This window comes from Streptomyces sp. NPDC044033 (assembly GCF_056434425.1).
This window is the reverse complement of sequence record NZ_JBWKFF010000001.1, coordinates 400,601-456,602: the sequence shown is the minus strand read 5'-3', so window position 1 is coordinate 456,602 and position 56,002 is coordinate 400,601. Positions and strand designations below refer to the sequence as shown.

Sequence of the window (56,002 nt, the reverse complement as noted above, 5' to 3'; positions counted from 1 at the left end):
AGCTCGATGTCGATACGGGGTGAGCCGCCGAGCTCGATGAACGCCTCGTGCGGAAGGGACCCGTCCGCGTCGGTCACGACCCCCACCCCGGCGGCGGAGCGGCGGGCGGACCGGTCTGCTCCGATGTCGTCGGTGACCTCCACTGCCAGGCCGTGTTCGCGCGCGAATTCACGGACGGCGACGACGGCGGCCTCGGTGCTGGCGAAATGGGGGCGGTCCATACTGCTCCATCATGCCGTACGGGCGTTCGCCCACCGCTTCCCCTACCGCTTCCCCCACCGCTTCCCCTACCGCCTCGCGGGGGCGGTGGCTCAGGGGCGGGCGGTGCGGCGGGAGGACAGTTCGTCCATGGTGCGGGCCTGTACCTCGCGCAGGGTCGCGGCCGTGACGAAGGCGGCGGCGTCCTCCTCGCCGACCAGATCGCGCACCGCGTGCAGCAGGTCGGCCGGCAGAACGACCCGTACGTCGGCGCGGGCCCGGCGCGGCGGCACGGAGGAGGGAGCGGAACCCGTCACTTCGTTCAGCTGGCGCCGGAGGTAGCGGGTGGCCAGGGTGCGCATCGCGCGGGCGAGTTCGGCGTCGACCGTCTGCTGGGCGAGCGGCCGCAGGCGGCGCACCAGCGAGGCGGCCTCCGCGGCCTCGTCGTCGCTCGGGGGGTGGTCGAAGTACTGCTGGAAGACGTGTTCCGTGGTGAAGTCGAGGAAGCGGCCGGCGATGTGCTCGACCTGGGTGCGCAGCTCGCGGAGGTGGCCGGAGATGGCGAGCAGTGGGATGCCCGCGGAGTGCAGTTCGGCGGCGACGGCCAGCTCCTGCGGGCTGGGGACGAGGAATTCGTCGCCGGCGCCGGCCACCCGCACCAGGACGCCGAGTTCCACGGCGTCCTCGACGGCCTCGTCGTCCGGCTCGCCGCCGAACCGCTCGTCCAGCTCCGCGCGCGTTATCCGGTCGGCCTCCTCGTCCGTCCAGGGCCCGTCGACCTCGGCGACCAGGCCCAGCACCCCGCCGAGCCCCCGGCCCGCGTCCCACGCCTCCAGGAGTTCCTTGATGGAGGCCAGCGTGAAGCCGCGGTCCAGGAGGCCGGAGATCTGCCGCAGCCGCACCAGGTGCGAGTCCCCGTACACATTGGCGCGGCCCCGGCGCTCCGGCTTCGGCAGCAGTCCGCGGTCCTGGTAGGCGCGGATCGTACGGACCGTGGCACCGCTGCGCTGGGCCAGCTCCTCGATCCGGTACTCCGCCGGTGACTGCTCGGACACGTTCTCGCTCCTCGTGAGGCTCCCTAGGAGACGGCCGCGCGGCCGACCGCGCCGGCGGCGGCCCGCGCCGCCGGCGAGGACGCCAGGTAGGCGACGGCCTTGCGCAGCGACCCCTCCTGCGAGGGATGGTACGACCGCCTGAGGTAGCGCGGGACGGCCGAGCCGAGTTCGCGCCAGGTGGGCAGCAGCCCCTTGCGCACGGCGTCGTTGTGCTCGCGCAGCGAGTACCGTGTGCGGCCCGCGAGTTCGGGGTCGTGGCGCAGGAGGTAGGCCGCGCCACAGGCCCAGAGATAGGTGATGACGGGCGCGGTGATGGTCATGCCCAGGACCCGGCGGGCGTAGCGCGGCAGCCCCGCGCCGCCGCAGTGCTGGTACATGTCGAAGGCCACGGCCCGGTGCTCGACCTCCTCGGCGCCGTGCCAGCGCAGCAGGTCGAGCATGACCGGGTCGGGCTCCGCCCGGTCGAGCCCCTCGGCGTGCAGCACCCAGTCGCCCAGCACCGCCGTGAACTGCTCTATCGCGGCGATGACCGACAGCCGGAAGCGCAGCCACTCCCGCGCCGGGACGGGTATGCCCAGCGGTGGGCTCTCGCCGAGCAGCACATCGAAGAGGAAGTCGACGTGCCGGGTGTACGGGCCGGTGTCCAGGCCCTGGTCGGCGAGGTGGCCGAGGACGTAGGCGTGCTGCACGCTGTGCGTCGCCTCCTGCCCCATGAAGCCCTTGATGTCCTTCAGCAGCTCCGGGTCCCGTACCAGAGGCAGGCCCTCCTTGAAGACCTTGACGAACCACCGCTCGCCCGCGGGCAACAGCAGATGCAGCACATTGATGACGTGGGTGGCGGTGGGCTCGTCCGGTATCCAGTGCAGCGGCGTGCGCTGCCAGTCGAACGCGACCCGCCGCGGGGATATCTCGTAGTGGTCGCTCACGTACGGCTCCTTTCCGGCAGTGTCTCCATGGGGCGTTACAGCGGTGGTTCGATCCGGGCTATGGCGCGCAGCGTCCTTGGGGCGAAGCGGGACAGGAAGTGCGCGCCGCGCGCCTCCGGGGTGACCGGCACGACTGCCTGGTTGCGGACGACGGCCTTGAGGATCGCGTCGGCGACCTTCTCCAGCGGGTAGTTGCGCATCCCGTACAGCCGGGAGGACTTGGCCTGCCGGCGCTGCTGCTCGTCCTCCGAGACGCCCGTGAACCGTGTCGTCGCGGTGATGTTGGTGTTGACGAGACCGGGGCAGATCGCCGAGACCCCGATGCCCTGGCCGGCCAGCTCGGCGCGCAGGCACTCGCTGAGCATCAGCACCGCGGCCTTGGAGGTGCTGTACGCGGGCAGCGCCTTGGAGGGCTGGAAGGCCGCCGCGGACGCGGTGTTGACGATGTGCCCGCCCTGGCCGCGGTCGGCCATCTGCCTGCCGAAGGTCCGGCAGCCGTGGATGACGCCCCACAGGTTGACGTCCAGGACCTTCTTCCACTCCTCGGCCGAGGTGCTCATGAACGAGCCGGACAGCCCGATGCCCGCGTTGTTGACCAGCACGTCCACGACGCCGTACTCGGCGGCGACCCGGTCGGCGAGCTTCTCCATCGCCTGTTCGTCGCTGACGTCGGCCGCCTCGGCCCAGGCCGCCGGCGCGCCGATGAGCCGGGCCATCTCGGCGGTGCGGGCCGCCCCCTCCGCGTCCCGGTCCACGGCCACGATCCGCGCGCCGGCTTCCGCGAAGGCGAAGGCGGTGGCCCGGCCGATGCCGCTGGCCGCGCCGGTCACCAGGACCAACTGGCCGGCGAACCGGGCCGCGTACGGACTCTTGCCCCCCTTCGGGGCGGCGCTCCTCGCGGGGTCGCCCTCCTCCTGGGTACTGACGAACTCGGAGATCCAGGCGGCCAGTTGGTCGGGCCGAGTGCGCGGCACCCAGTGCTTGGCCGGCAGGGCGCGCCGCACGAGCCCCGGCGCCCACTGCTCCAGGTCGTCGTAGAGCTTCTCGGACAGGAAGACGTCGCCGGTCGGGATGATCAGCTGCACCGGCGCGTGGGCGTACGCGTCCGCGCGGGGCCGGCGCATCCGCGCCCGTACGTTGTCGCGGTACAGCCACGCGCCGTGCGCCGCGTCGGTCGGCAGCGAGGGCGTGGGGTAGCCGTCGCCGGGCACCTTCTCGATCCGCTCCAGGATCGCCGGCCAGCGCTTGCCGAGGGGGCCGCGCCAGACCGCTTCCGGCAGCAGGGGGGTGTGCAGCGCGTACACATACCAGGACTTGGCGCCCTGGCCGAGCAGCTGGCCCACCCGGCGGGGGGTGGGCCGCGCCATCCGCTTCTTGATCCAGTGGCCGAAGTGGTCCAGGGACGGCCCGGACATGGAGGTGAAGGAGGCGATACGGCCCTCGGTGCGCCGCACGGTGGTGAACTCCCACGCCTGCACGGAGCCCCAGTCGTGTCCGACCAGGTGGACCGGCGCGTCGGGGCTCACCGCGTCCGCCACCGCCAGGAAGTCGTCGGTCAGCTTCTCCAGCGTGAACCCGCCGCGCAGCGGCTCGGGGGCCGTGGACCGGCCGCAGCCGCGCACGTCGTAGAGGACCACGTGGAAGCGCTCGGCGAGCCGGTGGGCGACGCGGGACCAGACCTCCTTGCTGTCCGGGTAGCCGTGCACCAGCACCACCGTCGGCCGGTCGGCGTCGCCGAGCTCCGCGACGCACAGCTCGATGCCGCCCGTGGCGACCCACCGCTCGCGCGCCCCCTCCAGCCCACTGGGGCCGCCCGGGAGGCCCTGCCGCGGCTCACCGCCTGCCGAGCTGCCTGCCCCGCCGCTCTGCCCGCTGCCTTCCCCGCTGTCTTCCCCGCGGCCTTCCCCGCTCCGGAACTCGCTGCTCATACGGCCCTCTCCTCCTGCCCTCGCCGCACGTGCGGCAGATCGTCGTCCAGCCAAAAGGCGCTCTCCTGGGGGTCGCGGGAGTCGGTGACGACCAGGAGCTCCTCGAACTTCGCGCCCGTACCCCGGAATCCGAGGTGGGGCTCGACCGCCCACAGGCCCGGCCGCGGAGGGTGGTCGGAGAAGGAGTACGGGCTCCACAGGGGCGACCAGCCGTCCCGGTGGCCGTGCAGCGCGTCGGACGCCAGCCCCTTGAGCGACTGGGTGCCGAACCCGAAGATGTGCGGTGACCAGCGGCGCTCCTTGACCCGGCCGACCTTGTGCGCGATCACGCCGAACGGGTACGCGCGGTGCCGGTTGGCATACCCCTGCCGCACCATGAGCCGCTCCACGTCCTCGTAGATCTCGCGCAGCGACCGGCGCTCGCGCACCTCGGCCAGGATCAGCTCACGGTGCGCCCCCAGGTCCGCGAGGAGGCGGTCGTGCAGCGGATTGAGCCCCAGGGCGCCCGAATAGCCGATGTCGGCGGTGAACCCGCCGTGCACCGGGGCCATGTCGAGGATGAACGGCATCCCCGGCTCCAGCTTCCGGTTGGTGGGGAAGAACTGGAGCGGCACCCGGAAGTTCACGAAGGCCGTGCGGTCCCCGAACCAGGCGAAGGGCAGGTGGAACCAGTCCCGCACGCCGCGCGCCCGCAGCCACTCGCGCTGCATCCGCGCCGCGTCCCGCTCGGTCACCCCCGGCCTGAGCTGGGCGGCGACCGCCTCGGCGCACTCGTACGCGAGGCGTTGCACCTGCCTGAAACCGCGCAGCTCCGCGGTGAGTTCTCGGTCGACAGCTGAGGTCATGGCCATCTGTCCGTCCGGTCCGTGAGCAGGGGCCCCGGAACCGCTCCGTGAGGGCCCGAGGTCAGTCCGTAACTTGACACTGATGAATGTGACAATGCCCGGCGGCTGCGTCAAGGGGTGTGTCCGCCCTGTGGATAACTCGGGGTAACCCCACCCGGCCCCTACGGGCGGGTCAGACCCGAGGACTAGACGCATACAGTTATCTGGGCTGACGTCTCCTGTGGCGCGCGCCACTACCGTCGATGACGTGACTGTGATCGCTATCGAAAGCCTGAGCAAGCGGTTCCCCCGGGTGACCGCGCTTGACCGGCTCTCCGTCGACATCACGCCGGGTGTGACCGGTCTGGTGGGCGCGAACGGAGCCGGCAAGTCGACGCTGATCAAGATTCTGCTCGGCCTGTCCCCCGCCACCGAGGGCCGTGCCGCGGTGCTCGGGCTCGACGTCGCGACGGAAGGCAGCGCCATCCGCGAGCGGGTGGGGTACATGCCCGAGCACGACTGCCTGCCGCCGGACGTCTCGGCGACCGAGTTCGTCGTCCACATGGCGCGCATGTCCGGGCTGCCGCCCACCGCCGCCCGCGAGCGAACCGCCGACACGCTGCGCCATGTGGGCCTCTACGAGGAGCGGTACCGCCCCATCGGCGGCTATTCGACGGGCATGAAGCAGCGCGTGAAGCTCGCCCAAGCCCTGGTGCACGACCCGCGACTGGTGCTCCTCGACGAGCCGACCAACGGCCTGGACCCGGTCGGCCGGGACGAGATGCTCGGCCTGATCCGCCGCGTGCACACCGACTTCGGGATCTCGGTCCTGGTGACCTCGCACCTGCTCGGCGAACTGGAGCGCACCTGTGACCACGTCGTGGTCATCGACGGCGGCAAGCTGCTGCGCTCCAGCTCCACCAGCGATTTCACGCAGACCACGGCGTCCCTCGCCGTGGAGGTCACGGACACCGAAGCCCACCCGGACGGCACCAAGGCGCTCGCCAAGGCACTCGCCGACGCCGGTCTCGCCGTCAAGCCGATGGGACGCTCCTCGGACAGCGCGTACGTCGCCGGGCACGTCCTGCTGGTGGACGTCGAGGGCGACGAGACGTACGACGTCGTGCGCGACACGGTCGCCGGGCTCGGCCTGGGCCTGATCCGGATGGAGCAGCGCCGCCACCACATCGCCGAGATCTTCCGCGACGAAGACGCCGAAGCCGGTACCGGAGAGACCGACGAAACCGGCGGCACCGACGAGACGACCGGTGGCCAAGCGCGCCCCGACGCGAACGAGAAGGGAGCCGCCCACCATGTCGCCTGAGACCAGGTCCGGCACCAAGGCGCCGGCGGCCCCGGCCGCCGACGTCATCCACAACATTGGATACCGCAATTACGACGGGCCGCGGCTGGGCCGCGCGTACGCCCGCCGGTCGCTCTTCTCGCAGAGCCTGCGCGGCGCGTACGGCCTGGGCCGCTCCGCGAAGTCCAAGGTCCTGCCGATGATCCTGCTCGCCGTGATGTGCGCGCCGTCCGTCATCATCGTGGCCGTCACCATCACGACGCAGCAGGAGAAGCTGCCCGTGCAGTACACGCGGTACGCGGTCCTCCTCCAGGGCGTCATCGGCCTCTTCCTGGCAGCCCAGGCCCCGCAATCCGTCTCCCGGGACCTGCGCTACAAGAGCGTTCCGCTCTACTTCTCGCGCCCCATCGAGCGTGTCGACTACGTGGTCGCCAAGTTCGCGGCGATGGCGTCGGCCCTCTTCATGCTGACCGCCGTCCCTCTGGTGATCCTCTATGTCGGCGCCCTGCTCGCCAAACTCGACTTCGTCGACCAGACCAAGGGCTTCGCGCAGGGACTCGTCTCCGTGGCGCTGCTCTCGCTCCTGTTCGCCGGCATCGGCCTGGTCGTCGCGGCCCTCACCCCGCGCCGCGGCTTCGGCGTCGCCGCCGTCATCGCCGTGCTGACCATCTCCTACGGCGCGGTCTCCACCGTGCAGGGCATCGCGGAGACCCAGGACAGCACCGGCGTCATCAGCTGGCTCGGCCTCTTCTCGCCGATCACGATCATCGACGGCGTGCAGACCGCGTTCCTCTCCGCCTCCTCGTCCTTCCCCGGCGGCCACGGACCCACCGCCGGCCAGGGGGCGGTCTACGCTCTCGTGCTCCTCGGCCTGATCGCCGGCTCGTACGGGCTGCTGATGCGCCGCTACCGAAAGGTCGGGCTGTGACCGCCGAGACCGCTGATCCGCCGTCCACCACCACCCCCCGAAGGAACGGGCTGCGCCCATGACGACCATCCATATCGACAACGTCTCGCGCTGGTTCGGCAATGTGGTGGCCGTCAACGACGTCTCCATGCGGGTGGGCTCCGGCGTGACCGGTCTGCTCGGCCCCAACGGCGCGGGGAAATCCACCCTCATCAACATGATGGGCGGCTTCCTGGCCCCCTCCACCGGCACCGTCACCCTCGACGGCACGACGATCTGGCGCAACGAGGGGATCTACCGCCACATCGGGATCGTCCCCGAGCGCGAGGGGATGTACGACTTCCTGACCGGCCGCGAATTCGTCGTCGCCAACGCCGAGTTGCACGGGCTGGGCGCCAAGGAGGCCCAAAGGGCCCTGGCCACGGTCGAGATGGAGCAGGCGCAGGACCGCAAGATCTCCACGTACAGCAAGGGCATGCGGCAGCGCGTGAAGATGGCCTCCGCCCTCGTCCACGACCCCGCGGTGCTCCTCCTGGACGAGCCGTTCAACGGCATGGACCCGCGCCAGCGCATGCAGCTGATGGACCTCCTGCGGGAGATGGGCGCCGACGGCCGTACGGTGCTGTTCTCGTCCCACATCCTCGAAGAGGTCGAACAGCTCGCCGCGCACATCGAGGTGATCGTCGCGGGCCGGCACGCCGCCTCCGGCGACTTCCGCAAGATCCGCCGCCTGATGACGGACCGCCCGCACCGCTATCTCGTACGCTCCAGCGACGACCGGGCGCTCGCCGCGGCCCTCATCGCCGATCCGTCCACGGCGGGCATCGAGGTCGACCTCAGCGAGGGCGCCCTGCACGTCCAGGCCGTGGACTTCGCCCGGTTCACCGAGTTCCTGCCCCAGGTGGCCCGGGACCGGTCCATCCGGCTGCTCACGGTCTCGCCCTCGGACGAGTCCCTGGAATCGGTCTTCTCCTACCTCGTAGCGGCCTGAAAGGAGTCTTGAAGCGATGTACAACCACACCGTCGCCCGGCTCACCTACCGGGCCCTCCTCGGCCGCCGCCGAGCCCTCATCCTGTGCGTGCTGCCCGTGCTGCTGCTGGTCATCGCGGCGGCCATCCGCGGCATGACCGGCGCCGACGACCAGACCGCCGTCGACGTCCTGGGCGGCTTCGCGCTCGCCACCATGGTCCCGCTGATCGGCGTCATCGCCGGTACGGGCGCGATCGGCCCGGAGATCGACGACGGCTCCGTGGTCTATCTGCTGGCCAAGCCCGTCAAACGGCCCACGATCATCTTCACGAAGCTGCTCGTGGCGGTCGGCGTGAGCGTCGTCTTCTCGGCCGTGCCGACCCTCATCGCCGGCTTCCTGCTCAACGGCAACAGCCAGCAGATCGCGGTGGCCTACGCCGTCGCCGCGGCCGTCGCCTCCATCGCCTACAGCGCGATCTTCCTGCTGCTGGGCACCGTCACCCGGCACGCGGTCGTCATCGGCCTGGTCTACGCCCTCGTGTGGGAGGCCCTGTTCGGCAGCATCGTCGACGGCGCGCGCACCCTCAGCGTCCAGCAGTGGGCCCTGGCCCTCGCCCAGAAGATCGGCGCGGAGGGGGCGATCACCTCGGAGGTCGGGCTGCCGCTCGCGCTGATCCTGCTGATCGGCGTCACGGTGGTCGCCACCTGGTACGCGGGCCAGAAGCTGCGCTCGATGACGGTCGCCGGGGACGAGTGACCGCCGCCTGGGCCCGCTGACGGGACAGGCCGAACCGCCTTGCCGCGCACAGCGATCCGCCTACCGCGCACCGCTGAACAGCCCCACCGCACACGGCGATCCGCCTACCGCGCACCGCTGAACCGCCCTACCGCACAACGCCGCCGACAGCGCCACCGCGACCTCGCGGTGGCGCTGTCAGTGCATAGGCGTACAACTGTGTCGGGAGCGAAAAACGAGCAGAGGAGCGCGTCATGGACACGGCGGCACAAACGGTTCTCGGCGGTCTGGACGGCATCAGGGAGCCCCTGGCCGACCTCTACCGCGATCTGCACGCCCACCCGGAGCTGTCCTTCGCCGAACACCGCACCGCCGCCGAGATCACTCGCCTCGCCGCCTCGTACGGATACGAGGTGGCCGACGGCGTCGGCCGCACCGGCGTCGTCGCGGCGCTGCGCAACGGCGAGGGCCCGACGGTGCTGCTGCGCGCCGACTTCGACGCCCTGCCGGTGCGCGAGCGGACCGGTCTGCCGTACGCGTCGACCGCCACCGGCACCGACCCGGACGGCAACGAGGTCCCGGTCATGCACGCCTGCGGCCACGATATGCACGTCACCTGCCTGCTCGGCACGCTCCAACTCCTCGCGCGGGGGCGCGCGCACTGGTCCGGCACGGTCCTCGCGGTCTTCCAGCCCGCCGAGGAGATCGGCCAGGGCGCACGGGCCATGATCGACGACGGCCTGTACGAGCGGTTCGGCATCCCTGACGTCGTCCTCGGCCAGCACGTGGTGCCGATGCCCGCCGGGATGGTCGGCTGCCACCCCGGCCCGGCCTTCGCGGCCACCGACACCCTGCGCGTACGGATGTACGGGCGCGGCGGCCACGGTTCGCGTCCGGAGACGACGATCGACCCGGTGGTGATGGCCGCCGCCACGGTCCTGCGGTTGCAGACGGTCGTCTCCCGCGAGGTCGCCGGGGGCGACACGGCGGTGGTGACGGTCGGCGCCATCCAGGCCGGCACGAAGGACAACATCATCCCGGACGAGGCCGAGCTGAAGATCAACATCCGCAGCTACTCCGAGTCCGTACGCACCCGGGTGCTCGCGGCGGTGGAGCGGATCGTACGGGCGGAGGCCGCCGCTTCCGGCGCCGAGCGCGAACCGGACATCGAGCCCGTCGACACCTTCCCGGTGCTCGTCAACGACGAGGACGCGGCGCGGCGCACCATGGCGGCCATCGGCGCGGAGCTGGGAGCGGACAGCGTCCTGGACCCCGGGGCCGTCACCGGCAGCGAGGACGTCGGCATACTCGCCACCTCGGCCGGGGCCCCGCTCTGCTACTGGCTCTTCGGGGGCATCGACCCGAAGACCTTCGAGGCCGCTCGGCAGGCGGGCACCAGCGACCAGGACGTGCCCTCCAACCACTCCCCGTACTTCGCCCCCGTCATCGAGCCGACGCTCACCACGGGCGTCACGGCGTTCACCGCCGGAGCGCTCGCCTGGCTGGGGCCCGCCACTGCTTGACGGGCCGCTGTCCGGGGCGGGGCGGTCGGCCGCTCAACGGGTCAGCAGGGCGCGGGCCACGGCCGCCTGCTCCGGCCGTACGGCGTGCCCGCCGTCCTCCACGTCCCACAGGGAGTTCTGGAGCACCCGGCCGAGCGTCCAGCGCGCCGCCCGCTCCCGGTCCAGGCCGACCACCTCGGTCATCAGGTCGAAGCGGCGGCGCACGGCGCGTGCCACGTCGCCGGTGGCGACGATGTCGTCCCACCGGTTGTCGAGGGCGGGCATCAGGTCGAAGCCGGGGTCGCCGGCGAGCGGCTTGGGGTCGATGGCCAGCCACGTCCCCCGGCCCGAACCGGGCGGTGGGGCCAGCACGTTCTCGTAGTGCAGGTCCCAGTGCAGCAGCCGGTCACCGGGCTCGTCGAGCACCTCGCGCACGGCCGCGGCGCACCGCCGCAGTAGCTCGCGCTCGGCCGGGTCGCGCAGCGCGGGCAGTGCCTTCGGCGCGTCGTCGAGCATGGCGGCGGCGATGTCGGCGAGGGTCCGCAGCCCGGCGGGGGCGGGGCGGGACACGAGGTGGGCCAGCAGTTCGGCGAGGTCTGTGAGGGCCGCTTCGGCGTCCTCGACGGAGGCGAGCGAGCGTGCGGCGTCGAGCCGTTCCAGGAGCATCGTCCCGGACTCGGCGTCGTGGTCGAGGAGCCGTACGGCCCGGTCGCCGCCCCAGGCCCGCAGCGCGACGGGCTCGCCGACGCTCTCCTCGTCCACGGGCTGGAACTTGAGGGCGGCGGGGGTGCCGTCGCTCCGCACGACGGGGAGGACCAGGGCGACCATGCCGTGCATGGGGGCGCCGTCCTGGCGCAGCTGCCAGCGGTCGAGGAACTCGGCGGCCAGGCCGGGCAGGGCGGTGATCCAGGCGGGGGCGGCGTTGTTGTCACCGTCGGCGGGTGAGGTGTACGCGGCGGATCCGGCGGATCCGGCGTATTGGACGTATCCGGCGTGGAATGCGGCCAGTTCGGCGGGGACGGTGACGGTGGGGTGCGGGCGCATGAGCCCCAGTCTGCCGTGGGGGTGGGGCGGGGGAGCGGGCATTTTCTGGGTGCTGCCCGACCCGGGCCCCTGGCCCTCGGCCTCAACCGCCGGACGGGCTGGGGGCGGTGCGGGTCGGCTATCCGGCGCTGGCCGTATTCGGCTGAGGCCCGGGGTACTGCGCCGGGCTCGGGCTTCGACCGTCGTACGGGGCGGGGCGGCATAGGCCGGGGGCTGAGCGCTCAGCGCTCAGCGCCGAGTGCCGGACTCCGGACGCTGAGCGCCGGACGGCGAGCGCCGGAAGCCGATCACCGGCTGTCGGTCGCCGTCGCCGGTCGCCGTCGCCGGGCGCCGAGCACCGGCCGTAAACGCGGACGGGCCGGAGCCCCGGTACTTCGGGGTCCGGCCCGTCCGGCGCCAGCTGTCGTCAGCCGGTGCCAGCCGTCGTCAGCTGTCGTCAGATCTTGCGGTCACGGCCCGCGCCGAGGCCGAGGAGGACCAGGCCCACGCACACCGCGAGGAGGATCGCGATCGGCACGGACCAGCCGCCGGTGATCTGGTGCACCGCGCCCAGCGCGAGCGGGCCCACGGCGGCCAGCAGGTAGCCCCAGGTCTGGGCCATGCCCGAGAGCCGGGCCGCGGTGTGCGCGTCGCGGGTGCGGAGCACCATCATCGTCAGCGCCAGGCCGAGCGCGCCGCCCTGCCCGACGCCCAGCAGCGCGGCCCACACCCAGGCCCCGGCCACCGGTGCGACCAGCAGGCCGGCGATGCCCACCGCCATGAGGGCGACGACCGCGACGGCCAGCGGCCGCTGGCTGCGCATCCGCCCGGCGAGCATCGGCACGACGAACGAACCGACCATCTGCACCAGCGTGTTGAAGGCGAAGACCAGTCCGGCCTGGCTCTTGCTCATGCCGTGATCGGTGAAGATCGTCGGCATCCAGGCGATGCAGACGTACGCGACCAGCGACTGCGAGCCCATGAACAGCGTGATCTGCCAGGCGAGCGGCGAGCGCGAGAGGTTCGGGCCGTCCTCGACGAGGTGCTTGGGCGTGGCGGCGGCCGCGCCGTGCCGGGTGCCGCGGCGGGCGATGAGCACCTGGGGGATCCAGACGACCGCGGCGACCGCGGCCAGCACGGACCAGGAGGCGAGCGAGCCGCGCCAGCCGCCGAGCGCGTTCTCCAGCGGTACGGCGGCGGCGGCCGAGGCGGTCGCGCCCAGGATCATCGCGGTCGAGTAGAGCGCGGTCATGCCCGCGGCCTTCTCCGGGAAGTCCCGCTTGATCAGGCCCGGCATCAGCACGTTGAGCAGGGCTATCGCGGTGCCGACGAGCGCGCAGCCGACGAACAGCGCGACGACGGGCGGTGCGATGCGCAGCAGGATGCCGCCGCACAGCAGCGCGAGCGCGCCGAAGAGGACCGCCTCGGTGCCCCAGCGGCGGGCCAGCTTGGGGGCGGCGATCGAGCCGAGGCCCATGAAGACCAGGGGGATCGTGGTGACCAGGCTGCTCACGGTGGCCGTGAGGTGGAAGTGGTCGCCGATCTCGCCGAGCAGCGGGGAGACGCCCGAGAGCGCGGCGCGCATGTTGAGCGAGGCCAGCACGATGCCGAGCAGGATCAGGGCGGGGTGGGCCCGCAGCCGACGCCGGGCCTCGGCCACGGGTGGCGCGGGCGACAGATCCTCCTCCGCGTCGATCAGTGGTGCTTCGGACCTCGTCTCCGACATGGTGTGCCTCTCCGAACGTTATCTAGGTGGTGCGTGCATGTATTTGGTCGTGTGGACGCGGGCGTAGGAGCGGCCGACTGCCCAGGGCCCCGGGCCGCCTGGCCCGGGACGGGCCCGGGGTCAGAGCTCGGCCAGCAGTGCCTCGACGGCCTGTTTCGGGCGTTCGAGGAGTTCGCGGGCGGTGCGCTCGGCGGCCTCGGGGTCGCCCGACGCGATGGCGTCGAGGACGGCCCGGTGGTCACCGTGCATGACCCTCGGCATCTCGTGGTCCCCGAGCGAGGAGACCAGCGCCTCCCGCACCGAACTGGCGAACCAGCCGTACGTCGCCGTCAGCGCCGCGTTGTGCGCGGCCTCGACCACGGCCTTGTGGAACTCGATGTCGTGGTCGGCGTACAGCTCCAGGCTCCCGGAAGCGGGCTGGCCCTGTGCGTCCTCCAGCCGCGTCTGCGCGTCCAGCGCCGCGGCCATCCGCTTGAGGTCGGCGGGCTCGTGGCGGGTCGCGGCCAGCCGGGCGGCCTCCGCCTCCAGCGCGATCCGCAGCTCCAGCACGTCCCGGACCCCGGCCCGCTGCACGCCGCGCATGATGTCCCCGGGGTCGGCCATGGACACCACGAAGGTCCCCTCGCCCTGCCGTGAACGCAGCATGCCTGCGTGTACGAGCACGCGCACCGCCTCGCGGACGGTGTTCCGCCCGACCTGGAGCTGTTCGGCCAGCGCGTGCTCGGTGGGGATGCGCTCCCCGACCTGCCACTCGCCACCCGCCAGCTGCGTGCGCAACTGTTCGACGACGGTGTCCACCAGGGACTGTCGCCCCGCCGCCTGCAATGCCATGCGCATGCTCCCCATGCCGAAACGGTCGAACGGCCGAAACGCCGACCAGTGCGTGCTGAAACGCGGACCGGTACCGAAACGCCGGCCAGTACTGATGCCGGCCGGTGCCCGAATGCCGGCCGGTACCGGAATGCCGACCGGTACCGAGGGCCGCGAGCAAGCTGCCGCAAGCCCCATTGGCCCGGTTGCCCAGTCATCCTACAACTGAGGTCATCCTACAACCAATGGCCGAAAGTCACCGGACGCCGGCCACCGAACGCCGGATGCCGGTCACCAGACCTCGGCCACCGGACCCCAGATGCCGGCCGCCGATTACCAGACGACGGACACCGAAGACCGAAGACCGAAGACCGAAGACCGAAGACCGAAGACCGAAGACCGAAGACCGAAGACCGAACGCCGAAGACCGAACGCCGGACGCGCCTCCCCCAAGGGAAGACGCGCCCGGCACGTACGGCCCGCCTAGCTCACTCCCCCAGCGTCGTCCGGAGCAGCTTCTTGTCCGGCTTGCCCACCGAAGTCAGCGGGATGCGGGACAGCGTGTGCACGCAGGTCGGGGCGTACATCGGGCCCTTGTGCTCCCTCACGTACTCCCGGATCTCGTCGCGGTCCACGCTGTGCCCCGCCGCGGGGACTATCGCGGCGTGCACCTGCTCCTCGGCGTCCGCGCCGCGCACGCCGAAGACGGCGCACTGGCCGACGGCGGGGTGCGTGAGCAGCAGATCCTCCAGCTCGCCGGGGTACACATGGCCGCCCACCACGATGATCATGTCCTTGATCCGGTCGACGATGTACAGATAGCCCGCCGCGTCCAGATACCCGACGTCCCCGGTGCGCACCCACCCGTCGCGCAGGGTCTCGGCGGTCAGTTCCGGCTGCTTCCAGTAGCCGCTCATGACGAGCGGGGTGGCCACATGGATCTCGCCTATGCGGTCCGCCTCCAGCACGTCGCCGGCCTCGTCGCGGATCTCGATCCGCACGCCGGACATCGGCCGTCCGACCGTGACCTGGCCGCCGTGGCCCGTCAGCTCGTGATCGTCGGGGCCCACCTCGCTGATCCAGCCCGCCTCCGACTGCCCGTACGCGCCGTAGAGCACCGGCCCCAGCGCCTCCTGGCCCTGCCGCAGCCGGCTCGGCGAGGACGGCGAGCCGCCGTAGGTGACCCGGCCGAGCGAGGACAGGTCGGTGGTGGCAAGGTCCGGGTGGTCGAGGAGTTCGTAGAGCAGCGGGGGCAGCAGCCATACGTGGGTGATCCGCTCGTGCTCGATCGCGGCGAGCACGCGGCCGGCGTCGAAGGACCGTTGCAGCACCACCGAACCGCCCGCCGCCAGCGTGATGTCGGCGAGGACTCCGGACAGGTGGGCGAGGGAGGTGCAGGCCAGGAAGCGGGACGGGTGGCCCGCGCCGGAGATGGGGTGGCTCAGTGCCTCGGCGTACGGGCCCTGCGCCATGCACACCCCCTTGGGCACGCCCGTGGTGCCGCCCGTCTGCCGGATGCCCCAGTCGTCCTCGGGGTGGGCCGCGTTCGCCACCGGGTCGGCCGGCCGCCGCGCCGCGCACGCCAGCAGGTCCTCGCCGAGCGCGCTCGGTCCGAACGTCGCGACCGGCACCCCCGGCATCCGGGACACCAGTTCCCGCGGGCCCTCGGACAGCTCCGGATCGACGAGCAGCAACTCCGTGTCGACGCTCTCCGCGACCCGGGCCAGCACCTCGGGCGCCATGCCCACATAGAGGTAGTCCACGCGCGCGCCGAGCAGGTTCGCCGCGTACCGCGCGCTGAGCGCCTCGGGCCGGTTGCCCACGAGCATGGCGACGGTGAAGTCGCGGCCGACGCCACGCGCGGCCAGCTCCGCCGCCAACCGGTAGATCTCGTCCCGGAAATCGCCCGCCGTGACGTGCTCGCCGTCCGCGGTCGTCACCACCGGACGCGCCGGATCGCGCGCCAGCTCCGCGAGGATGGCCTCCACATAGCTCACAAACCCGGGCGGGGGAGGGGAGGCGGAGGCGGAAGGTGCGGGAGTGGTGCCGGTGTCGGTATCGCTCATGTGCGGTGACCCCTCTATGAGTTGTCGTGCGAATAACGGGGCGGAACGCGTGCGTAACCGTCCGTCATGGTGTGCGAGATCGACGGTAGGCCACGAACCTCATGCCTTCCATGACCAATTCCGCCATGTGATCATGTCCGGGAAGTTATGAGACGAGGACACCCATGGACCTGCTGTCGCTGCGTTGCTTCCAGGCCGTGGCGCGCCACGAGCACATCAGCCGGGCCGCGGCCGAACTGCGCGTCGCCCAGCCCTCCGTGAGCCGCACCATCGCCCGGCTGGAGGCCGAACTCGGCGTGCAGCTCTTCGACCGGCAAGGCCGCCAGGTGCGCCTCAACCGGTACGGCGCCGCCCTCCTGCACCGCGTCGACCGCGCGCTCGGCGAGCTCGACGACGCGCGCCGTGAACTCGCCGACGCGGCCGGGCTCGACCACGGCACGATCGCCCTCGCCTCCGAGACGCTGCTCTCGCTCACCGGCCTGCTCGCGGAGTTCCGCGCCAGGCGCCCCGGCGTCCGCGTCCGCCTCTTCCAGTCCACCGCCGAGGTCATGGGCCGTCAGCTCCGCGCCCGGGAAGTCGACTTCTGCCTCGCCTCCCAGCCCATCACGGGCCCCTCGCTCAGCTCCGTCGAACTCCTCCGCGAAGAGGTGCTCCTCGCCGTCCCCCTCGGCCACCCCCTGGCCGGCCGCGAGCGCGTCGGCGTACGCGAGCTCGCCGACGAACCGTTCATCGCCACCCGCCCCGGCCACTGGCAACGCACCCTGCTGGACCGCCTGTTCGCGGCCGAAGGGCTCGTACCCACCATCGGCTGCGAAGGCGACGAGCCCGGCGCGGCCCCGGTCCTGATCAGCGCGGGGCTCGGCATCGGCCTCGTACCCGCCATGTCGCGCCGCGCGGTCACCCACGCCCCCATCGCCCTGCTCAGCCTCGACGCCCCGCACTGCGACCGCACCCTGACCCTCGTCTGGCGCCACGACACCTATCTCTCCGCGGCCGCCCGCGACTTCAGATCCCTCGCCGTGGAGCGGAAGGGGATGCCACTGACGGAGGCGTGAGAACGGTACGGGCGCCGGCGGGTAGCGCGGGCGCGAGTGTCGTACGGGCGCCGGGCCCGTACGGACGTGAGAACCGTACGGACGTGAGAACCGTACGAGCACCGGTGGGCAGCGCGGGCGCGAGGCCCGTACGGCGTGAAACCGAAACCGTACGCGCCCCCGCCCTTGCCCCGCCCCCTCGCCCCCGCGCCGTCCCCTACGCCCCCACCGGCTCCGATTCCGGCCGTTCCGCAGGCTCGTCCCCGGCCCCGGCCCCCGCCGCCGCCTTCGGATCCGCCCCCTCCGGCGCGGCCCGGCGCACTACAACCAGGACCAGCAGGCCCGCGGCCACCGCCACGATGCCCGAGATCAGGCAGATGCGGTCCAGCCCCGCCACGAACGACTCATGGACCAGCGACTCGACGCCCTGCCGCGCTCCGCCCGCCGGGGCCGACGCGACGATGTCCCCCGAGTGGCCACCGCTGATCGCCTCCGCCGCCCGGCCCCCGGCGCCCGCCGGGAGCGCGTCGCTGCCCGAGACCATGCCGCGCACCCGGCTCGCGAAGACCATGCCCAGGACCGCGATCCCCAGCGCGTACCCCATCTGCCGGAAGGTGTTCACCGCGCCGCTCGCCATCCCGCCGCGCTCCGGCGGGGCCGCACCGAGGGCGGCCGAGACCAGCACCGGCATGGACATCCCGACGCCGAGCCCGCCGAGCGCCAGCCCCGGCGCGAGCGCGGCCCAGCCCGAGTCGGCCGACAGCAGGACGGAGTGCGTCAGCGCGCCCGCGCCGATGAGCAGGATGCCGATGCCCAACGGGAGCTGGGGAGCGACCCGGTGCAGCAGTCGGCCGCCTACCGCGCCCACCACCAACGACACCGCGGCCATCGGCATCACCGCGAGCCCCGCCTGCATCGGGGACAGCCCCAGCACCGTCTGCAACCACAGCCCGGCGTAAGTGAGGTACGGGAACGCCGCGGCTTGCAGCAGCAGGGCCGCCGCCATCAGCACCGCGAACGACGGACGGCGGAACAGCTTCAGATCCAGCAGCGGCTGCCGGGCCCGGCGCTCCACGGCCAGGAAGACGATCAGCGCGGCGAGCGCCACCAGCAGCGCCGTCAGGGTGCCGGGGTCCGACCAGCCCTCTTCGCCGCCGCGCATCAGCCCGTACGTCAGGCCGCCCGCGCACACCGTGAACGAGATCGCGCCCGGCCAGTCGATGCCCGGCCGGCTGCCCCGGGGGCCGGTCGCCTCCGGGCGCGACCCCTTGACCGAACGGAGGGTGGCCCACACCGCGAGGGCGCTCAGCGGCAGATTGACCCAGAAGATCCACCGCCAGTCCGCGTACTCGGTCAGCACCCCGCCCAGCAGCGGCCCGACCGCCGTCGCGGCTCCGCCCGTACCGCCCCACACGCCGAACGCGACGCCGCGGTCCCGGCCCGAGTACGTCGCCATCAGCAGCGGAGTGTTGGTGGCGAACATCGCCGCCGCCCCCGCGCCCTGCACGGCCCGCGCCACGATCAGCACGGTCCCGTCCGGGGCCAGCCCGCAGGCCAGCGAGGACACCGCGAAGACGACCAGCCCCAGGACGTACAGGCGGCGGTGGCCGAAGAGGTCGGCCGCCGAACCCGCCACCATCAGCAGCGCGGCCAGGGCCAGCGCGTAAATGTCCATCACCCACTGGAGTGAGGAGAAGGACGTGTTCAGCCCGTGCGCCATCTCGGGCAGGGCGGTGTTCACGATGGTGACGTCCACCAGCAGCATGAAGTTGCCGAGGGTGATGGCGACCAGCGGCCACCATTTGCCGCGTGCCGCGCCGGCCGGGCCGTCGCCCGGATGGCTGCGCGGGTTCTGCATGTGAAGCTCCCGAAGAGAGACGGCCCGTCTCTGCCGCGGGCCCCGTGGGCACCAGAGTCGGCCGCGTACCGCTTCCGCTCACAGCCACGGTCCTTTGGGCGGCGTTATCCGACACCGGTTAGCCTCATGTGGTGAAAACCGACAGCCGCGACGATCTCGACCTGCGGCTCGTCCACGCGCTCCAGCTCGACGGGCGGGCCCCCTTCAGCCGGATAGCCGAGGTGCTCGGCGTCTCCGACCAGACCGTCGCGCGCCGCTACACGCGGCTGCGCACCAGCGGCGCGATCAAGGTCCTCGGCCTCACCCACCCGGGCGTACTCGGCGAGACCGTCTGGCTCGTACGGGTCCAGTGCACGCCCGACGCGGCCACCGCCGTCGCCGAGGCGCTCGCCCGCCGCCCCGACACTTCCTGGGTGAGCCTGCTGTCCGGTGGCACCGAGATCGCCGCCGTCGCGCGCGTCGCCAGCGACCGGGACAGCGAGGCGCTGCTGCTGGAGAAGCTGCCGCGCACGCCCCAGGTGACCGGCATCACCGCGCACTGCCTCATCCACGAGTTCTTCGGCGGCCCGCAGGGGCTCGTCAACAAGTCCGAGTCGCTGACCCCGGACCAGATCGAGCAGCTGAGCGGCCCCGAACCGGAGACGGGGCCCGGCGCGGGTCCGGCCCCCGCGCTGAGCGCCGCCGACGAGCGGCTGTGCGCGGCGCTCGCCCGCGACGGCCGCACCCCGCTCGCCGAGCTGAGCGCCGTCACCGGCTGGTCCCAGTCGACCGTACGCCGCCGCCTCGCCGAACTCCGGACCCAAGGCGCCCTGTTCTTCGACATCGACTACGACCCCCGCGCCTTCGGCCATGGCACGCACGTCGTGCTCATGCTCTCCGTGCCGCCCGCCGCCCTGCACGAGACCGGCGAGGCGCTGGCCCGCCACCCCGAGATCGCCTTCGCCTGCGCCATCACCGGCCCGTACAACCTGATGGCCGTCGCCATCTGCGCCGACGTACGCGCCCTGTACGCCTATCTGACGTCGCGCGTCGCCTCGTTGCCGGCCGTGCAGCGGATGGAGACGTCCCCGGTCATCCGGCAGGTCAAGGCCGCCGGCCCGTACTCCGCCGCACCACGGCGGCGCAGCCGCCCATGACCGGCCGCGAGCGGGCCGATGAGGGTCGGGCCGGCCCGGAGCGGGAAGAGCTCGACGCGCTCGGCCGCGGGGCGCGGGCCGTCTCCGCCGACTTCCCGCTGGCGGTACGCGCCGCACGGGCGGTACGCACCTGGGTACGGTCCGCCCCCGGCACCCACATATGGCTGCTCGTCATCGGCATCACCAGCCTCGTGATCGCCGCGGCGAGCCAGGGCCTGGAGACCTTCCTCCTGCACCGCACCAGCAGCAACATCCACGAACTCAACAAGCACCCCACGCAGGCGCTGCTCATCAGCGGGTTCTGGATCGAGAGCCCGTCCTCGTTCCTCCTCTATGCGGGCCTCTTCGAACTCGTCCACGCCAACGTCGAACGCTGGGTCGGCACCCTGCGCTGGCTGCTCACGGTCGCCGTCGCCCATATCGCGGCCACGCTGATCAGCCAGGAGGTGCTGCTCCTGGCCATCCGCGACCACTCCCTGCCGCACTCGATGAAGCACGTCGTCGACATCGGCGTCTCCTACGGCCTCGCCGCCGCCGCGGGCCTCCTCACCTACCGCTTCCCCCACCCCTGGCGCTGGCTCTACGCCACCGGCACGGTCCTCTTCTTCGCCCTCCCGCTGTCCACGGGCGCCAGCTACACCGACATCGGCCACGCCATCTCGCTGGCACTGGGCCTGTCCGCCTGGCCCCTGACCAGAGGCCGCCGCCCCTGGCGCTTTCCGTCTCTGCGACAACTCCGCCGGCTGCCTCGCCTTCGCCGCTGAACGGCACGGCGGCCCGGTCCGGCCGAGAGGCCGGGACCGAGCCGCCGTGGATTCACCGCGTCAGCGCCGCTGTCAGCGGCGACGCCGCCGCCGGGGCGGCGGAGCGAGCGCGGTCATGCGCTCACTCATCGCGCAGACGACACGGTTCGTGGCATGCAGCCGCCGGTCGAAATCGTCGAGCCGGTGGTCGATGCCGTCCAACCGGGCGTCGATGCCATCGAGCCGGTTGTCGATGCCGTCGAGCCGCTGATCGATGCGGTCCAGTCGCGCCGAGATCCGCCCGATGACCGGCCCCAGCTCCCGCAGCGCGGTGCCGACCCCGGCCATGCACGTCTCAAGGTCGGTCACCCGCCGATCGAGCGAGGCGTAGCCGGGCGGCGGCTCCTGCTGCCCGCCCGTGCGGTACGGCTCCTCGACGTCGAGGAGGTACGTACGCACGCGCTGGGCGACGGCGCTGTCGCGCAGCAGCATGGCGACGTTGAGGACGGCCCTGCGAGTGAAGAGGGCCAGGTTCGAGTGGAGCTGTGGATAACTTCCACTTGGGTTCTCAGGAAAGAGGGACAACATGTCCCTCTTGAAAAACCGCAGGTCATCGCCTCGGAAGACCTGCAACCCGTTGGCCGTCAGCTCCTCGCGGTGCCGCTGAACGACCTTCTTCACAGCCTCCCTGTGGATTTCGAAGAACGCGGCCACGTCCTCCGTCGTGATGTGGATACCGTCGGGGAGCAGCCGCAGCGCTCCCACCTTGTCGAGCACTTCTACGTGCCCCATGACGCTGTCGCGCATCGCGCGCGACTCCAGCAGTGCAGCTTCCGGTGGCATGAGGATGCCTTCCTTGGTCCGGAACGGTTGGTGGAAGCCCGTATCCAGGGCGCAGGAGCGGAAGCTGCTCACGTAGCCACAAACCCAATGACCGGTTCTGTCGCCCGGCCTTCCTCTACTTCACGAACCCTCGACGCCTCGAACTCCAGTTGCCTCCGCGCACCAGGGACAACGAGCCGACAAACGTACGGTTACTGCGGACAGGTGATCGCATCCGGAGGTGCTCACTCCAGACCCCTGGCCTGAGCTGGGCAGCAGCCTGTGGATAACTCTGCTCGAAAACCCTTTCGAGAGGGACAACTTGTCCCTCTCGAAAGGGTTTTCGAGCAATCACCCACTCTTCATCCGGCCTCAGCCGAAGAGACGTTCCAAAACCACCGCGATCCCGTCGTCCTCATTCGAGGCGGTGATCTCGTCCGCGATGGCCTTGAGGTCGTCGTGGGCGTTGGCCATGGCGACGCCGTGGGCGGCCCAGCCGAACATGGGGATGTCGTTGGGCATGTCGCCGAAGGCGATCGTGTCGGCGGCCTTCATGCCGAGGCGGCGGGCGGCCAGGGAGAGGCCGGTGGCCTTGGTCAGGCCCAGCGGGAGGAGCTCGACGATGCCCGCGCCGGCCATCGTCACCCCGACCAGGCCGCCGGCGACCGCGTAGGCGACCTCGGCGAGGGCGTCGTCGGACAGCTCGGGGTGCTGGAGGTAGAGCTTGTTCAGGGGCGCGGACCACAGGTCGGCCGGGTCCTTGAGCGGGATGACCGGCAGCGGGCCCTCCTGGCTGCGGTAGCCGGGGCCGACGACGACCTGGCCGTCGAGGCCGTCGCGGCTGGCGGCCAGGTAGAGCGGGCCGACCTCCGCCTCGATCTTGGCGAGGGCCAGTCCGGCGAGCTGCCGGTCGAGGGTGACCGAGGTCAGCAGCCGCTGCTCGCCCGCGTGGTAGAGCTGCGCGCCCTGCCCGCACACCGCGAGCCCCCGGTAGTCGAGCGCGTCCAGTATGTGCTTGGTCCAGGGCACGGCGCGGCCGGTGACGATGATGTGCGCCGCCCCGGCCGCCGTGGCCAGGGCGAGGGCCTCACGGGTGCGCTCCGAGACGCTGTGGTCGTCGCGCAGCAGCGTGCCGTCGAGGTCGGTCGCGACGAGCCGGTACGGCGGCGGCGGCGGGGCGGCGGCGCTCACTTGGCGATCGGCTCCAGGTACTCCCGCCCGCCGAGGTAGGGCCGCAGGACCTCGGGCACGCGCACCGTGCCGTCGGCCTGCTGGTGGTTCTCCAGGAGCGCGACGATCGTGCGCGGCACGGCGCACAGCGTGCCGTTGAGCGTGGCCAGCGGCTTGACGTGCTTGCCGTCGCGCATGCGGACGGAGAGTCGGCGGGCCTGGAACTCATTGCAGTTCGAGGCGGAGGTCAGCTCGCGGTACTTGCCCTGGGTGGGGATCCACGCCTCGCAGTCGAACTTGCGGGAGGCGGAGGAGCCGAGGTCGCCGGTGGCCACGTCGATGACCTGGAAGGGCAGCTCCAGGCCGGTCAGCCACTGCTTCTCCCAATCCAGCAGCCGCTGGTGCTCGGCCTCGGCGTCGTCGGGGTCGATGTACGAGAACATCTCGACCTTGTCGAACTGGTGCACCCGGAAGATGCCGCGGGTGTCCTTGCCGTACGTACCGGCCTCGCGGCGGAAGCACGGCGAGAAGCCGGCGTAGCGCAGCGGCAGCTGCGACGCGTCGAGGATCTCGTCCATGTGGTACGCGGCGAGCGGCACCTCGGAGGTGCCGACCAGGTAATAGTCGTCCTTCTCCAGGTGGTACACGTTCTCGGCGGCCTGGCCGAGGAACCCGGTGCCTTCCATGGCGTGCGGGCGGACCAGCGCGGGGGTCAGCATCGGTACGAACCCGGCCTCGGTGGCCTGCGCGATGGCGGCGTTGACGAGCGCGAGCTCCAGCAGCGCGCCGACCCCGGTGAGGTAGTAGAAGCGCGAGCCGGACACCTTGGCCGCCCGCTCCACGTCGATGGCGCCGAGCGCCTGGCCGAGCTCCAGGTGGTCCTTGGGCTCGAACCCCTCGCTTGCGAAGTCGCGCGGGGTGCCGACGGTCTCCAGGAGGGTGAAGTCCTCCTCGCCGCCCACGGGGACGTCCGGGTGGACGAGGTTGCCGAGCTGCCGCAGCAGGTGCTGGGTCTCCTCGGCGGCCTCGCCCTGTTCGGCGTCGGCGGCCTTGACGGCGGCGGACAGCTCGCCGGCCTTCTTCAGCAGCTCGGCCTTCTCGTCGCCGGCGGCCTTGGGGATGAGCTTGCCGAGCGCCTTCTGCTCGGAGCGCAGCTCGTCGAAGCGCACGCTGGACGACCTGCGCCGCTCGTCGGCGGAGAGAAGAGAGTCGACGAGCGCGACGTCCTCTCCACGGGCGCGCTGGGAGGCGCGAACACGGTCGGGGTCCTCACGGAGCAGGCGAAGGTCAATCACCCCCTCAGGTTACCTTCGCGGGCTCCGCGAGGGCGACGCGATATTCCTTTGCGTGTCGTTATGACCGTTTTGCCGGAAGTTAAAAAGAAGTGAATGCGGTGCGTGGAGTGGGGTCGGGGAATTTCCGGGCGGTGGCCGAAAAGGGGCGAATAGGCTGGAAGTCGAGTGTCGATCCGCCTTGTGCGGGCGGCAGTTGGCCGAGGTTGTCCACAGGTCGTGGGGATCGCTTTTCTTTATCCACAGGGTGTGAGCAAGTTCTGTGGATGTTGACGGTGATCGTTCTGCCCGTTCTGCGGTAGGCGAGGAATTTCCGGATCAAACCGGGCTCGCGCACTCATTCGGGTGGGAATGGATCGCTCAAAAGGGTTGAACGAGGGAATTGGGGTGACAGTCACGGTGAGCGGGGCTGTGGATGGTGGGGCGGTGGCTAGAGAGATTTGTCGATGATTCCGAGCCACAGTGTCGACTTGTCCCCAGGGTGACGAACCCCCTGTGGATAACTCGCAGGGTTGTGCACAGGTGCACGGAGAGCCATCGGCCACCCTCCGAAGCGAGCGCCCGCAGACCGCCCAGGGAACCACCGCCGGGCCCCCTGGGCCTCCACCACCCACCGGTCACCCCCGCCGCCCACCGGCCATCCCCGCCGCCCACCGGTCACCGGCCATCCCCACCGCCCGCCCTCCGGACTCAGCCCCGCCCGTCCTGGCAGCGCGCCAGCCACTCCGCTGCCGCCACGAACTCGCTGTCCGACGTCCCCGGCCGCAGCTCACCCAGGGCCGCCGGGTCCGACGCGTCGACGCCCGCCCGCGGATACGAACCGAGGAACCGCACCTTCGGGCAGATCCGCTTGAGCCCCATCAGCGCCTCGCCCACCCGCCGATCGGTGATGTGCCCCTCGCAGTCCACGGAGAAGCAGTAGCGCCCGATCCCCTCGCCGGTCGGCCGTGACTCGATCCGCATCATGTTCACCCCGCGCGCCGCGAACTCCTGCAACAACTCCCGCAGCGCGCCCGGGTGGTCGTCGCCGAGCCAGATCACCAGCGAGGTGCGGTCCGCGCCCGTACGCGCCGCGGGCCGGGCCGGGCGGCCGACCAGTACGAACCGGGTCTGCGCGTTCCGGGCGTCGTGGATGTCGGTGACCAGTGGCTTCAGCCCGTACGTCGGGGCGGCGAACTCCCCCGCGAACGCCGCGTCGTAGCGGCCCTCCTGCACGAGCCGGGCGCCGTCCGCGTTCGAGGCGGCCGACTCCCACAGCGCCTCGGGCAGGTTACCCGCGAGCCAGTTGCGCACCTGGGGCTGGGCCACGGGGTGCCCGGTGACGGTCTTGATGTCGCCGAGTTCCGTGCCGGGCCGTACGAGCAGCGCGAAGGCGATCTCCAGCAGCACCTCGCGGTAGATCATCAGCGGTTCGCCGGTGGCGAGTTCGTCGAGGGTGGCGGTGACGCCGCCCTCCACCGAGTTCTCGATCGGCACGAGGGCCGCGGCCGCCTCGCCGCTCCGTACGGCGTCCAGCGCCGTCGGCACCGACACCATCGGCACGAGCTCGCGCGTCGCCGACTCCGGCAGGGTCCGCAGGGCGGCTTCGGTGAACGTGCCCTCGGGGCCCAGATAGGTGTAACGGCTGGCCGACATCACGCTGGCTCCTCGCGAATAACAGGGAAAGGGGGTGAGGGAGAAGAGAGAAAAGAGGGGACAAGGGGGGCTGACCGGGCGGGTTGGGGAACCCGCCACGATACCCAGCCCCCGCACCGCCCGCCCCGCCGTCCGGCCGGCGGACGAACACAGACACCGGCTCTCAGCCCTCCAGCAGCGCCTGCCCCACATACGAGCCCGGCTTCGGCGCCGGCGGCACGGCGTACAGACCGCTGGCCTCGTGCCGCAGGAAGCGGGACAGCCCGTCCCCACGGTCCAGCTTCCGCTGCACGGGCACGAACCCCTTCATCGGATCGGCCTGCCAGCAGACGAAGAGCAGCCCCGCGTCCGGCGCCCCGTCGTCGAGGAAGCCGTCGTGGTACGAGAAGGGGCGCCGCAGCATCGCCGCGCCATGGTTGGACTCCGGCGCCGCGACCCGGATATGGGCGTCGCCCGCGATGGCGATGGACCCGTCCTTGTTGAACTTGTCGAGGTCGACCGGCGTCTTCTCCGTGCCGCCCGACAGGGGCGCGCCGTCCGACTTCCGCCGCCCTATGACCTGTTCCTGGCGTTCCCGCGAGAGGTGGTCCCAGTCGTCGAGCAGCATCCGGATGCGCCGGACGACGGCGTACGAGCCGCCCGCCATCCACCTCTCCGCGGCGGGGCCGCCCGTGGCCGGGACGAAGAGGCGGGCGTCGAAGTCCTTGTCGGACGGGTGCGGGTTGTTGGTGCCGTCGACCTGGCCCATGAGGTTGCGTACCGTCATCGGCCGCGCGGTCGCCCCCGGGGTGCGGGTGAAGCCGTTCATCTGCCAGCGCGGCCGGGCCGCGCCGCCCGCTTCCTTCTGGAGGGTGCGCAGGGCGTGGAAGGCGACGAGGGCGTCGTCGGCGCCGATCTGGACCCACAGATCGCCTTCGCCGCGCTTCGCGTCGAGGGCGTCGGCGGTGAAGTGGGGCAGCGGTTCCAGGGCGGCGGGCCGTTTCGCGGTAAGCCCGGTGCGGTCGAAGAAGGTGCGGCCGAAGCCGAAGGTGACGGTGAGGGAGGAGGGCCCGGCGTCGTACGCGACGCCGCTGTCGTCCTTGGGCGCCTTGCCCGCCATGAGCTCCTCGGCCGTCTTCGACCAGCGGCGGAGCAGGGCGGCGGCGCTCTTGCGGTCGCCGCCGGGGGCGAGGTCGAAGGCGATGAGGTGGCCGGTGGACTGGAGCGGGGTGGTGATGCCGGCCTGGTGCGCGGCGCTGCCGTCGGCATGGAAGGGCACGGTGGTGGAGCCGACGGAGGTGAGGGCGGTGGGCGGTTCGGACCGTACGGCCTGAGCGGTGAAGGCGCCGCTCGCGCCGCCCGCGACGAGCCCTGCGGCGCCTGCCGCGCCGGCGGTTCCGAGCAGGCGCCGCCTGGTGATGGGGTGTTCGGTCGTCATCAGTTGATCTTCACGTTCTTGATCTCCGTGACCTGGTCGATGTCGGAGGTCCGTACGGTCAGGGTGAGCTGCCAGGTGCCCGCCATCGGCAGTTGGAAGCCGGTGGCCTGCCAGTGCCCGGCGGTCCGGCGCTTGAGCGCCGTGTGCAGCGGGCCGATCTTCTTCTCCTTCTCGGTGAGGGAGACGTCCACCTCCGGTACGTCCACGGGGCGTCCGGCGGTGTCCGTGATGTGGGCCTCGACGGTGTTGTCGCCGGAGCGGGCGGGGTCGATGGTGACGCGGGCGGTGCCGCGGCCGTCGGTGGCGCCGGTGTCGTAGGGGATCTTGATGTCCACGGGCCCGGCCGAGGCGGTGCCGGACGGGGCGCTGCCGGCGGCGGCCTCCTTCTGCTCGGTCTCGGCGCGGCCGGGCTGGGTGCCGGAGAGCACGGTGGCGACGGCGAGCAGGATGACGGCGACGCCGGTCTCGGCGAGGACGGAGCGCCGCAGTCCGGTGCGGTTCTCGTCGGCGTCGCGACGGCGCTGCCCGGCGGCCCTGTCCATCGCGGCGCGCTGCCGGGTGAGCTGGGCGGCGCGCTCGTCGGAGGCCCCGCCGCCGACGGCCGCCTTCGCCTTCTCGGCGGGCTTGGCGGGCTTGGCCGTCTTCGTCTTCCGTCCGGCGTCCGTACGGTCCGCGAGGCGGTTGGTCCAGCGCCGGGAGAAGTAGGCGAGGCCGACCACGACGAGAACGAGGCCGATCTTGAGCAGCAGCCACCGGCCATACGCGGTGCCGGGGAGCGCGCTCCACGTGCCGACCTGCCGCCACGCCTGGTAGGTGCCGGTGGCGACCAGGACGCAGACGGAGGCGAAGGCGAGCCGGGAGAAGCGCTGGACGGCCGCGCGCCGGATGGGGGCGCCGGAGCGGAGGGTGACCAGGAGGGCGGCGAGCCCGCCGAGCCAGACGCCGACGGCGAGGAGGTGGAGGATGTCGACGGGCATCGCGAGGTAGGGCTGGATGCCGACGGAGGCGTGTTCGGCGAGGGACCAGGTGGCGGCGAGCCCGGTGGCGACGACGGCGCCGCCGATGGCGAGCCCGTAGGCGAGGCCGCGGCGGTCGCCGTCCGCGCCCCCCTTGCGTTCCTTGTCGCGCGGGTCGTCGTCCCCGGGCGCGTACGAGCCGAAGAGCACGGCGAGGAAGACGGCGGCGGCGCTGAGCAGCAGCAGCCGGGACAGCAGGGCCGCGCCGGGCTTGGTGGAGAGCACGCCGCCGAGGAGCGAGAGGTCGAGTACGGAGCCGACCCCCTTGGTGTTCGTATAGGCCCCGCGGAGCAGCAGCAGCGCGGTGGTCGAGGCGAAGAGGGTGACCCAGCCGCCGACGGCGATCTTCTGTACGGGCCGCGAGGAGCGGCTGACGCCCGCGAAGACGCAGCCGCCGACGAGGAGGACGAATCCGGCGTAGGCGGCGTAGCGGCCGATGCCGTAGAGGGCGCCGACGGCCGGGTCGACGTCGGCGGCGGGGGCCTTGACGGTGGTCTTGGACGGGGCGCCGACGGAGAAGGTGAAGGCCCCGCCCACCGGGTGGCTGTCCGCGGAGACCGCCTGCCAGGCGACGGTGTACGTACCGTCGGCGAGCCCGCCGCGCAGGGCGACGATGGCGGTGTCGGACGCGCCGTCCGCGTGGGCGGCCTTGCCCTCCTCGACGCGCTTGCCCTGCGGGTCGAGGACCCGCAGGGAGTCCGCGCTGAGCAGCACCCCTTCGGAGAAGGTGAGCTTGACCCGCTGGGGCGCGGTCTTGACGACCGATCCGTCGGCGGGGTCGGTGGCCGTGAGCGCGGCGTGCGCGGCGGCCGGTGACGCGCCGAGGGTCAGCGCGCACAGCAGGGCGGCGAGGAGGGCCCCGAGTATCGGCAGCAGCCGTCGGGCGGTGGGTGGGGTCATCGCGCGTCAGTCCTCGGGGCGGTATGTCGGAGGTTCGACCGGGACCTTGACCTTGATGGACTGGGAGTCGGCGAAGTGCAGCGTGAGTTCGACCTTCTCGCCGACCTTGGGCAGATGGCCGAGCTTGCCGAACATCAGGTGGTTCCCGCCGCGGGCCAGGGTGAGCGAGCCGCCCGCGGGCACGTCGAGCGACTTGGCCTCCTTCATCTGCGAGCCCTCGGTGACGTGCATGGTGACGTCGGGGGAGAGCGGGCTGCTGACGGAGGTGAGCCGGTCCGCCTTGCCGCCGTCGTTCTTGACGGTGAAGTAGGCGGCGGCCATGTCGGCCATCGCGGGTTTGGGCACATAGCCGCCGCTGACGGACAGCTCGGCGCGGTCCGGCTTGGACGAGTCGCCGGAGTCGCAGCCGGCGACGGCGACGAGAGCGGCGGCCACGACGAGGGGGAGGCCGGCGGCGGTGGCGACGGTGGCCTTGCGCATCAGGGGTTCTCCCCCTTGACGATCTTCGGGAGCTCGCGGGTGTAGTCCGCGGCGGTGCTCTTGGCGGTGTAGATCCAGTGGGCCTTGTCGTCCTTGGGGGAGTAGGCGACGACCTCGGCGCCGTGGCTGACGGTGATGGAGCCGTCCTTCTGCTTCTTGGGCTTCTCGACGAAGATGCCCAGCGGCTTGGCGGCGGCCTGGATGGTGGCGAAGTCGCTGGTGAGGCCGAGGACCTTCTGGCCGCCCTGGGCGTCGAGCCATTCGCGCATCCGCTTGGGGGTGTCGCGGGCCGGGTCGGTGGTCACGAAGACCATCTGGAGCTTGTCCTGCTCGGCCTTGGGGAGCTTCTTCGCGGCGGCGGCCATGTCGGCGACGATCGTGGAGCAGACGTCGGGGCAGTAGGTGTAGCCGAAGTAGAGCAGGACGGGACGGCCCTTGGTCTCCTTGACCAGGTCGTACTTCTTGTCGTCCGTGTCGGTCACGACCAGGTCGGGCTTGGCCTTGACGGTGTCCAGGGTGATCGCGCCGGTGCTCTTGTCCGCGCCGGAGACGGACATGGCGGGCTTGTCGCCCTTCGAGTCGCCGGAGTCGGAGCCGCAGGCGGCGAGGGAGAGCGCGGCGGTGACGGCGAGTGCCGCGCCCAGGATTTTGGTGCGCATGGAGTTCTTCTCCGTAAGCGTGAAGGTGTGTGGGATGGGGTGGCGGGGCGGCGGAGGTCGGTTCCGCCGCCCCGTTCGGACCGTATGCCGGGGGTCCGGCGCGAGCGGTGAGCCGGGTGCCCGCGTGCCGCCGGCGGCCGGTCCGCGGCCCGTCAGGCGCGGGAGCGGCGGCGGCCGGTGAGTACGGCGAAGGCCACGCCGGCCACGCCGACGACGATGCCGACGATGCCGAGGACGCGGGCGGTGGTGTCGGTGCCGCCGTCGCCGGAGGACGCCTTCGAGCTGGCGGCCGCGCTCTTGTCGTCGTGTCCGCCGCCCTTGTCGGCGGCGGGAGCGGTGAGCTTCAGGACCGGCGCGGGGTGGTCGGGCTCCTCGCCGCCGGGGGTGCTGGCGTCGATCCAGCGCACGACGTCGTTGTCGGAGTAGGTCTGGAGCGCCTTGAAGACGACCTGATCGGCGTCCTTGGGGAGCGGGCCCAGCGAGACGGGGAACTGCTGGAAGCTGCCCGGCTCGATCTTCCCGCCGGTCCAAGTGATCTTGGTGACGGCCTCGTTGACCATGCCGTCGGCCGTCTTGATGGGCTTGGCCAGCTTGGTCTTGTCCACCTTGACGTCCCAGCCGGGTACGGGCTGCGTGGAGACCGACGGCAAGGGGTGCTTGGGGTCGAGGGTCACTTCGAGCTTGACCGTCGAGGCGTTGTCCTTCTCGTTGGGGACCTTGAAGGCGACGGTGGTGTAGCCGCCCTTCTCGGCGGTCCCCGGCTGCACGCTGACGTGCGCGGAGGCCGGGCCGGCGACGAGCAGCACGGCCCCGCCGGCGAGGGCGGAGACGAGGGGGAGACGGCGGAGCGCGGTACGGCGTGCGGTGCGCGGGGCATGCGTGGCGTTCATGACGGTGAACCCTCCACAGGGGGACGACGACGGGGTGGGTGCGTGCGCGCGTACGGCGGCCGCGCGAGCGCCCACCCGGCCGGTCGCCGGGAACTGCGTCGCGTGTGTCAGGCCGCCAGTGCGCAGCGCGGCGGCCCCCGCCGGACCACACTGTGGGCGAGGGCGAGCTCCCGCGGGGCGGCTTCGTCGTTCTCGTACGAGCGTCGGGCGGGCCTGCGTACGGTGGCCGCGGCCGCCTCCCCGCCCTCCCCGGCGCGCAGGGCGGCCCGTACGAGGCGCAGCGCGGCGCGCAGGGCCTGGACGAGCTCGGTGTCCGCGACCAGGCGCGCGGCCTGTGCCGAGAGCCGGACGGCCCGCCACAGCGCGGCCTCGCCGCGGCGCAGCAGCCAGCCCGCCGCCAGCCCGGCGAGCAGATGGCCGAGCACCATGGGGAGCGTGGGCAGCAGGCTCTGGAGCAGGGCGAGGTGGCCCATCCCGGCGGCGTCCGCCGGCATGGCGGTCATGGAGTGGACGGTGGACGGGCTGATTCCGGACTCCGCCACCAGGCGGTGCGCCTCGGCGGCGGTCAGCCGGCCGGGGTGGTTGCAGATCAGCTGCGCCGCGAACGCGATCAGCCGGCCCTCGGAGCCGTCGGACGCCGGTGTCGGCGCGGCCATGGCGGCCGCGCCCTGCGCGAGTCCGAAGAGGGCGTGCAGGGCGAGCTGTCCGAGGGTGAGGGCGGCCGCGATGCCGGGCAGCGAGCGCTCCCGTCCGGCGAGCGGCGCGATGACCGCGAAGAGCACCACGAACCCGGCGGCGAGGGTCCACGCCGGGACGCTCGCACAGGACGCCATCGCGTGCCCGCCCGCGGACAGCAGGACGCAGACCGCGGTGAACACCGCGGTCCGCAGCAGCCGCAGATCGGCGCCGGCGCGCGCGACGGGGACGGTGGCGGAGGCAGACATGGCTGCGTCATCATCCCACCGCCCCCGCCGCCGACCTACGGCAGGGGCGGACACGCCGGCGTGCACCGGCGCGCGCGGTCCCGCCGCTATACACCGGTGCGCCAACTTTTCACATCCGCCGAATGAGCGTTCTCACACCACCCGTACGCTTACGGACCCTTGCGGGGGGCTATACGTATCGGTATGTCGAGCCGCAGCCAGGAGGCTGGAGCATGAGCATGTGGTGGTCACTCCATTTGCGGCGCGAAGCTGCGAGCGTTCCGCTCGCCCGGCGGCTTCTGCTCGGCACCATGGAGACGGCCGGGGTCGACCCGGACATCTCCTACGACCTGTCGATCGCCCTCAGCGAGGCGTGTGCCAACGCGGTCGAACACGGGGGTGACGCCTCCGCCGAGGACTACCGCGTCACCGCCTGCATCGACGGCGACACATGCCGTATCGAGGTCATCGACTCCGGTCCAGGTTTTGCCGACAAGTCCCGGGCCCGCGGTCGCCGCATGCCCACGCGACCGCACCAACCCGCCCCTGACCGTGCCGAACACGGCCGGGGGCTGTTTCTCATCGAGTCCCTCACCGACCATGTCCGCGTCCGGAACCGTCCCGGGCGCCCGGGCGCCGTGGTGAGTTTCGACAAGATCCTCAAGTGGCGTGAGGGCGCGCTGCTGAGAGCTTCGTGACCGGCCCGCCGACCGCGCCGGGCGAGCCCGGCGGGCCGGCCGACCGTCCCCGGGCCCGCTAGCGGGCCCGGCTCTGCTCTTCGGGCTGCTTGGGCCCCTTGGACCTGTCTTTGCCCCGGCGGTTCCCGGCCTGGTTCGGAGGCCCGGCCGGGCCGTTGAGCGGGCCGCCGGCCCGGCGGCCCCAGCGGGCCTGCTCACGGCGGTAGCGGCGGTCGTAGCGGTCCTGGCGGACGCGCCGTTCGCGGTACTCCCGGTACTCCGGGTCGTCGCGCAGGCGCAGGCCGCTCAGCGTGCCGTGACGGGTGAGCGCGAAAAGCAGTACGGCCGCCGCCACCCACAGGACGGGGTAGACGAAGCCGGAGGCGACGAGCGCCGCGAAGAGGATGACGACGAAGGGGATCATGACGGTCTCCACGTACTGGGTGGTGTGGAGCGGTAGAGCGCCGGGCGGAACGGCCGCGCGAGCGTCCGGGAAGGCGTCCTCGCGTCCGTACGCGGCCGGGGACCGGAGCGGCTGTCCTCACAGTAGCCCTCGGGCCGCCCCGTGGTGAGGGGTGTGACGGCGCGTACGGGATTGCGCGTGGAGGCGCCCGGCATTCCGCGCCGAGACGCCCGTCGGCGGGCCTCTCTGCCGCCGTGGCGGGCGACGGTGGCCGGGTCAGCCGGACTCCCGGTCGTGGACGTCGACGAGATCGGCGAACTCGGTGACGTCGAAGGCGCCCCGGCTGATGTCGTGGGCGAGTTCGCTCATCCGGACGCCGTCCCGGCGGGAACGCTCCCGCAGGGCCCGGAACGCGATGGCGGTGCCGACCTTCCGGTGCTCGGCGACGATGCCCACCGCACGCTCCACGTGGGAGCGGCTCGTACGGACGGCGAGGACCTGGTCCGAGAAGAGGTCGGCGGGGGCCGCCTGGCGATGGGAGAGCAGCCCCATGGCGGCGATGTCGGCGAGCGCCTGAGCGGCGCGCAACTCGCTCTCGGGCAGGCGGCCGGGGACGGCGCGCATCAGATTGAGCGCCCCGATGACATGGCCGCGCAGGCGCAGTGGGAGGGCGTGGATGGACCGGTAGCCGAGGGCGTGCGCCATGGGGACGAACCTGGGCCAGCGCGTTTCGGTGTCCAGATCGGGCGCCGACTGGATTTGGCCGGTGCGGTAGCAGCCCATGCAGGGGCCCTGAGCGGACTGGATCTCCCGGATGTCCAGCTCGTGGCTCTCCTCGCTGGAGGCGCCTATGACGCGCGGATTGCCGTGCGGGTCGGTGAGCATGACACCGCTGGAACGCACATCCAGCAGGTCCACGCAGTGCAGAGCCAGGGTGGTCAGTAGGTCGACCACGTCGAAATCGTCGACCAGGGTGTCCGTGAGCTCCACGAACGCCTGTGACAGCCGTTCTTCGCGGGATGCGCCCATAGGGCGAGGGCAGGCAGAGGGCCGTACGTGCCGCAACGCCCGCCGGGCTCTGTTCCCGCAGGGCCGGGCCGGTGTGGCCGGGCCGGTCGGGCCGGCGCGGGACGCCGGGCCACGCGAGCCGTTCGGGCGAGTGCGAGAAATCGCTTTAGCGCGTAAATTCAAGCAGGATTCGGGTAATTCACTCGACCGAGTGGTTGATAGCGGGTATGAATCGTTCATGCATCTCGCGGGCGACCACCGCGCCGCTACGGTAACCGGGTGTCATCCCAGACCCCGGTGACCATCGCATCGCAACTGTCGCTTGCCCCAGCTCTTTCACGCGAGGTTCTCGCATGTGAGGGACCGGGGCGCGTTGCTCCAGGGGGTGCCGCCATGGGCGGGGGATATCACGACGGATACGCGACGGCGCCGACCGGTGATCTTGAGTACCGGGCCGGCAGCCATCTGCGGCTGCGCACGCACGCCACGTACGGCTTCACCGTGGCGGAGCCGCTCGGTGAGATCGACATCGCGACGGCGGCCGAGGTGCGTCCGCTGCTGGACGCCGTCAGCGGCGGACCGGCCCCGACGCTCGCGGTCGATCTGCGCGCCACCACCTTCTTCGACTGCGCGGGCCTGTCGCTGCTGGACCGCCTCCACACCCGGGTGACGGAGCGCGGCGGTCGGCTGTACCTGGTCTGCGACCACCCGCTGACCCTGCGGATGCTGCGCATCGTCGGGCTGGACGAGCGGCTGCGCCCGGCACCCACGCTGGAAGCGGCGCTCGCGCGGATGTCCTGAGCGCCAGGGCCGTACGGCGGGCGTACGAAACGCCGTGCCGGACGGCGGGCGTACCAAGCGCTGTGCCGGACGGCAGCGGGCCGCGCCCCTCGCGATGAGGGGCCCCTTGCGATGAGGGGCGCGGCCCGCCGGTCCGTACGTACGGGTACGAGGCCGGTCAGCCCTTGACGCGGGCCATCCACGCCTCGACGTCCGAGGCCGTGCGCGGCAGCGCGGCGGACAGGTTCCGGTTGCCGTCCTCGGTGACGAGGATGTCGTCCTCGATGCGGACGCCGATGCCGCGGTACTCCTCGGGCACCGACAGGTCGTCGGCCTGGAAGTACAGGCCGGGCTCGACGGTCAGCACCATGCCGGGCTCCAGCGTGCCGTCCACGTACGCCTCGGTGCGGGCGACCGCGCAGTCGTGGACGTCCATGCCGAGCATGTGGCCGGTGCCGTGCAGGGTCCAGCGGCGCTGGAGGCCGAGTTCCAGGACGCGCTCGACCGGGCCCTCGACGAGGCCCCACTCGACGAGCTTCTCGGCGAGCACGCGCTGCGAGGCGTCGTGGAAGTCGCGGAACTTCGCGCCGGGCCGGACCGCCGCGATCCCCGCCTCCTGGGCCTCGTACACCGCGTCGTAGATCGTGCGCTGGAGCTCGTTGTACGTGCCGTTGATCGGCAGCGTGCGGGTGACGTCGGCGGTGTAGAGGGTGTGGGTCTCCACGCCGGCGTCCAGCAGCAGCAGCTCGCCGGAGCGGACCGGGCCGTCGTTGCGCACCCAGTGCAGGGTGGTGGCGTGCGGGCCGGCGGCGCAGATGGAGCCGTAGCCGATGTCGTTGCCCTCGACGCGGGCACGGAGGAAGAACGTTCCCTCGATGTACCGCTCCGAGGTGGCCTCCGCCTTGTCGAGCACCTTCACGACGTCCTCGAAGCCGTGCACGGTGGCGTCCACGGCCTTCTGGAGCTCGCCGACCTCGAAGGCGTCCTTGACGACGCGCTGCTCGCTGACGAAGACGCGCAGCTCCTCGTCGCGCTCGGCGGTGACCTTGTCCCGCAGCGCCTCCTCGATGCCCGCGTCGTGGCCGCGCACCGCGCGGGCCGGGCCGGTGGCGGCGCGCAGCAGGTCCGGCAGGTCGCGGACGTCCTCGGCGGGGATGCCCAGCAGCTGCTCGGCCTCGGTGAGGCTGTGCCGGCGGCCGACCCACAGCTCGCCCTGGCCGTCGAGCCAGAACTCGCCGTTGGCGCGGTCGGAGCGCGGCAGCAGGTAGAGGGTGGCGTCGTGGCCGCCGTCCGCGGCGGGCTCCAGCACGAGGACGCCGTCCTGCGTCTGGTCGCCGGTGAGATAGGCGTACTCGGTGGACGCGCGGAAGGCGTACTCGGTGTCGTTCGAGCGGGTGCGCAGGTTGCCGGCCGGGATCACCAGCCGCTCGCCGGGGAAGCGCGCGGAGAGCTCGGTACGGCGGCGGGCGGTGTCGGGCGCCTGCGCGATCGGTGTGAGATCGCGCAGTTCGGTGTCGGCCCAGTCCGACTTCATGTTCTCGGCAAGTTCGTCGGACACGGCTGGGTACAGACCGTTCTTCCGCTGCTTGATGGGCTCCTCGGCCGCCGGGGTCTCCGGGGTGGGCTCCTCGGTCACGACATCCTCCTCGATCTGGACCGCCTTCCATCGTATGTGCGGGTGACGGACGGGTGCGGGGGGTGTGACCGACCTGTTGCGCGGGCTGCGGCCCGCCCCCGGGGCCGTAGCGGGGCGGGCGGCGGGAAGCGCCGCTTCTCAGTCGAACCGGGCCGCGAGAAGTATCACGTCCTCGTCGCTGTCGTCCTCGTCGAGGCCGTCCGGCAGGACCGTGTGCAGCACGTGGTCCACGACGGCCTCGGGGTCGCCGCGCAGGGCGGTGGGGACGCTCGCGGCGGCGGCGTGCAGCCGGACGAAGGCGCGGTCGAGCGGGTCGCCGGTGCGGTGCAGCAGACCGTCGCTGTAGAGCAGGAGCGTTTCGCCGGAACCGGGCTCCAGCTCGACGCTGGGCGCCTCCCAGCAGGAGAGCATGCCGAGCGGCGCGGAGAGGGAGGTCTCCACGTACTCGGTGCGGTAGTCGCCGATGAGCAGCGGCGGGCAGTGGCCGGCCCCCGCGAGGACGATCTTGTGGGCGGGGGTGCCGTCCGGCCGGGGGACGAGGGCCGGTTCGCAGTAGGCGAAGAGGGCGGTGGCGGAGCGGGCCGGCTCGGTGAGGCGGAGCAGGAGTTCGAGGTCGGACAGGACCGCGACGGGGTCCTCGCCCTCCATCACGGCGTACGCGCGCAGGGACGCCCGCAGCCGGCCCATCGCGGCGACGGCGCTGGGGCCGGAGCCGGTGACGCCGCCGACGGCGAGGCCGAGCGCGCCCTCGGGCAGCGGCAGCGCGTCGTACCAGTCGCCGCCGCCGTGCGGCCCGGTGCGGTGGCGGACGGCGAGCCGGACCCCGGTGACGCGGGGCAGCCGGCTGGGCAGCAGCTCTTCGCGGAGGGTGGCCACGGTGGCGCGGGCGCGGTCGAGTTCGAGGTGGCGGGCGAGGTGTTCGGCGGCGTACGCGCAGTAGAGGCCGACGAGGTGGCGCTGGCGGTCGGTGGGCTCGGCCGGTTCGTCGTAGAGCCAGACGGCGGCGCCGAGCCGTCCGGTGGCGTCGGCGGCCAGCGGTACGGCGTAACTGGCCGCGTAGCCGAGGCGGGCGGCGACCTCGCGGTGGCGGGGGTCGCGCCCCGTCTCGCCGGCGATGTCGGGGTGGGCGATGCCGGACCGTACGGACGGCTCGGCGCCGGGGTCCGGGCAGGCGCCTGCGGGCGGTTCCGCTCCGCCCTCCGCTCCGGGCTCCGGTTCGCCCGTCGCGCCGGGCTCGGGGAGGCCGTCGAGGAGCCGCCCGTAGGCGAGGGAGGCGCGGGGGATGGTCTCGATGTGGCCGAGGTCGGCGCGGCCGAGGCCGAGGCCCACGGTGGTGACGGGGCCGAGGCCGTCGGCCGGCTGGAGGGTGATCAGTCCGCGCCGGGCGCCGACGAGGGCGGAGCCGCCGCGCAGCAGTTCGTGCAGGGCGGCGTCGAGGGTGCCCGCGCGGGCGATCCGCTCGGTGAGCTCGTGGAGGGTGGTGAGGTCGGAGACCCAGCCCGCGAGGCGGTCCTGGAGCACCGCGCCGGGGGCGGCGGGCGGTGGGACGGTGGCGCCGGTGGTGCCGGGCGCGTCCGGGGCGTCAGGGTCCTTGGGGCCGCCGGACGTGGAATTGTGCTCCGGTGCGGGGAGTGGAGGGTTGATTCCAGCCACTTTCGGCAACTGTGATGCGCTCATGGCCGACTGCCTGGCTCGGTCCGCGCGTCGTCACAGGCGAGTATGGGCTCGAAGGCGGTGTCCGGCGTGCTGTCGGGCACCGTTGCCCGGCCGCTCGGCCTCTGCGTTCTGTTCAATAGCATCGCAAACCCCCATGTCATGTTGCGCCGCTATCAATGTCTCCACATGTACACGTGTGGGTAAGGGGATGTCCAGCATTGGACTATTGGGATTGATGGTGTCTGTGGTGATTCCAAGTTGGCCGGAAAATGACCATGAGAGTGTCCGGTAGAGGTCGACTGACGTCATTCGACAACGCGTCATATCCACCGTGGTGGGTACGTACTCGGAGAAGGGCAGGGGCAGTTGAGATCGCCCCGGAACCCGGTGGCGGGCCTTTGCGTCTTAGTCGGCGACGGCCGTGCCCCATCTCCGAGTGGCGGCGGAGTTCCCCTGGCGAAGCCATGGGAGCACTGGGCAAAGCGCGAAGCGCCATCAACGCGCCACCCCTCGCCACGTTCCACGCTCGGCCTGCGGCGTGATGCGCTGCCTAGTACGCGCTGTGACCTGTGATCCACGTGGTGTGAGGGGCTCCGTAGTGCCATGGAGCGCACCGGACCGCCGCGAAGTGCCATGCGAAGTGCCCTGTAGTGCGATGGACACGTCCCCTGCCTCCGGCGGGGGACCCCAGCCCTAGGCGTTCACGGAAAGGAACGAGCGCTCATGCGCGATTTCCTCGGAAGGCGACGCAAACTCTCCCTTCGGCGTCGCAGCGGGCGGTCGACGCTGCTCGACGCCGCTCTGACCTGCGCCACCGAATGGAAGTGGCCCGTACTCCCGGGCGTGGGACTACGGCCCGGCCCCGGCCGGGACCCGGAGTGCGGCTGCCCGCACCCCGACTGCGTAGTACCCGGCGCCCACCCCTTCGACCCGGGCCTGCTGGCGGCCACCACGGACGCCCGCATGATCCATTGGTGGTGGACCAACCGGCCGGACGCACCGGTCGTGCTCGCGACGGGCGGTACCGCGCCCTGCGCGGTGAGCCTGCCCGCGGTGGCGGGCGCGCGGGCGCTGGCCGCCTTCGACCGCCAGGGCGTGCGACTGGGCCCGGTGGTCGCCACGCCCACCCGGTGGTCGCTGCTGGTGGCCCCGTACTCCCTCGAAGTCCTCGGCGAACTGCTGCACAGCCAGGACTGGGTGCCGGGGTCGCTGCGGTTCCACGGAGACGGCGGCTATGTGGCGCTGCCTCCGTCGGCCACGGGAGCGGGCCGAGTCCGATGGGAGCGGGCCCCGCGGCCGGCGGCGGCCGGCGCGGGGGCCGGGGAGCCGTGGCTGCCGGACGTGGCCACGGTGGTGGACGTTCTGGTGGAGGAGAGCGCGGGGACGCCGGGCGGCGGGAGCCGGCTGGCGTACTGAGCGCCTCCGGGCCCCGAGAGGCCCGGTGAGGGGCTCTCGGCGGACGGGCTCGCAGGGGGCGGGCTCACGGCGGACGGGCGAGCCCTGCCGGGGTCGGCGACCGGGCCGGAACCGCGTCGCGGCAGCCGGGATCGCGTTGAGGCGGCTTGAGCTAGATCGAAGCAGCTTGAGATAGATCGAGGCAGACCGAAGCAGATCGAAGCAGATCGAGGCAGAGGGGCGCGTACGGGCGGGAGCCGCACGCGCCCTCACTCGTACGGGTGTAAGCGGCCCCGAGTTGTACGGGAAATGGGCCTGCTGCCGCCGGGCAGGCGCCGCTTTGACGGTTATGTTCGGTGTACCGATCAATCGATCAAGCTTCCCCGGCGAGTTGCAGGTGGGTTCCATGGAACGAGCGACCCAGCCCCGTGCCGCGAATCTTCGGATGGTCGCGCTCGCGAGCGCGGTGGCGCTGGCCATCGTGCTGCCGCTCGCCGTGGCGGTGGCCGGACCGGCGGGCCGCCCGGACCTGGCGGTGGCCGAGCGCACCGGCGGAAACGCGCGCGACAGCGACAGCGACGCGGCGGACGGCCAGGCGGCGAAGCCGTCGGCGGGGCCCGCGGACTCCCGGCAGGGCGCGGAGGCCGCGGGGGAGCGGCCCGCCGCCGACGGCGGGCGCGGGGTGCTGTCGGGGCTCGGGCTCGCCGAGAAGCCGGGGGAGGCCCGTAACACCGCCCGGTGCGGGCCCGAACTCTCCTCGCCCGAACGGGTCGAGGCGCAGACGTGCGTCCTGGCGCAGGGCCGCGACACCTGGTCCCGGCTCTACTACCGCAACGTCACGGGCGGGCCGCTGAAGGCCGTACTGACCTTGATGCAGCCCGACGGGCGGACGCTGCAGGCGCACTGCGAGGTGGCCGGCTCCGCGGGGCGCGGGTCCTGCCAGACGCCGCGCGAGCGGACGGTGCGGGGGGATGGCGGGTACGGCGGCTACACGGCGGTGTCGGAGATCGCCTCGGCGGACGGGAGGCTGCTGCTCCGCTCCGGCAGCAACTCTCCGGAGCGCGCGGAGGATTAGAGCCCGCGTCATATCGCCGGCCGGGCGGACCGAAACAAGAAGCCCCGGATTCAATTACTCCGGGGCATGGAAACGCCCGGTCGCTGGCGACGGGGGATGCACCAGCGACCGGGCTCCTAGAACGGTAACAAGAGATCGGCGGTTCGCAAATTCCATCGCGGAAATCCGGTCGCGTAATTTCCTGGTTTCCAGGCCAGGAGCGGGAGTTGTGACGGGAGTCACGTCGATGGGCCGCCGATGTCACGGTCAGCTCAGCGTCACCTGACGGTTGGTGAGGCCGCCGCGCGCCCGCCGTTCCTCCGGGGTCAGCGGGGCGTCCGAGGCGAGCGCCTCGGTCAGCCGCTCCGCGAAGGCGGCGGCCGGCTTCTCCACGTCCGCGGCGCGCATCGCGACCGGCAGGTCCCACACCGGCACGGTGAGGCCGTGCGCACGGAACGAGCCGACGAGCCGGGTCCCCTCGCCGAGCGAGGCCGCGCCCGCCGCGTGCAGCCGCGCCAAGGCGTCCAGCAGCTGCTCCTCGGGGTGCGTCATGACCCAGCGCAGGTGGTTCTTCTCCGGCGTCTCGCACCAGTACGCGGCCTCGACGCCCGCCAGCCGGGCGGTGGGGATGGCGGCCTCGTTGGCGCGTTCCAGGGACGCGGCGACCTCGCCCGTCGCGTTCTCGGCGTCCTCGATCCAGAACTCGAACCCGTCGTGCACGACCGGCGTGAAGGGCTGCTCCGGGTCGAGCAGGTCCTGTAGGCGCGGCCCGTCGGCGGGTACGCGCTCGGCGGCGACCGGGTTGCCGGGCTCGGCGGCCAGGGCGCGCCGGAGCGTGTCGGCCAGGTCGCGGCTGATGTCGCCGGAGGCGGTGTCGTTCTGGAGACCGAGCAGCACGGCTCCGTTGTCGCGGCGCAGCGCGGGCCAGGCCATCGGCAGCACGGTCGCGAGGGTGACCGAGGGCACGCCCTCGGGAAGGCCGTCCTTGAGGTGCAGCTCGACCGTCGCGGCGGGCACCAGTTCGCGCAGCGCCACCCAGTCCCCCTCGTTCGGGAGGCCCTCGAAGGGGCGCTGCACCAGCTCGGTGACGGCCTGCGCGGCCTGCCGGCCGTGGCAGGCCTTGTAGCGGCGGCCGGAGCCGCAGGGGCAGGGCTCACGGGCGCCGACGGCCGCGATCTGCGCGTCGGCGGCCTGCGGCCGGGCGGCCTTCGTCTGGGGGCGGCGCTTCTTGGCCATGGCGTGCGTGTCTCCCGATCGGTCCGGCTCGTACGGGCGCGAGCCTAGCGGTCGGGAGGGGGAGCGCGGCCGGGCGTACGGTCGGCCGCGCTTGGGCGGACGGGCCTGCGCCCACGGGCTTGCATGTACGGGGCTGCGCCCGCCGGCTTGCATGCACGGGCCTGCACCCGTCGGCCTGCGTCCACGGGTCTGCGTCCACGGGTCTGCACCCGTCGGCCCGTGCCCCCGGCCCGTACCCGGCGGATGTACGGCCCGCCTGCCCCGGTCCGTCCCCGGCCCGTACCCGGTCCATCCCCGGCCCGTACCCGAAGGCCGGGTGTCGGCCGGCCTTCGGATACGGGCCTACCTCAGTTCGTCGATGTCGGCGAAAGCGGCCGGCATCGCGGCGATTGAGGGGACCGTGGCGACCCGGGGCGCGGCGGGGCCGAGAGCGACGCGCGTAGCGAAGCTCTCACGTACGGAAAGAGCAGCCCATACGGTCACCTCGCCCGAGGCGTCCCGGACGCCCCACTCCTGGGACAGCGCCCGGATGATGTTGAGTCCGCGCCCGCCGCGCGCGGTGACGGACGGAGTGGCCGGAAGTGGTCGGGTCGGGCCGCCGCCGTCGGTGACTTCGACGGTCAGCCGGCCCCGCTCGTCCACGCGCCAGGCCGCCAATATGGTGCCCTCGCGGTCGGGGCCCCCGCCGTCCCCGTGATCGCCGTCGCGGCCGCCGAAGTGGCCATTGCGGTGGTCATTGCGGTGGCCGCCGCCGCGGCCGTCGGCACTGCCGTTGCTTCCGTTGCGCCTGTCGTCGGCGCTCAGCGGGCGGCCGTGCCGGCACGCGTTGCTGAGCAGTTCCGAAAGGATCAGTACAGCGTCGTCGATGACCGAATCCGTTACCCCGCTCATGCGCAGATCCTCACGCATGCGGTGTCGTGCTACCCCCACGGCCGACGGACCATGGGGTACGGCCATGATCGACGACGTGGGCACCTCCTGTGCCACCACCAACGCCACCCCCGAGACCTCCTTCGCCCCACGCCAGGGGATGAATGCCCCAATGGACTGGACCGGAAACCGGCCAATAGTGATCCGGGGAGGCACTCGTAACGGGCGAATGCGCAATGAACGCGCCGGTGCACACCCTGTAATGGTTCCTATCGGCGGTCGAGTTGGGACAACACCTGCTTGGGGCGGTTTGTGATGACGGCGTCCACGCCGAGGCGGGCGCACAATTCGACGTCGGCCGGATCGTTCACCGTCCATACGTGCACGCGGTGTCCGGCGCGGTGCAGCCGCTCCACGTAATCGGGGTGGTTGCGCACGATGCGGATGCTCGGCCCGGCGATCCGCACGCCCGCGGGGAGCCGCCCGTCGCGGTGGCGCGGCGAGAGGAACTGCATCAGGTAGACCGTGGGGATGGTGGGCGCGGCGGCCCGTACCCGGTGCAGGGAGCGTGCCGAGAAGCTCATGACGCGGATCGGGGAGGGCGAGTCGCCGTTCTTCGGCGGTTCGGTGAGGCCGAAGCGGCCGAGGAGGTCGAGGAGCTTCTCCTCGACCTGGCCCGCCCAGCGCGTGGGGTGCTTGGTCTCGATGGCGAGCTCGACGCGGCGGTCGGCGTCGGCGATGAGTTCGAGGAGGCGTTCCAGGGTGAGTACGGAGGTGCTGTCCCGGTCCGGGGCCTCGTGGTCGGCGGCCTGACCCTTCCAGGAGCCGAAGTCGAGGGCGGCCAGGTCGGACAGTTCCAGGGCGGAGACGGCGCCGCGGCCGTTGGAGGTGCGGTTGACGCGGCGGTCGTGGACGCAGACGAGATGGCCGTCGGCGGTGAGCCGGACATCGCACTCCAGGGCGTCCGCGCCGCCCTCGATCGCTTTTCGGTAGGCGGCGAGTGTGTGCTCGGGGGCTTCCTCGGAGGCTCCGCGGTGGGCTACTACGGAGGGGGGCTGTCGCTCGGGTGGGATGTCCCTGGCCTGGCGTGCATAGGTCACCGAGTTATGGTGCCATCGCGAGGCGTAGTCGCGCATGCGGTCCCTTTTGTCTGGATGGTTCGAGTTGGTTCGGTTTAGTCGGAGGTAAAGGAAGACGAAGGGCGTCCGCTGAAGGCACAGTCTCCGTTTACGGCGGTCTGACGCCTGATGGGAAAGGCTGTGGACGGAGGCTCGAATGCGTGGGCCCAGGCCCTGATGACCACTGACGTGCACCTGAGGAGAGAGCTGTGAGCACCGAGAACGAGGGCGCTGCCGCTACGCCTGCGGCGACGCCGCGTACGGCACCTCCGGCGCCGGACACCGCGTCGGCGCACACCGCTCCCGAGACTCCGGCGGCACCGCCGGCCCCCGTGGCGCCGCCCGCACCGCCCGCGCCCCCGGCGCCGGCCGCGCCGGATCTCGCGAAGGCGGCGGCCCCGGAGGCCCCGGCGGCGGCTCCGGCCGACCGTACGGAGCAGATGCCTCCGGTGCCGGTGGACCGTACGGAGCAGATGCCTCCGGTACCGGCCGGGCACCAGGCGCAGGCTCCGGTTGGACCTCCGCCGCAGGCTCCGGCCGGGCATCCGGCGGAAGCTCCGGTCGGGCCTCCGCAGGGAGCCCCTGCCGGGGAGTACCCGCAGCCGGTACAGCCGTCGGCCATGGCGGAGTACGGGCATCCAGGGGCGGGCGCTCCGGGCGCACCCGGCGGCCCTGGCGTTCCCGGCGGTGCCGGCGTTCCCGGCGGTGCCGCGGGCGCTGGGCAGGCCGGTGGCTGGTGGGCGCACGGCGGTGCCGGTGGTGCGGGCGGCCCGGGTGAGCCCGGGGCGCCGTGGGGCGGCGGGCCCGTGCCCCCGCCCCGTCGCCGGCGCGGTGGCCTCGTGGCCGCGGTGCTGGCCGCGGCCCTGATCGCCGGCGGCGTCGGCGGCGGGGTCGGGTTCTGGGCGGCGGACCACAGGGACAGCTCCGGTTCCACGACGGTGGCGTCGACCGGGGACGCGAAGACCGACAGCAGGGCGCCCGGTTCGGTGGCCGGCATCGCGAACAAGGCCCTGCCGAGCGTCGTGACCATAGAGGCCCAGGGCCAGGGCGGCGACGGCAGTACGGGCACGGGCTTCGTCTACGACAAGCAGGGCCACATCCTCACGAACAACCACGTGGTCGCCACGGCCGCCGAGGGCGGCAAGCTCTCGGTGACGTTCTCCAACGGCAAGAAGTACGACGCCACGGTCGTCGGCCGGGCCAAGGGCTACGACGTCGCCGTCATCAAGCTGAAGAACCCCTCCGACGCCAAGCTCACCCCGCTGCCGCTCGGCGACTCGGAGAAGGCCGCGGTCGGCGACGCGACGGTCGCCATCGGCGCGCCCTTCGGCCTCTCGGGCACGGTCACCACCGGCATCGTGAGCGCCAAGAACCGCCCGGTCTCCTCCAGCGACGGCGGCGGCGCGGGCGGCAACGCCTCCGCCTCGTACATGAGCGCCCTCCAGACGGACGCGTCGATCAACCCCGGCAATTCCGGCGGCCCGCTGCTCAACAGCCAGGGCGCGGTGATCGGCATCAACTCCGCCATACAGCCCGCGGGCGGCGGTGGCGGGGGCGGCTTCGGCGGCGGCGGCGAGCAGCAGTCGGGCAGCATCGGCCTCGGCTTCGCGATCCCGATCAACCAGGCGAAGACCGTGGCGGACCAGCTGATCAAGACCGGCAAGCCGGTCTACCCGGTCATCGAGGCCACGGTGAACATGAAGAACACCGGCGACGGCGCCACGATCGCCTCCAACGGCACCAGCGGCGCCCCCGCCATCACCCCCGGCGGCCCGGCCGACAAGGCGGGCCTCAAGCCCGGCGACAAGATCACAAAGATGGACGACACGATCATCGACAGCGGCCCCACCCTCATCAGCGAGATCTGGACCCACCACCCCGGCGACAAGGTCGCCCTCACCTACACCCGCGACGGCAAGCAGTCGACGACCCAAGTCACCCTGGGCGAACGCTCGGGCGACAGCTGACGATCCCTCGGCCCCCGGGGCACCTCCCGGAATCCCCGAACCGCTAGGCTGTAACCGCTCCGCAGCAGGTAGGCGGGGCGGGGAGGCTTGCCCGAGCGGCCTAAGGGAACGGTCTTGAAAACCGTCGTGGCAGCGATGTCACCGAGGGTTCAAATCCCTCAGCCTCCGCCGAGGTCTACGCGTGTGCTGGTCAGAAGGGGTGCTCCTGGTTGGGGGCGCCCCTTTCACGTGGGGCCTGTTTCAGCTTGATCCGCCTCTGTCGCGCCGTTGACCAGCGCGTGTGGATTGCGTGTGGACCAGGCGTGGACCAGAATTCGGCCCTTTGGAGCCGAGGACCCTCAGGTCACGGCGGCGCGTTTGATGCGTACGACGCCGCCCACCTCGATGTGCGGGAGGTCGCCGAGACGGCTGCGCCCCGGCAGAGGTGCCGCTCACGCTGTTGTTGTGCACAGCGCTATGCGACGGCAACAACTGACACTGGATGGGTTGACGGGTCGGGCCCCCTCCCGCGGAGGAAGGGGGCCCGACCCGTCCGCTGCTCCCCCTCAGCCGCCTCCAACGCTCGCTGGGCTGTCGGTTCGAGTGGTGGTGGCCGCGTACGGGCTTCCCTGCCCCCAACCGCCAAGCCGGGCTGCCCCCGCCCCGGTTCATACAGTGGTCGGCGTGGCGATCAGTGGTTGTACGGCCGCTCTCATGTGGTTGCGCAGCCAGCGTGAGGCGGGGTCGTCGTCGAGGCGGCGGTGCCAGCGGAGTTCGACTGTGGCTATGGGCAGGTCCAGGGGCACGGTGTGCCAGCGGAGTGGGACGTGCCGTTCGACGAGGTGTTGTGCCAGGAGGCGGGGCGCGAGGCAGATGACGTTCTCCTCCAGGGCCATGAGGGCCGCGACGGCGTAGGACGGCACCACCGCGCTGACCGTACGGGAGCGGCCCAGGCTGCGCAGCGCCTCGTCCAGTGGGCCGTGGGCGAGGCCCCGGCGTGAAGCGGAGATGTGCGGGTGGGCGCACAGGTCGTCGATCGTCAGGTGCTGGGCCCGGCCCAGTTCGGAGTGGGCGGACATCATGGCGACGAAGTGGTCGGTGAACAGGGGCTCGGTGTGCAGGTCGGGTGGGGGCGGGTCGGCCACGCCGACGTCCAGGTCGAGCGAGCCGTCCCGTAGCGGGTCGGCTTCCTTGGAGTCCTGGGCCACGAACCGCAGGCGGACCTGGGGGGCTTCGGCGGCGACCAGGTGCGTGAGCCGGGGCGCGAGGACAGGGGTGAGTCCGTCGTTGACGCGGATGGCGAAGGTGCGCTGCCAGGTCCGCGGGTCGCCGCCGGTGGGGTCGGCTCGGAGGCCGGCCGCGTCCTCCAGGAGCGCTTTGACCCTGACGGCGGAGCGTTGGGCGAATGGGGTCGGCACCAGGCCCCGGCCGGCGCGTACGAGGATCTGATCGTTCATCGTCCGCCGCAGTCGACCCAGGGCCCTGCTGGTCGCCGGAGCGGACAGATGGAGGCGGGCCGCGGCCGCGGTCACGCTCCTGGTGTCCATCAACGCGTCGAACACGCGCAACAGATTGAGGTCCAACTGCTCCGTCATGAGACGTCCTAGTGATTGCGTTCAACGCAAAATTGAGGTGCAGAGTATGCACTAGACATCATTCCATCCGCGTCCGAGACTGAATTCATGACGAACGGGCCCGACGGCTCCCCTCGCCTCCCACCAGGCTGAAGCCCGGGCCGGTCGGCGTGCGGGCGCAGAGCGCGACAGCAGCACAGCGCCCCTACGGGTACGGGCCATGGGCTCCGTTCCGGTGCGCGTCGGCCCAGTACGGGACGAGAGGCATCCGCATTTCTCCACGGCTGCCGCCTGCGCGGCGGTCGGCCGATCCAGTACTGGAGTGAACAGCTATGGCGAGGACCGTGCGACCGGCAGCCTTCGGGACACCGGAAGTCCTTGAGGTCGTCCCGACGCCGGTGCCGCGGCCGGCCGTCGACGGTGTCGTCGTGCGGGTCCGCGCGGCCGGAGTCAACCCCATTGACTGGAAGCTCTACAGCGGCGCCTTCCACGCCGTGGACGACAAGCACAAGGACTCTGCCGGAGTCGCCGGCGCTCTGCCGCAACTCGGCCTGGAATGTGCGGGAGTTGTCACCGAGGTCGGTTCGGAGGTGGCCGGAGCCCGAGTCGGCGACGAGGTCATCGTCTACCCGGTCACCGGCGCCTACGCCGACTACGTCACCGCGCCCGTCACCTCGCTGATCCCCAAGCCGGCCAGTCTGGGCTGGCACGAGGCCGGGTCGTTGATGCTCGCCGGCACCACGGCGACGCACACCCTGCACGCCACCGGCGTCAGCGAGGGCGACACCGTGCTCGTACACGGCGGCTCCGGCGGGGTGGGGCTGATGGCCGTACAGCTGGCCGCCGCCCTGGGCGCGACCGTGATCGCCACCGCCGCTGAACGCAATCACGAACTGCTCCGCGGCCTCGGCGCCGTTCCCGTGAGCTACGGCCGCGGGCTGCTCGACCGCGTACGGGCCGCCGCGCCCGGTGGCGTCACCGCCGCGATCGACTGCGTCGGCGGCGACGAAGCGCTTGATACGTCACTGGAATTGGTGGCCGACCGGCAGCGCATCGCCTCGATCACCGGTACCGACCGCCGTGTCACCGCCGGAATCAAGATCATCGGCAACGGGCCCGGCCAGGACACGGGTACTGAGATCCGGCACGCCGCCCGCACCGGGCTGGCGGCCCGCGCGGGCGCGGGCGAACTGCGGGTGCTGATCGACACGGTCTACCCCCTGACGGAGGCGCCGCGGGCGCACCAGGACGGGATCGCCGGACATGCCCCCGGAAAGCTCGTACTGGTCCCATGACGGCGCCCCTCGGCGGCTGGACGGCCCCAGAGGGCGAGGCAGCCCCAGGGGACGAGACGGCCCCAGGGGACGAGACGGCCCCGGGAGGCAAGACAGCCTCGGAAGACGAGACGGCCTCGGCACACGAGACGGGAGAGAAGATGGCTGAGCGAAGCGCCGGTCAGGAGGCGCCGCCGCTGGTGGACGTCGCCGTCGTCGGCTGCGGGCCGGTCGGCATGACACTCGCGGCGCTGCTGGGCAGAGCCGGGCATTCGGTCGTACTCCTCGAACGCTATCCAGGTCTTTACGGGCAGGCTGCCCCGGGCCACCAGTTTCGACGGCGAAACCATGCGCGCGTTGGCCGGGTTAGGGCTCGCCGGGGAACTGGAACCCACGCTGTACGCACAAGAGGCGTACGAATGGCGCAATGGCTCCGGTGAACTGCTGATCCGGCAGGAATGCCAGGCGGTCGGCGACAGCGGCTGGGCGGATATCTACATGTTCCAGCAGCCGGTTCTGGAGAACTCGCTGCACTCGCTGTGCGCATCGCTGCCGGATGTGGATATCCGTTGCGACACCACCGTCACCGGCCTGTCCCAGGATCTTGACCACGTCCGTCTGAGATCACGTCCGTCTGATGACCGCCAACGGGACTGCTGTACAAGCTCGTTACGTGATCGGATGCGACGGCGGCAACAGTTTCATCCGGCAGGCCCTGTCCGTCGAGCAGGATGATCTGGGCTTCGCCGAACCCTGGCTGGTCTGCGACGTCGCACTGCGGTGCCCCGCCGCCGAACTGGGGCTGCCCCGCATGCTGCAGGTCGGCGACCTCGCCGGTCCGACCACCGTCATCACCACCGGGCCGGGGCGCCAGCGGTTCTGCTCCATGCCCGACGACACCGGCGACCTCGGTCTGGAACGCTCGGAGAGCACGGCGTGGGAACGGGTGCGCCCCTATCTCTCCCCCGACGACGCGGATCTCGTCCGCGTCGCCACCTACACCTTCCGGTCGCTGGTCGCGCGGCGCTGGCGGGACGGGAGGGTGCTGCTCGCCGGCGACGCCGCACATCAAATGCCCCCGCTTCTGGGCCAGGGGATGTGCTCGGGGATACGCGACGCACTCAATATCGCCTTCAAGATCGATCTGCTTCTGCGGGGAATCCAGGACGCCGGAATTCTCGACACCTACCAGAGCGAACGCGAACCCCACGTACGCGCCGTGATGGAAACGAGCATCGAACTGGGTCGTCAGCACACATTGCGCGATCCCACGCCGGCCGGTGAACGCGACGCCCGGCTCCTGGCCCGACGCGTCGCATTACGGGAGCCCGAACGCATCCGGCTACCGGAGCCCGGACCCGGGCTGTTCGGACGGGGCGGAGGACGGCTCTGCTTGCAGGGGCGGGTCAGCAACAAGCCCTTCACGCCCTGGATCTGGCCTCACTTGAGGAGGCCGGGATCACCGTCGTCGCCTTCGGGTCGTCAGCCGCGGATAACACCGTGATCGACTCCGATGGCACACACCGGCGCTGGCTCTCCGAACTGGGTGCCGCCGCCGTGGCCGTACGCCCCGACAATCACGTCCTCGCCGCCGGACCCGATGCCGTGGAAGTAGCGGAGGAATTGCTGACCCTTCTCACTCCGCGGTGCCCACGCCCCTGAACCGGGGCCGGAACTGACAGGGCCCAATGGGCCTCCTTGCGGCCGGAGATAGGGGGTCCCTCGCATCAGATGAGGTACGGGCCCGGGCGCGGGAGCCCCCGTACTCGGCGATGTCCCCGGACGCCGCCGCGGTGATCACCAACTGGACGCCGCTGATGGGCCGGCCCCTGTCGCGCCCGCCCGCCCGGCCGTCCTGGCCGGTCAGCCCGGTCAGCCCGGTCAGCCCGGTCAGCCCGGTCAGCCCGGTACCGAGTTCCTGGTTGCCGGTTTCGGCGTGGAAGCGGGTGTCCTGGTCCACGAGCTGCTCATTGAACATATCGGTGAGCCGGGCCCCGAGCTTCGCTCTGATACCCCGTCGATCTCGGGAGCGGACTCCCTACCCGCGTGGGTGATTAATCGGATCGTCTTCGGCCGCCGGGATTCGGGCCGATGGTGTGCAGAAGGAAGGCCGGTGGCATGACGGGGGTCGGCCTGGGGCAGATCTGGGGCGAGCTCGCGACCGTACGCAGAGGGCGCCGGGAAAACGAACCGTTGATCGCCAGGCGCTGGTTCGTGCCGCTCGGCTGCCCATTTCATTAATCCCTTTGGGGGTAAACCCGCGTGGCGATGCCCTGTTGGAGGAGATCCGAGGTGCTAAGCATCGAGGCTGTTCACCAACACGTTGTGACACGTATGGAAAGGGAATGCCATGTCGCGTATCGCCAAGGCCGCCATTCTGACGGCTGCTGCCGGAGCCGCTGTTTCCGGTGCCGCGGGGGTTGCTTCTGCCGACGCCGGTGCCGCGGGCGGCGCTGTCGGGTCGCCGGGTGTGCTCTCCGGGAACCAGCTTCAGGTTCCGATTCACATCCCGGTGAACCTGTGCGGCAACTCGATCGACATCATTGGGCTGCTCAACCCCGCTTTCGGCAACACCTGCGTCAACAAGTAATACCAGCGGCAATAGGGGCGCGCCTGTGTCTGTAGGCAGCGCCTGCTTCACGGCACCAACCGCGCACTCCTCGCGCTTGTGGCGCCCACCACGACCGTGGCGGGCGCCACGCGCCGTTTCAGGTGCCTGCCGAAGGGGCCGCCGGAGGGGCCGTCGAACGAGCCGCCGAGACGATGGTGGCGCGGGCCTCGCGCTCCGGGAGGCCGGTGTGGAGGGCGGCGTCGAGGAGGGCGGGGGCCATCTCGTCACCCGCGCCGGATTCGTACGCGCGGCAGGTGGCCCAGAACAGCCGGTCGTTGCGCCGGCCCTCGCGCGAGTTCCGGACGAAGTCGACCAGCCGGGCGCCGGAGTGAGGGTGATCAGGGTCGCGCGGTGGGGTGCGGCGGGGTTCCGGGGGCGCTACCAAGTTCAGCAGCGCGGGCGGCGCCGGAGCCGGGGGCCAGCTCGGGCCGGCGGGGGACAGCCGGTACGTGCCTCGGGGGGTGTACGAGCCGGGGCCGACCAAGTAGCCGCCGGAGCCGCGGATGTCGATGCCGGGGGCCGGCCGGCCCACCGAGTTGGGCACCTCGCGGCCGGGCGTACCGGTGAGCCACAGATGCCGGCCGCCGCCCGGCGTGAGCACGGTGACCGTGCGCGGGATGGTGAACGCGTGTTCGCGTGCCAGCCTGCGGAGGGCGGTCGTCCCGTCCGTACGCCCCTTGATGTCCAAGTCGACGCCGATGAGGCGGTGCGGGGGCGCGCCGCAGGCGATTCCGTACCCGGTGGCCCAGGGGGCGGCGGCGAAGAGGGCGCGCACGGCGGCCGGTTCGGAGGTTGCGTCATGGATGCCGTGACCCGGGCGACCGCATTCGCCTCGGCACGGGGCGGAGACGGGGGCGGGGCCCACGGGGCCCGCAGAGTCCGCGTGGTGCGGGGAGCGCACCGCTGGGAGCTTGCCGCTCGTCAGGGGGATCACGGCCAGGCCGTGCGCCGTGGCGGCCAGGGCGTGCGCCAGGGCTCTGGCGTGACGGTCGAAGGGTGCCGTGCGGTGCGAGTAGGCCGTGCGATCGGAGGAGGCCATGCCGCCATGCTCGTACGTACGTTCTATAAAAGGAAGTGGCGCGATGGCTCCATCCACATTGGCCGAAAGTACGTCTGAACGCTTTTCCGCAGGTGGGGCCAGGGGTACGAGCGCGACTGGAGGGGCGCGCGAAGGGGCTGGGGGCGTAGTGGAGGTTTGACGCGGGTTCATTCCCCTTGCGAGCGAATCGGCCTGGGGTAGGTGGTTCGCCGGGGATTCGGTGGGCAACTCTGGGGTCGCGACGTCGTACCCGGTCCAGGCAGTCGGCCAACCGCCTGGCGCTACCAAGCAGTAGTTGTACGTTCCTGGAGGAACTGACATGGCAAGCACCCGCACCGTCCGCGTTCTCGCTGCTGTCGCCGCTCTCCCGCTGGCGGCCGCGCTCTTCACCGGTGTCGCCCAGGCGGACAACGGCGCCTTCGCCGGCAAGGGCTCGAACTCGGCGATCACCGGTCTCGTGGGCAGCGGCGTCGGCGGCCACAACCTCGGCAACTCCACGACGACCCAGCAGGTCGCCACGGGTAGCGGCGCGTCGAACCAGAACAACACCGCGAGCGTCAACGGTTCCGCCTTCACGGCGATCGACCAGGACACCACCTCCGTCAACTTCACCAAGCTGTGGTGACCGGATGACTCGATGACTCGATGAGAGTCGGGGAGAGTCGGGGAGAGCGGTCGAGGTCTGACGGTCGCGCGGTGGCACTCCGGTGCTTCCGCGCGACCGCCTCTCTGTGTGCGGGCTCTGTGTGCGGTATCTGTACGGGCTCGGGGGCGGGCCTGTGCGTGGGGCTGTGCGGGGATTTGTGTACCGGCTTGTGCGTGCGGGCCTTCGCGCGCGGGACTGGCCGGCCAAGTCACCTGTCGTGCACGGACCTTGACAGGCATCACGGATCTGACGGACAGTCAGAAAACCTGATTCCCGCTCAGCGGAGGTCCGCGCCCGTGCACCTCGCCCCCACCCCCGCCCAGCAGCGGCTGCGCGCCGAACTCCGCGCGTACTTCCGCGATGTGCTGCCGCCCGGAGGCCCACCCGGAGGCCCACCCGACGACCCCGCCGAGCAGCGCCGGCTGCTGCGGCGCATCGGCGCCGACGGCCTGCTCGGCATCGGCTGGCCCAAGGAGTACGGCGGCCAAGGGCGCGGCCCCGACGAGCAGTTCGTCTTCTTCGACGAGGCGTACCGGGCGGGCGCCCCCGTCTCGATGGTCACGCTAAACACCGTCGGCCCGACCCTGATGAAGTACGGGACCGCGCGCCAGAAGGAGTACTTCCTGCCGCGCATCCTGCGGGGCGAGACCGTCTTCGCGATCGGCTACACGGAACCGGAGGCGGGCACCGACCTCGCCTCGCTGCGGACCAGAGCCGTCAGGGACGGCGAGGACTGGCTCATCGACGGCAGCAAGGTCTTCACCAGCAACGCCCAGAACGCCGACTGGATCTGGCTCGCCTGCCGTACGGACCCCGAGGCGGCGAAGCACCAGGGCATCTCCATCCTCCTGGTGCCGACCGACGCCCCCGGGTTCTCCTGGACCCCCATCGAGACCGTCGGCGGGCTCACCACCACCGCGACCTATTACGACGCGATCCGGGTTCCCGCCGGGAATCTCGTCGGCGAGGAGAACGCCGGCTGGGGGCTGATCACCAATCAGCTCAACCACGAGCGGGTGGCCCTGGCCGCGATCGGTTCGCAGGCCGAGGACTTCTACGCGGCGGCCCTCGCCCACGCCCGTACGCCCGACCCCGACACCGGCCGTCGCCCCGCCGACCAGCCCTGGGTCCGGGCCCGCCTCGCGGAGGCGCACGCGCGGTTGGCGGCGACGCGGCTGCTCAACTGGCGGCTCGTCGACGACGTCGGCGCGGGCACGCTGAGCCCCGGGGACGCGAGCGGCGTCAAGTTCCTGGGGACCGAGAGCACGGTGGAGGTGTACCGGATGTGCCAGGAGGCAGTGGGGGAGACCGGGCTGATACGGGCCGGGTCGCCGGGCGCGTTCGGGGACGGCCCCGGCTCCGGCCCCGGCTCCGGCCCCGGCTCCGGCCCCGGCTCCAGCTCTGGCTCCGGCTCCGGCTCCGGCGGCGAGCTGGAGCGGATGAACCGCGCCGCGCAGATCAACACCTTCGGCGGCGGAGTGAGCGAGGTGCAGCGCGAGATCCTCGCGATGATGCGGCTCGGCATGCGGAAGGGGCCGCGGCGGGAGCGGAAAGCGGGGGAGGCGGCGGCGGACCGTACGGACTCGGGGGCTGCCGCGCGCGGTGGTCGGCGGGGAGGGGAGCGGTGAAGAGCGCTGGGGCCGGTACGGGCGCCGGTACGACCGCGGGCGCGGGCTCGGGCTCGGGCTCGGGATCGGGCGCGGGCTCTGGGGACGGGGCGGACGTACTCTACGAGCGGCTGCGGGCCTACGAAGGGCAGACCGCCGCCGGCTCGGGCGTCGGCAAGGACGTCGTCAACGAGCCCATGATCAGGCACTGGTGCGAGGCGATGGGCGACACCAGCCCCGCCTACCCCGCGACCGCTCCGGCCACGATGCTTCAGGTCTGGACGATGGGCGGGCTGTCGGGGAACACCGGCCGGACGGGCGTCTACGACGAGTTGTTCGCGCTCCTGGACGGCGCGGGATACACCTCGGTCGTCGCCACCGACAGTGAGCAGGAGTATCTGCGCCCGCTGCGCCCCGGTGACCTGATCACCTTCGACGCGACGATCGAATCCGTGTCGCCGCGCAAGGTGACGAAGCTGGGCACGGGGTACTTCATCACGACGCGCATGGACGTACGGGGCGACGGTAAGCCGGTGGGTTCCCATCGCTTCCGGATCCTCAAGTACGTACCGGCCGCGAAGCGTTCCCCGAAGGGCGCGGGGGAGGGAGAGGCGGCGGCGAAGGGGAAACCCCAGCGGCCCCGGCCCGTCGTCAACCGCGACAACGCCGGTTTCTGGGACGGCGTCGCGGACGGCAAGCTGCTCATCCAGCGCTGCGACTCCTGCCGGACGCCGCGCTTCCCCTGGCTGCCGGGGTGCGGCGGCTGCGGTTCGCCGCACTGGATGGCGGTCGAGGCGTCCGGTGCGGGCACCGTCTATTCGTACGTCGTCATGCACCACCCGCCCTTCCCGGCCTTCGACCCGCCGTACGCGGTCGGCCTGATCGAGCTGGCGGAAGGGGTGCGGATGATCAGCAACATCACGGGGGTGCCGTACGACAAGGTGCGCATCGGGATGCCGGTGGAGCTGGAGTTCCTGCGGGTGGACGCGGAGCTGACCCTCCCCGTGTTCCGCGCGGTGGGCGGCGCGGACACGGGCGGGTCGGGTGAGGCTGACGCGGCCAGTTCGGGTGATGCGTCCAGTTCGGGTGATGCGGACAGGTCGGGTAACGCGGACAGGTCGGGTGACGCGGCCGAAGAGGGGGCAGGCGTCGCGGACACAGCCGCGACCGGCGGCGCGGCGACGGCCGGGGAGGGCCGCTGACATGGACTTCACCCCCACGCCCGAGCAGCAGGCCGCGCGCGAGCTGGCGGCGTCGATCTTCGGCGACCTGTCGACCCACGAGCGGCTCAAAGCCGCCGGTACGGGCTGCGACCCCGAACTGTGGAAGACCCTCTGCGCGTCCGGGCTGCCGGGTGCGGTGGAGGAGGTCGGCCTGCTCGGGCTCGTACTGCTGCTGGAGGAGCAAGGGCGGACGACGGCGCAGGTCCCGTACGCCGCGACCTGCGCGTACGGGCTGCTGCCGGTCGCCGCGCACGGCACCGACGAGCAGCGGGCGCGGCTGCTGCCGGGGCTGCGGGACGG

At 72.0% G+C, this 56,002-nt stretch carries 52 protein-coding genes and 1 tRNA gene (2 of these 53 cut by a window edge); 23 read left to right on the top strand and 30 right to left on the bottom strand.

The window, feature by feature from the left end:
- The 5 genes from AC07AB_RS01970 to AC07AB_RS01950 form a co-directional block, all read right to left on the bottom strand.
- Positions 1–221, bottom strand: the 5' end (the start) of a protein-coding gene (locus tag AC07AB_RS01970; protein WP_478558479.1) for a hypothetical protein. Its footprint begins 232 nt before the window's first position; 221 of the gene's 453 nt are visible here — the first part of the coding sequence; it begins with the start codon at positions 219–221; the stop codon falls past the left edge of the window.
- Between the two features lie 90 nt (positions 222–311).
- Entirely contained in the window at positions 312–1,253 is a 942-nt protein-coding gene (locus tag AC07AB_RS01965) for a MerR family transcriptional regulator (RefSeq protein ID WP_478558476.1), read from the bottom strand.
- Between the two features lie 23 nt (positions 1,254–1,276).
- Positions 1,277–2,179, bottom strand: a complete 903-nt coding sequence (locus tag AC07AB_RS01960; protein ID WP_478558473.1) for a metal-dependent hydrolase — start codon at positions 2,177–2,179, stop codon at positions 1,277–1,279.
- Between the two features lie 35 nt (positions 2,180–2,214).
- Entirely contained in the window at positions 2,215–4,107 is a 1,893-nt protein-coding gene (locus tag AC07AB_RS01955; RefSeq protein WP_478558470.1) for an SDR family oxidoreductase, read from the bottom strand.
- Entirely contained in the window at positions 4,104–4,952 is an 849-nt protein-coding gene (locus tag AC07AB_RS01950; RefSeq protein ID WP_478558467.1) for a M24 family metallopeptidase, read from the bottom strand. Before AC07AB_RS01950 ends, AC07AB_RS01955 begins: the two co-directional genes overlap by 4 nt.
- A gap of 220 nt (positions 4,953–5,172) precedes the next feature.
- On the opposite strand from AC07AB_RS01950, the gene AC07AB_RS01945 reads away from it, so the two are divergent.
- From AC07AB_RS01945 to AC07AB_RS01925, 5 genes are all read left to right on the top strand, one after another.
- The gene (locus AC07AB_RS01945) at positions 5,173–6,255 is read left to right on the top strand and encodes an ABC transporter ATP-binding protein (protein WP_478558464.1); all 1,083 of its coding nucleotides are present in this window, start codon (positions 5,173–5,175) and stop codon (positions 6,253–6,255) included.
- Positions 6,245–7,162: an ABC transporter permease subunit gene (locus tag AC07AB_RS01940; RefSeq protein WP_478558461.1), complete on the top strand. Its 918-nt coding sequence runs from the start codon at positions 6,245–6,247 to the stop codon at positions 7,160–7,162. The genes AC07AB_RS01945 and AC07AB_RS01940 overlap by 11 nt, the downstream gene beginning before the upstream one ends.
- Before the next feature lie 58 nt (positions 7,163–7,220).
- Complete coding sequence (locus AC07AB_RS01935) at positions 7,221–8,132, top strand: ABC transporter ATP-binding protein (protein ID WP_478558458.1); 912 nt, start codon at positions 7,221–7,223, stop codon at positions 8,130–8,132.
- Between the two features lie 16 nt (positions 8,133–8,148).
- The gene (locus AC07AB_RS01930) at positions 8,149–8,868 is read left to right on the top strand and encodes an ABC transporter permease subunit (protein ID WP_478558455.1); all 720 of its coding nucleotides are present in this window, start codon (positions 8,149–8,151) and stop codon (positions 8,866–8,868) included.
- A gap of 233 nt (positions 8,869–9,101) precedes the next feature.
- Positions 9,102–10,370: an amidohydrolase gene (locus tag AC07AB_RS01925; RefSeq protein WP_478558452.1), complete on the top strand. Its 1,269-nt coding sequence runs from the start codon at positions 9,102–9,104 to the stop codon at positions 10,368–10,370.
- Between the two features lie 33 nt (positions 10,371–10,403).
- On the opposite strand, the gene AC07AB_RS01920 is transcribed toward AC07AB_RS01925, so the two are convergent.
- From AC07AB_RS01920 to AC07AB_RS01905, 4 genes are all read right to left on the bottom strand, one after another.
- On the bottom strand, positions 10,404–11,393 hold the full coding sequence (locus AC07AB_RS01920) for an aminoglycoside phosphotransferase family protein (RefSeq protein WP_478558449.1): 990 nt from the start codon (positions 11,391–11,393) through the stop codon (positions 10,404–10,406).
- Positions 11,394–11,829: 436 nt separating this feature from the next.
- Positions 11,830–13,098 (bottom strand): CynX/NimT family MFS transporter, encoded by a 1,269-nt coding sequence (locus AC07AB_RS01915; RefSeq protein WP_478558446.1) that lies wholly within the window; start codon positions 13,096–13,098, stop codon positions 11,830–11,832.
- Positions 13,099–13,218: 120 nt separating this feature from the next.
- Complete coding sequence (locus tag AC07AB_RS01910; protein ID WP_478558444.1) at positions 13,219–13,929, bottom strand: FadR/GntR family transcriptional regulator; 711 nt, start codon at positions 13,927–13,929, stop codon at positions 13,219–13,221.
- 467 nt (positions 13,930–14,396) lie between these two features.
- Positions 14,397–15,974 (bottom strand): AMP-binding protein, encoded by a 1,578-nt coding sequence (locus AC07AB_RS01905; RefSeq protein WP_478558441.1) that lies wholly within the window; start codon positions 15,972–15,974, stop codon positions 14,397–14,399.
- 164 nt (positions 15,975–16,138) lie between these two features.
- On the opposite strand from AC07AB_RS01905, the gene AC07AB_RS01900 reads away from it, so the two are divergent.
- Positions 16,139–17,029, top strand: coding sequence for a LysR family transcriptional regulator (locus AC07AB_RS01900; protein ID WP_478558438.1), 891 nt, complete (start codon positions 16,139–16,141; stop codon positions 17,027–17,029).
- Positions 17,030–17,225: 196 nt separating this feature from the next.
- Here the strand turns inward: AC07AB_RS01900 and AC07AB_RS01895 are convergent, their stop codons facing one another.
- Positions 17,226–18,866 carry an MFS transporter gene (locus tag AC07AB_RS01895; RefSeq protein WP_478558435.1) on the bottom strand — a complete coding sequence of 547 codons (1,641 nt, stop codon included), beginning with the start codon at positions 18,864–18,866 and terminating at the stop codon, positions 17,226–17,228.
- A gap of 131 nt (positions 18,867–18,997) precedes the next feature.
- Between AC07AB_RS01895 and AC07AB_RS01890 the strand changes: the two genes are divergently transcribed.
- Both AC07AB_RS01890 and AC07AB_RS01885 read left to right on the top strand, forming a co-directional pair.
- Positions 18,998–20,002 (top strand): Lrp/AsnC family transcriptional regulator, encoded by a 1,005-nt coding sequence (locus AC07AB_RS01890; protein WP_478558432.1) that lies wholly within the window; start codon positions 18,998–19,000, stop codon positions 20,000–20,002.
- Positions 19,999–20,766, top strand: a complete 768-nt coding sequence (locus tag AC07AB_RS01885; RefSeq protein ID WP_478558429.1) for a rhomboid-like protein — start codon at positions 19,999–20,001, stop codon at positions 20,764–20,766. Before AC07AB_RS01890 ends, AC07AB_RS01885 begins: the two co-directional genes overlap by 4 nt.
- A 72-nt stretch (positions 20,767–20,838) precedes the next feature.
- Here the strand turns inward: AC07AB_RS01885 and AC07AB_RS01880 are convergent, their stop codons facing one another.
- The 10 genes from AC07AB_RS01880 to AC07AB_RS01835 form a co-directional block, all read right to left on the bottom strand.
- A complete protein-coding gene (locus tag AC07AB_RS01880; RefSeq protein WP_478558426.1) occupies positions 20,839–21,588 on the bottom strand; it encodes a hypothetical protein in 750 nt (249 codons plus the stop codon).
- A 351-nt stretch (positions 21,589–21,939) separates the two neighbouring features.
- Positions 21,940–22,758 carry an HAD family hydrolase gene (locus AC07AB_RS01875; RefSeq protein WP_478558423.1) on the bottom strand — a complete coding sequence of 273 codons (819 nt, stop codon included), beginning with the start codon at positions 22,756–22,758 and terminating at the stop codon, positions 21,940–21,942.
- A complete protein-coding gene (serS, locus tag AC07AB_RS01870; RefSeq protein ID WP_478558420.1) occupies positions 22,755–24,032 on the bottom strand; it encodes a serine--tRNA ligase in 1,278 nt (425 codons plus the stop codon). Before serS ends, AC07AB_RS01875 begins: the two co-directional genes overlap by 4 nt.
- Before the next feature lie 687 nt (positions 24,033–24,719).
- Positions 24,720–25,664 (bottom strand): prephenate dehydratase, encoded by a 945-nt coding sequence (gene pheA, locus AC07AB_RS01865; protein ID WP_478558417.1) that lies wholly within the window; start codon positions 25,662–25,664, stop codon positions 24,720–24,722.
- A 163-nt stretch (positions 25,665–25,827) separates the two neighbouring features.
- Positions 25,828–27,081, bottom strand: a complete 1,254-nt coding sequence (efeB, locus tag AC07AB_RS01860; protein WP_478558414.1) for an iron uptake transporter deferrochelatase/peroxidase subunit — start codon at positions 27,079–27,081, stop codon at positions 25,828–25,830.
- Positions 27,081–28,997 (bottom strand): copper resistance protein CopC, encoded by a 1,917-nt coding sequence (locus AC07AB_RS01855; protein WP_478558411.1) that lies wholly within the window; start codon positions 28,995–28,997, stop codon positions 27,081–27,083. Before AC07AB_RS01855 ends, efeB begins: the two co-directional genes overlap by 1 nt.
- Before the next feature lie 6 nt (positions 28,998–29,003).
- A complete protein-coding gene (locus tag AC07AB_RS01850) occupies positions 29,004–29,477 on the bottom strand; it encodes a copper chaperone PCu(A)C (RefSeq protein WP_478558408.1) in 474 nt (157 codons plus the stop codon).
- A complete protein-coding gene (locus AC07AB_RS01845) occupies positions 29,477–30,136 on the bottom strand; it encodes an SCO family protein (protein WP_478558405.1) in 660 nt (219 codons plus the stop codon). The genes AC07AB_RS01850 and AC07AB_RS01845 overlap by 1 nt, the downstream gene beginning before the upstream one ends.
- A gap of 152 nt (positions 30,137–30,288) precedes the next feature.
- Entirely contained in the window at positions 30,289–31,026 is a 738-nt protein-coding gene (locus AC07AB_RS01840; protein ID WP_478558402.1) for a YcnI family copper-binding membrane protein, read from the bottom strand.
- Between the two features lie 107 nt (positions 31,027–31,133).
- Positions 31,134–31,970, bottom strand: coding sequence for a hypothetical protein (locus AC07AB_RS01835; protein WP_478558399.1), 837 nt, complete (start codon positions 31,968–31,970; stop codon positions 31,134–31,136).
- 212 nt (positions 31,971–32,182) lie between these two features.
- Here AC07AB_RS01835 and AC07AB_RS01830 point away from each other — a divergent pair, with 212 nt between their 5' ends.
- Positions 32,183–32,647, top strand: coding sequence for an ATP-binding protein (locus AC07AB_RS01830; RefSeq protein ID WP_478558396.1), 465 nt, complete (start codon positions 32,183–32,185; stop codon positions 32,645–32,647).
- Between the two features lie 58 nt (positions 32,648–32,705).
- On the opposite strand, the gene AC07AB_RS01825 is transcribed toward AC07AB_RS01830, so the two are convergent.
- Both AC07AB_RS01825 and AC07AB_RS01820 read right to left on the bottom strand, forming a co-directional pair.
- Positions 32,706–33,050 carry a hypothetical protein gene (locus tag AC07AB_RS01825; protein WP_478558393.1) on the bottom strand — a complete coding sequence of 115 codons (345 nt, stop codon included), beginning with the start codon at positions 33,048–33,050 and terminating at the stop codon, positions 32,706–32,708.
- 255 nt (positions 33,051–33,305) lie between these two features.
- A complete protein-coding gene (locus AC07AB_RS01820; RefSeq protein ID WP_478558390.1) occupies positions 33,306–34,058 on the bottom strand; it encodes a GAF and ANTAR domain-containing protein in 753 nt (250 codons plus the stop codon).
- A 372-nt stretch (positions 34,059–34,430) separates the two neighbouring features.
- Here AC07AB_RS01820 and AC07AB_RS01815 point away from each other — a divergent pair, with 372 nt between their 5' ends.
- Positions 34,431–34,838, top strand: a complete 408-nt coding sequence (locus tag AC07AB_RS01815; RefSeq protein WP_478558388.1) for an anti-sigma factor antagonist — start codon at positions 34,431–34,433, stop codon at positions 34,836–34,838.
- A gap of 157 nt (positions 34,839–34,995) precedes the next feature.
- Here the strand turns inward: AC07AB_RS01815 and AC07AB_RS01810 are convergent, their stop codons facing one another.
- Both AC07AB_RS01810 and AC07AB_RS01805 read right to left on the bottom strand, forming a co-directional pair.
- The gene (locus tag AC07AB_RS01810) at positions 34,996–36,453 is read right to left on the bottom strand and encodes an aminopeptidase P family protein (protein ID WP_478558385.1); all 1,458 of its coding nucleotides are present in this window, start codon (positions 36,451–36,453) and stop codon (positions 34,996–34,998) included.
- Positions 36,454–36,591: 138 nt separating this feature from the next.
- Positions 36,592–38,130, bottom strand: coding sequence for a PP2C family protein-serine/threonine phosphatase (locus AC07AB_RS01805; protein ID WP_478558382.1), 1,539 nt, complete (start codon positions 38,128–38,130; stop codon positions 36,592–36,594).
- 702 nt (positions 38,131–38,832) lie between these two features.
- Here AC07AB_RS01805 and AC07AB_RS01800 point away from each other — a divergent pair.
- Positions 38,833–39,525, top strand: coding sequence for a bifunctional DNA primase/polymerase (locus AC07AB_RS01800; protein ID WP_478558379.1), 693 nt, complete (start codon positions 38,833–38,835; stop codon positions 39,523–39,525).
- Between the two features lie 385 nt (positions 39,526–39,910).
- Positions 39,911–40,579, top strand: a complete 669-nt coding sequence (locus AC07AB_RS01795) for a hypothetical protein (protein WP_478558376.1) — start codon at positions 39,911–39,913, stop codon at positions 40,577–40,579.
- A 246-nt stretch (positions 40,580–40,825) separates the two neighbouring features.
- Here AC07AB_RS01795 and AC07AB_RS01790 read toward each other — a convergent pair whose 3' ends face one another.
- The 3 genes from AC07AB_RS01790 to AC07AB_RS01780 all read right to left on the bottom strand — a co-directional run bounded on the left by AC07AB_RS01790 (position 40,826) and on the right by AC07AB_RS01780 (position 43,764).
- Positions 40,826–41,794, bottom strand: a complete 969-nt coding sequence (locus AC07AB_RS01790) for a DUF5926 family protein (protein WP_478558373.1) — start codon at positions 41,792–41,794, stop codon at positions 40,826–40,828.
- A 342-nt stretch (positions 41,795–42,136) separates the two neighbouring features.
- The gene (locus AC07AB_RS01785; RefSeq protein ID WP_478558370.1) at positions 42,137–42,880 is read right to left on the bottom strand and encodes an ATP-binding protein; all 744 of its coding nucleotides are present in this window, start codon (positions 42,878–42,880) and stop codon (positions 42,137–42,139) included.
- A 53-nt stretch (positions 42,881–42,933) separates the two neighbouring features.
- Positions 42,934–43,764 carry a glycerophosphodiester phosphodiesterase gene (locus AC07AB_RS01780; protein ID WP_478558367.1) on the bottom strand — a complete coding sequence of 277 codons (831 nt, stop codon included), beginning with the start codon at positions 43,762–43,764 and terminating at the stop codon, positions 42,934–42,936.
- Between the two features lie 227 nt (positions 43,765–43,991).
- On the opposite strand from AC07AB_RS01780, the gene AC07AB_RS01775 reads away from it, so the two are divergent.
- A complete protein-coding gene (locus AC07AB_RS01775; protein ID WP_478558364.1) occupies positions 43,992–45,749 on the top strand; it encodes a S1C family serine protease in 1,758 nt (585 codons plus the stop codon).
- 81 nt (positions 45,750–45,830) lie between these two features.
- A tRNA-Ser gene (locus tag AC07AB_RS01770) sits at positions 45,831–45,917 on the top strand.
- A gap of 479 nt (positions 45,918–46,396) precedes the next feature.
- Here AC07AB_RS01770 and AC07AB_RS01765 read toward each other — a convergent pair.
- The gene (locus AC07AB_RS01765) at positions 46,397–47,323 is read right to left on the bottom strand and encodes a LysR family transcriptional regulator (protein WP_478558361.1); all 927 of its coding nucleotides are present in this window, start codon (positions 47,321–47,323) and stop codon (positions 46,397–46,399) included.
- A 323-nt stretch (positions 47,324–47,646) separates the two neighbouring features.
- Between AC07AB_RS01765 and AC07AB_RS01760 the strand changes: the two genes are divergently transcribed.
- From AC07AB_RS01760 to AC07AB_RS01745, 4 genes are read left to right on the top strand one after another with little or no spacing between them, the layout of a single operon-like run.
- Complete coding sequence (locus AC07AB_RS01760) at positions 47,647–48,597, top strand: NADP-dependent oxidoreductase (RefSeq protein ID WP_478558358.1); 951 nt, start codon at positions 47,647–47,649, stop codon at positions 48,595–48,597.
- Positions 48,594–49,016, top strand: a complete 423-nt coding sequence (locus AC07AB_RS01755; protein ID WP_478558355.1) for an FAD-dependent monooxygenase — start codon at positions 48,594–48,596, stop codon at positions 49,014–49,016. The genes AC07AB_RS01760 and AC07AB_RS01755 overlap by 4 nt, the downstream gene beginning before the upstream one ends.
- Positions 48,925–49,311, top strand: coding sequence for a hypothetical protein (locus AC07AB_RS01750; RefSeq protein ID WP_478558352.1), 387 nt, complete (start codon positions 48,925–48,927; stop codon positions 49,309–49,311). The genes AC07AB_RS01755 and AC07AB_RS01750 overlap by 92 nt, the downstream gene beginning before the upstream one ends.
- Complete coding sequence (locus AC07AB_RS01745; protein WP_478558349.1) at positions 49,214–50,080, top strand: FAD-dependent monooxygenase; 867 nt, start codon at positions 49,214–49,216, stop codon at positions 50,078–50,080. Before AC07AB_RS01750 ends, AC07AB_RS01745 begins: the two co-directional genes overlap by 98 nt.
- 132 nt (positions 50,081–50,212) lie before the next feature.
- Here AC07AB_RS01745 and AC07AB_RS01740 read toward each other — a convergent pair whose 3' ends face one another.
- Positions 50,213–50,554, bottom strand: a complete 342-nt coding sequence (locus tag AC07AB_RS01740) for a hypothetical protein (RefSeq protein WP_478558346.1) — start codon at positions 50,552–50,554, stop codon at positions 50,213–50,215.
- A 372-nt stretch (positions 50,555–50,926) separates the two neighbouring features.
- On the opposite strand from AC07AB_RS01740, the gene AC07AB_RS01735 reads away from it, so the two are divergent.
- Complete coding sequence (locus tag AC07AB_RS01735; RefSeq protein WP_478558343.1) at positions 50,927–51,166, top strand: chaplin; 240 nt, start codon at positions 50,927–50,929, stop codon at positions 51,164–51,166.
- A 118-nt stretch (positions 51,167–51,284) separates the two neighbouring features.
- Here the strand turns inward: AC07AB_RS01735 and AC07AB_RS01730 are convergent, their stop codons facing one another.
- The gene (locus AC07AB_RS01730; protein WP_478558340.1) at positions 51,285–52,226 is read right to left on the bottom strand and encodes a bifunctional DNA primase/polymerase; all 942 of its coding nucleotides are present in this window, start codon (positions 52,224–52,226) and stop codon (positions 51,285–51,287) included.
- Between the two features lie 319 nt (positions 52,227–52,545).
- Between AC07AB_RS01730 and AC07AB_RS01725 the strand changes: the two genes are divergently transcribed.
- From AC07AB_RS01725 to AC07AB_RS01710, 4 genes are all read left to right on the top strand, one after another.
- Positions 52,546–52,851: a hypothetical protein gene (locus AC07AB_RS01725; RefSeq protein WP_478558338.1), complete on the top strand. Its 306-nt coding sequence runs from the start codon at positions 52,546–52,548 to the stop codon at positions 52,849–52,851.
- A 317-nt stretch (positions 52,852–53,168) separates the two neighbouring features.
- The gene (locus AC07AB_RS01720) at positions 53,169–54,500 is read left to right on the top strand and encodes an acyl-CoA dehydrogenase family protein (RefSeq protein ID WP_478558335.1); all 1,332 of its coding nucleotides are present in this window, start codon (positions 53,169–53,171) and stop codon (positions 54,498–54,500) included.
- Between the two features lie 110 nt (positions 54,501–54,610).
- Positions 54,611–55,681 (top strand): bifunctional MaoC family dehydratase N-terminal/OB-fold nucleic acid binding domain-containing protein, encoded by a 1,071-nt coding sequence (locus tag AC07AB_RS01715; protein ID WP_478559691.1) that lies wholly within the window; start codon positions 54,611–54,613, stop codon positions 55,679–55,681.
- Between the two features lies 1 nt (position 55,682).
- Positions 55,683–56,002, top strand: partial view of an acyl-CoA dehydrogenase family protein gene (locus AC07AB_RS01710; RefSeq protein ID WP_478558332.1) — the 5' portion only. Its footprint extends 748 nt past the window's final position; only the first 320 of its 1,068 coding nucleotides appear in the window; the start codon lies at positions 55,683–55,685; the stop codon falls past the right edge of the window.

Coding starts and splice junctions, on each gene's coding strand:
- AC07AB_RS01820 (WP_478558390.1), bottom strand. CDS start 34,058: ATGGGCGCATCCCGCGAAGAACGGCTGTCACAGGCGTTCGTGGAGCTC.
- AC07AB_RS01950 (WP_478558467.1), bottom strand. CDS start 4,952: ATGACCTCAGCTGTCGACCGAGAACTCACCGCGGAGCTGCGCGGTTTC.
- AC07AB_RS01915 (WP_478558446.1), bottom strand. CDS start 13,098: ATGTCGGAGACGAGGTCCGAAGCACCACTGATCGACGCGGAGGAGGAT.
- AC07AB_RS01845 (WP_478558405.1), bottom strand. CDS start 30,136: ATGCGCACCAAAATCCTGGGCGCGGCACTCGCCGTCACCGCCGCGCTC.
- AC07AB_RS01750 (WP_478558352.1), top strand. CDS start 48,925: ATGCGCGCGTTGGCCGGGTTAGGGCTCGCCGGGGAACTGGAACCCACG.
- AC07AB_RS01935 (WP_478558458.1), top strand. CDS start 7,221: ATGACGACCATCCATATCGACAACGTCTCGCGCTGGTTCGGCAATGTG.
- AC07AB_RS01805 (WP_478558382.1), bottom strand. CDS start 38,130: ATGAGCGCATCACAGTTGCCGAAAGTGGCTGGAATCAACCCTCCACTC.
- AC07AB_RS01790 (WP_478558373.1), bottom strand. CDS start 41,794: ATGGCCAAGAAGCGCCGCCCCCAGACGAAGGCCGCCCGGCCGCAGGCC.
- efeB (WP_478558414.1), bottom strand. CDS start 27,081: ATGACGACCGAACACCCCATCACCAGGCGGCGCCTGCTCGGAACCGCC.
- AC07AB_RS01880 (WP_478558426.1), bottom strand. CDS start 21,588: ATGCCACCGGAAGCTGCACTGCTGGAGTCGCGCGCGATGCGCGACAGC.
- AC07AB_RS01930 (WP_478558455.1), top strand. CDS start 8,149: ATGTACAACCACACCGTCGCCCGGCTCACCTACCGGGCCCTCCTCGGC.
- AC07AB_RS01730 (WP_478558340.1), bottom strand. CDS start 52,226: ATGGCCTCCTCCGATCGCACGGCCTACTCGCACCGCACGGCACCCTTC.
- AC07AB_RS01850 (WP_478558408.1), bottom strand. CDS start 29,477: ATGCGCAAGGCCACCGTCGCCACCGCCGCCGGCCTCCCCCTCGTCGTG.
- AC07AB_RS01815 (WP_478558388.1), top strand. CDS start 34,431: ATGGGCGGGGGATATCACGACGGATACGCGACGGCGCCGACCGGTGAT.
- AC07AB_RS01885 (WP_478558429.1), top strand. CDS start 19,999: ATGACCGGCCGCGAGCGGGCCGATGAGGGTCGGGCCGGCCCGGAGCGG.
- AC07AB_RS01735 (WP_478558343.1), top strand. CDS start 50,927: ATGTCGCGTATCGCCAAGGCCGCCATTCTGACGGCTGCTGCCGGAGCC.
- pheA (WP_478558417.1), bottom strand. CDS start 25,664: ATGTCGGCCAGCCGTTACACCTATCTGGGCCCCGAGGGCACGTTCACC.
- AC07AB_RS01840 (WP_478558402.1), bottom strand. CDS start 31,026: ATGAACGCCACGCATGCCCCGCGCACCGCACGCCGTACCGCGCTCCGC.
- AC07AB_RS01745 (WP_478558349.1), top strand. CDS start 49,214: ATGACCGCCAACGGGACTGCTGTACAAGCTCGTTACGTGATCGGATGC.
- AC07AB_RS01955 (WP_478558470.1), bottom strand. CDS start 4,107: ATGAGCAGCGAGTTCCGGAGCGGGGAAGGCCGCGGGGAAGACAGCGGG.
- AC07AB_RS01900 (WP_478558438.1), top strand. CDS start 16,139: ATGGACCTGCTGTCGCTGCGTTGCTTCCAGGCCGTGGCGCGCCACGAG.
- AC07AB_RS01895 (WP_478558435.1), bottom strand. CDS start 18,866: ATGCAGAACCCGCGCAGCCATCCGGGCGACGGCCCGGCCGGCGCGGCA.
- AC07AB_RS01920 (WP_478558449.1), bottom strand. CDS start 11,393: ATGCGCCCGCACCCCACCGTCACCGTCCCCGCCGAACTGGCCGCATTC.
- AC07AB_RS01725 (WP_478558338.1), top strand. CDS start 52,546: ATGGCAAGCACCCGCACCGTCCGCGTTCTCGCTGCTGTCGCCGCTCTC.
- AC07AB_RS01905 (WP_478558441.1), bottom strand. CDS start 15,974: ATGAGCGATACCGACACCGGCACCACTCCCGCACCTTCCGCCTCCGCC.
- AC07AB_RS01795 (WP_478558376.1), top strand. CDS start 39,911: ATGGAACGAGCGACCCAGCCCCGTGCCGCGAATCTTCGGATGGTCGCG.
- AC07AB_RS01910 (WP_478558444.1), bottom strand. CDS start 13,929: ATGGCATTGCAGGCGGCGGGGCGACAGTCCCTGGTGGACACCGTCGTC.
- AC07AB_RS01830 (WP_478558396.1), top strand. CDS start 32,183: ATGAGCATGTGGTGGTCACTCCATTTGCGGCGCGAAGCTGCGAGCGTT.
- AC07AB_RS01765 (WP_478558361.1), bottom strand. CDS start 47,323: ATGACGGAGCAGTTGGACCTCAATCTGTTGCGCGTGTTCGACGCGTTG.
- AC07AB_RS01940 (WP_478558461.1), top strand. CDS start 6,245: ATGTCGCCTGAGACCAGGTCCGGCACCAAGGCGCCGGCGGCCCCGGCC.
- AC07AB_RS01755 (WP_478558355.1), top strand. CDS start 48,594: ATGACGGCGCCCCTCGGCGGCTGGACGGCCCCAGAGGGCGAGGCAGCC.
- AC07AB_RS01740 (WP_478558346.1), bottom strand. CDS start 50,554: ATGTTCAATGAGCAGCTCGTGGACCAGGACACCCGCTTCCACGCCGAA.
- AC07AB_RS01925 (WP_478558452.1), top strand. CDS start 9,102: ATGGACACGGCGGCACAAACGGTTCTCGGCGGTCTGGACGGCATCAGG.
- AC07AB_RS01855 (WP_478558411.1), bottom strand. CDS start 28,997: ATGACCCCACCCACCGCCCGACGGCTGCTGCCGATACTCGGGGCCCTC.
- AC07AB_RS01825 (WP_478558393.1), bottom strand. CDS start 33,050: ATGATCCCCTTCGTCGTCATCCTCTTCGCGGCGCTCGTCGCCTCCGGC.
- AC07AB_RS01835 (WP_478558399.1), bottom strand. CDS start 31,970: ATGTCTGCCTCCGCCACCGTCCCCGTCGCGCGCGCCGGCGCCGATCTG.
- AC07AB_RS01800 (WP_478558379.1), top strand. CDS start 38,833: ATGCGCGATTTCCTCGGAAGGCGACGCAAACTCTCCCTTCGGCGTCGC.